The sequence below is a fragment of the Nisaea denitrificans DSM 18348 genome (genome assembly GCF_000426505.1).
GTDB lineage: Bacteria > Pseudomonadota > Alphaproteobacteria > Thalassobaculales > Thalassobaculaceae > Nisaea > Nisaea denitrificans.
The window spans coordinates 300298-357460 of sequence record NZ_KE384532.1 but is presented as its reverse complement, the minus strand read 5'-3'; the positions used below and the strand labels follow the sequence as shown (position 1 = coordinate 357460).

52 protein-coding genes and 1 other RNA gene (2 of these 53 running past the window's edge) are annotated in these 57163 nt (G+C 62.0%); 25 read left to right on the top strand and 28 right to left on the bottom strand.

Going from position 1 to position 57163, the window contains the following annotated elements:
- Positions 1-550: the 3' portion of a branched-chain amino acid aminotransferase gene (locus K328_RS0121520; RefSeq protein ID WP_028467729.1), read on the top strand. It extends 296 nt beyond the left edge of the window; 550 of the gene's 846 nt are visible here — the last part of the coding sequence; the start codon falls outside the window, past its left edge; its stop codon occupies positions 548-550.
- Between the two features lie 84 nt (positions 551-634).
- On the opposite strand, the gene K328_RS0121515 is transcribed toward K328_RS0121520, so the two are convergent.
- From K328_RS0121515 to K328_RS0121490, 6 genes are all read right to left on the bottom strand, one after another.
- Positions 635-1075 carry a dihydroneopterin aldolase gene (locus K328_RS0121515; protein WP_051285378.1) on the bottom strand — a complete coding sequence of 147 codons (441 nt, stop codon included), beginning with the start codon at positions 1073-1075 and terminating at the stop codon, positions 635-637.
- A 126-nt stretch (positions 1076-1201) separates the two neighbouring features.
- A complete protein-coding gene (locus K328_RS0121510; RefSeq protein WP_028467727.1) occupies positions 1202-1525 on the bottom strand; it encodes an NIPSNAP family protein in 324 nt (107 codons plus the stop codon).
- A gap of 154 nt (positions 1526-1679) precedes the next feature.
- The gene (locus K328_RS0121505) at positions 1680-3200 is read right to left on the bottom strand and encodes a bifunctional metallophosphatase/5'-nucleotidase (RefSeq protein ID WP_028467726.1); all 1521 of its coding nucleotides are present in this window, start codon (positions 3198-3200) and stop codon (positions 1680-1682) included.
- An 87-nt stretch (positions 3201-3287) separates the two neighbouring features.
- Entirely contained in the window at positions 3288-5159 is a 1872-nt protein-coding gene (gene cobT / locus K328_RS0121500) for a cobaltochelatase subunit CobT (protein WP_036555320.1), read from the bottom strand.
- A gap of 25 nt (positions 5160-5184) precedes the next feature.
- A complete protein-coding gene (gene cobS, locus K328_RS0121495; RefSeq protein WP_028467724.1) occupies positions 5185-6186 on the bottom strand; it encodes a cobaltochelatase subunit CobS in 1002 nt (333 codons plus the stop codon).
- Positions 6187-6254: 68 nt separating this feature from the next.
- The gene (locus K328_RS0121490) at positions 6255-6833 is read right to left on the bottom strand and encodes a J domain-containing protein (protein WP_051285375.1); all 579 of its coding nucleotides are present in this window, start codon (positions 6831-6833) and stop codon (positions 6255-6257) included.
- A gap of 117 nt (positions 6834-6950) precedes the next feature.
- On the opposite strand from K328_RS0121490, the gene K328_RS0121485 reads away from it, so the two are divergent.
- Positions 6951-7217 carry a BolA family protein gene (locus K328_RS0121485; protein WP_028467722.1) on the top strand — a complete coding sequence of 89 codons (267 nt, stop codon included), beginning with the start codon at positions 6951-6953 and terminating at the stop codon, positions 7215-7217.
- A 213-nt stretch (positions 7218-7430) separates the two neighbouring features.
- Positions 7431-7694: a ribbon-helix-helix domain-containing protein gene (locus K328_RS26180; protein WP_051285372.1), complete on the top strand. Its 264-nt coding sequence runs from the start codon at positions 7431-7433 to the stop codon at positions 7692-7694.
- On the opposite strand, the gene K328_RS0121475 is transcribed toward K328_RS26180, so the two are convergent.
- From K328_RS0121475 to K328_RS25365, 5 genes are all read right to left on the bottom strand, one after another.
- Positions 7676-8242, bottom strand: coding sequence for a DUF2889 domain-containing protein (locus K328_RS0121475; protein ID WP_028467721.1), 567 nt, complete (start codon positions 8240-8242; stop codon positions 7676-7678). The two genes, K328_RS26180 and K328_RS0121475, sit on opposite strands and share 19 nt — an antisense overlap.
- Positions 8243-8343: 101 nt before the next feature.
- Positions 8344-8793, bottom strand: coding sequence for a CBS domain-containing protein (locus K328_RS0121470; RefSeq protein ID WP_028467720.1), 450 nt, complete (start codon positions 8791-8793; stop codon positions 8344-8346).
- Positions 8794-8841: 48 nt separating this feature from the next.
- Positions 8842-10200: an HlyC/CorC family transporter gene (locus tag K328_RS25370; protein ID WP_051285370.1), complete on the bottom strand. Its 1359-nt coding sequence runs from the start codon at positions 10198-10200 to the stop codon at positions 8842-8844.
- On the bottom strand, positions 10200-11333 hold the full coding sequence (gene aroB, locus K328_RS0121460; RefSeq protein ID WP_084608471.1) for a 3-dehydroquinate synthase: 1134 nt from the start codon (positions 11331-11333) through the stop codon (positions 10200-10202). The genes K328_RS25370 and aroB overlap by 1 nt, the downstream gene beginning before the upstream one ends.
- A 36-nt stretch (positions 11334-11369) precedes the next feature.
- On the bottom strand, positions 11370-11951 hold the full coding sequence (locus K328_RS25365; RefSeq protein WP_051285368.1) for a shikimate kinase: 582 nt from the start codon (positions 11949-11951) through the stop codon (positions 11370-11372).
- A 354-nt stretch (positions 11952-12305) separates the two neighbouring features.
- On the opposite strand from K328_RS25365, the gene K328_RS0121450 reads away from it, so the two are divergent.
- The 6 genes from K328_RS0121450 (at position 12306) to K328_RS0121425 (ending at position 21137) form a co-directional block, all read left to right on the top strand.
- Entirely contained in the window at positions 12306-14210 is a 1905-nt protein-coding gene (locus tag K328_RS0121450) for a hypothetical protein (protein WP_028467718.1), read from the top strand.
- 4 nt (positions 14211-14214) lie between these two features.
- Complete coding sequence (xerD, locus tag K328_RS0121445; RefSeq protein WP_028467717.1) at positions 14215-15135, top strand: site-specific tyrosine recombinase XerD; 921 nt, start codon at positions 14215-14217, stop codon at positions 15133-15135.
- A gap of 82 nt (positions 15136-15217) precedes the next feature.
- Positions 15218-16174, top strand: a complete 957-nt coding sequence (locus tag K328_RS0121440; RefSeq protein WP_028467716.1) for an acetyl-CoA carboxylase carboxyltransferase subunit alpha — start codon at positions 15218-15220, stop codon at positions 16172-16174.
- Between the two features lie 122 nt (positions 16175-16296).
- On the top strand, positions 16297-17283 hold the full coding sequence (locus K328_RS0121435; RefSeq protein ID WP_028467715.1) for an HlyD family secretion protein: 987 nt from the start codon (positions 16297-16299) through the stop codon (positions 17281-17283).
- Positions 17276-20011 carry a ribosome-associated ATPase/putative transporter RbbA gene (gene rbbA / locus K328_RS0121430; RefSeq protein WP_036555316.1) on the top strand — a complete coding sequence of 912 codons (2736 nt, stop codon included), beginning with the start codon at positions 17276-17278 and terminating at the stop codon, positions 20009-20011. Before K328_RS0121435 ends, rbbA begins: the two co-directional genes overlap by 8 nt.
- A gap of 4 nt (positions 20012-20015) precedes the next feature.
- Positions 20016-21137, top strand: a complete 1122-nt coding sequence (locus K328_RS0121425) for an ABC transporter permease (RefSeq protein WP_028467713.1) — start codon at positions 20016-20018, stop codon at positions 21135-21137.
- A gap of 9 nt (positions 21138-21146) precedes the next feature.
- Here the strand turns inward: K328_RS0121425 and K328_RS0121420 are convergent, their stop codons facing one another.
- The 3 genes from K328_RS0121420 to K328_RS0121410 form a co-directional block, all read right to left on the bottom strand.
- Positions 21147-22007, bottom strand: coding sequence for a carbon-nitrogen hydrolase family protein (locus K328_RS0121420; protein ID WP_028467712.1), 861 nt, complete (start codon positions 22005-22007; stop codon positions 21147-21149).
- Between the two features lie 24 nt (positions 22008-22031).
- The gene (grxC, locus tag K328_RS0121415) at positions 22032-22298 is read right to left on the bottom strand and encodes a glutaredoxin 3 (RefSeq protein ID WP_028467711.1); all 267 of its coding nucleotides are present in this window, start codon (positions 22296-22298) and stop codon (positions 22032-22034) included.
- A gap of 100 nt (positions 22299-22398) precedes the next feature.
- Entirely contained in the window at positions 22399-23139 is a 741-nt protein-coding gene (locus K328_RS0121410) for a ComF family protein (RefSeq protein ID WP_028467710.1), read from the bottom strand.
- 79 nt (positions 23140-23218) lie between these two features.
- On the opposite strand from K328_RS0121410, the gene K328_RS0121405 reads away from it, so the two are divergent.
- Complete coding sequence (locus tag K328_RS0121405; protein ID WP_245577624.1) at positions 23219-24163, top strand: methyltransferase domain-containing protein; 945 nt, start codon at positions 23219-23221, stop codon at positions 24161-24163.
- Here K328_RS0121405 and K328_RS25360 read toward each other — a convergent pair.
- From K328_RS25360 to K328_RS26520, 4 genes are all read right to left on the bottom strand, one after another.
- Positions 24160-24819 carry a carbonic anhydrase gene (locus K328_RS25360; protein WP_051285367.1) on the bottom strand — a complete coding sequence of 220 codons (660 nt, stop codon included), beginning with the start codon at positions 24817-24819 and terminating at the stop codon, positions 24160-24162. The two genes, K328_RS0121405 and K328_RS25360, sit on opposite strands and share 4 nt — an antisense overlap.
- Before the next feature lie 70 nt (positions 24820-24889).
- On the bottom strand, positions 24890-25723 hold the full coding sequence (locus tag K328_RS0121395) for a sugar phosphate isomerase/epimerase family protein (protein WP_028467708.1): 834 nt from the start codon (positions 25721-25723) through the stop codon (positions 24890-24892).
- 204 nt (positions 25724-25927) lie between these two features.
- Positions 25928-27508, bottom strand: coding sequence for a DUF3369 domain-containing protein (locus tag K328_RS0121390; RefSeq protein WP_028467707.1), 1581 nt, complete (start codon positions 27506-27508; stop codon positions 25928-25930).
- Entirely contained in the window at positions 27501-30176 is a 2676-nt protein-coding gene (locus tag K328_RS26520) for a PAS domain S-box protein (RefSeq protein ID WP_084608470.1), read from the bottom strand. Before K328_RS26520 ends, K328_RS0121390 begins: the two co-directional genes overlap by 8 nt.
- A 205-nt stretch (positions 30177-30381) precedes the next feature.
- Between K328_RS26520 and K328_RS0121380 the strand changes: the two genes are divergently transcribed.
- From K328_RS0121380 to K328_RS26175, 7 genes are all read left to right on the top strand, one after another.
- Complete coding sequence (locus tag K328_RS0121380) at positions 30382-31143, top strand: SDR family NAD(P)-dependent oxidoreductase (protein WP_036555313.1); 762 nt, start codon at positions 30382-30384, stop codon at positions 31141-31143.
- A 45-nt stretch (positions 31144-31188) separates the two neighbouring features.
- On the top strand, positions 31189-32352 hold the full coding sequence (locus tag K328_RS0121375; protein WP_028467704.1) for a M20 family metallopeptidase: 1164 nt from the start codon (positions 31189-31191) through the stop codon (positions 32350-32352).
- Positions 32353-32449: 97 nt separating this feature from the next.
- On the top strand, positions 32450-33070 hold the full coding sequence (locus K328_RS0121370) for an NAD(P)H-dependent oxidoreductase (RefSeq protein ID WP_028467703.1): 621 nt from the start codon (positions 32450-32452) through the stop codon (positions 33068-33070).
- Entirely contained in the window at positions 33070-34941 is a 1872-nt protein-coding gene (locus K328_RS0121365; protein WP_028467702.1) for a monovalent cation:proton antiporter-2 (CPA2) family protein, read from the top strand. Before K328_RS0121370 ends, K328_RS0121365 begins: the two co-directional genes overlap by 1 nt.
- Before the next feature lie 91 nt (positions 34942-35032).
- Positions 35033-37102, top strand: a complete 2070-nt coding sequence (locus tag K328_RS0121360) for a B12-binding domain-containing radical SAM protein (protein WP_169721255.1) — start codon at positions 35033-35035, stop codon at positions 37100-37102.
- A 90-nt stretch (positions 37103-37192) separates the two neighbouring features.
- Positions 37193-37765 carry a nitroreductase family protein gene (locus K328_RS0121355; protein WP_028467700.1) on the top strand — a complete coding sequence of 191 codons (573 nt, stop codon included), beginning with the start codon at positions 37193-37195 and terminating at the stop codon, positions 37763-37765.
- On the top strand, positions 37762-38226 hold the full coding sequence (locus K328_RS26175) for a GNAT family N-acetyltransferase (RefSeq protein ID WP_169721254.1): 465 nt from the start codon (positions 37762-37764) through the stop codon (positions 38224-38226). The genes K328_RS0121355 and K328_RS26175 overlap by 4 nt, the downstream gene beginning before the upstream one ends.
- Here K328_RS26175 and K328_RS0121345 read toward each other — a convergent pair.
- Positions 38214-39119, bottom strand: coding sequence for a homocysteine S-methyltransferase family protein (locus tag K328_RS0121345; RefSeq protein ID WP_028467698.1), 906 nt, complete (start codon positions 39117-39119; stop codon positions 38214-38216). The genes K328_RS26175 and K328_RS0121345 overlap by 13 nt on opposite strands.
- A 154-nt stretch (positions 39120-39273) precedes the next feature.
- Between K328_RS0121345 and K328_RS0121340 the strand changes: the two genes are divergently transcribed.
- The 3 genes from K328_RS0121340 (at position 39274) to K328_RS0121330 (ending at position 43508) form a co-directional block, all read left to right on the top strand.
- Positions 39274-40242: a TAXI family TRAP transporter solute-binding subunit gene (locus tag K328_RS0121340; protein ID WP_028467697.1), complete on the top strand. Its 969-nt coding sequence runs from the start codon at positions 39274-39276 to the stop codon at positions 40240-40242.
- A gap of 78 nt (positions 40243-40320) precedes the next feature.
- Positions 40321-42120 carry a TRAP transporter permease gene (locus K328_RS0121335; RefSeq protein ID WP_245577623.1) on the top strand — a complete coding sequence of 600 codons (1800 nt, stop codon included), beginning with the start codon at positions 40321-40323 and terminating at the stop codon, positions 42118-42120.
- A 38-nt stretch (positions 42121-42158) separates the two neighbouring features.
- A complete protein-coding gene (locus K328_RS0121330) occupies positions 42159-43508 on the top strand; it encodes a class-II fumarase/aspartase family protein (RefSeq protein ID WP_028467695.1) in 1350 nt (449 codons plus the stop codon).
- Positions 43509-43511: 3 nt separating this feature from the next.
- Here the strand turns inward: K328_RS0121330 and K328_RS0121325 are convergent, their stop codons facing one another.
- Positions 43512-44270, bottom strand: coding sequence for a phytanoyl-CoA dioxygenase family protein (locus K328_RS0121325; protein WP_028467694.1), 759 nt, complete (start codon positions 44268-44270; stop codon positions 43512-43514).
- A gap of 130 nt (positions 44271-44400) precedes the next feature.
- On the opposite strand from K328_RS0121325, the gene K328_RS25350 reads away from it, so the two are divergent.
- The 3 genes from K328_RS25350 (at position 44401) to K328_RS25345 (ending at position 47515) form a co-directional block, all read left to right on the top strand.
- The gene (locus tag K328_RS25350) at positions 44401-45045 is read left to right on the top strand and encodes a bifunctional 4-hydroxy-2-oxoglutarate aldolase/2-dehydro-3-deoxy-phosphogluconate aldolase (RefSeq protein ID WP_036555309.1); all 645 of its coding nucleotides are present in this window, start codon (positions 44401-44403) and stop codon (positions 45043-45045) included.
- The gene (locus tag K328_RS0121315; RefSeq protein WP_028467693.1) at positions 45042-45983 is read left to right on the top strand and encodes a sugar kinase; all 942 of its coding nucleotides are present in this window, start codon (positions 45042-45044) and stop codon (positions 45981-45983) included. The genes K328_RS25350 and K328_RS0121315 overlap by 4 nt, the downstream gene beginning before the upstream one ends.
- 89 nt (positions 45984-46072) lie before the next feature.
- Complete coding sequence (locus K328_RS25345; RefSeq protein ID WP_051285365.1) at positions 46073-47515, top strand: inorganic phosphate transporter; 1443 nt, start codon at positions 46073-46075, stop codon at positions 47513-47515.
- A gap of 43 nt (positions 47516-47558) precedes the next feature.
- Here K328_RS25345 and K328_RS25340 read toward each other — a convergent pair whose 3' ends face one another.
- The 3 genes from K328_RS25340 to K328_RS0121295 all read right to left on the bottom strand — a co-directional run bounded on the left by K328_RS25340 (position 47559) and on the right by K328_RS0121295 (position 53376).
- On the bottom strand, positions 47559-50720 hold the full coding sequence (locus K328_RS25340) for an efflux RND transporter permease subunit (RefSeq protein WP_051285363.1): 3162 nt from the start codon (positions 50718-50720) through the stop codon (positions 47559-47561).
- Positions 50717-51838, bottom strand: a complete 1122-nt coding sequence (locus tag K328_RS25335) for an efflux RND transporter periplasmic adaptor subunit (RefSeq protein ID WP_051285361.1) — start codon at positions 51836-51838, stop codon at positions 50717-50719. Before K328_RS25335 ends, K328_RS25340 begins: the two co-directional genes overlap by 4 nt.
- A 116-nt stretch (positions 51839-51954) precedes the next feature.
- Positions 51955-53376, bottom strand: a complete 1422-nt coding sequence (locus K328_RS0121295; protein ID WP_028467692.1) for a M20 family metallopeptidase — start codon at positions 53374-53376, stop codon at positions 51955-51957.
- A gap of 226 nt (positions 53377-53602) precedes the next feature.
- On the opposite strand from K328_RS0121295, the gene K328_RS0121290 reads away from it, so the two are divergent.
- Positions 53603-54445, top strand: coding sequence for an isocitrate lyase/PEP mutase family protein (locus K328_RS0121290; RefSeq protein WP_028467691.1), 843 nt, complete (start codon positions 53603-53605; stop codon positions 54443-54445).
- Positions 54446-54455: 10 nt separating this feature from the next.
- Here K328_RS0121290 and K328_RS0121285 read toward each other — a convergent pair whose 3' ends face one another.
- The 5 genes from K328_RS0121285 to K328_RS0121270 form a co-directional block, all read right to left on the bottom strand.
- Positions 54456-55271, bottom strand: a complete 816-nt coding sequence (locus K328_RS0121285) for a TIGR00282 family metallophosphoesterase (protein ID WP_028467690.1) — start codon at positions 55269-55271, stop codon at positions 54456-54458.
- Positions 55268-55879, bottom strand: a complete 612-nt coding sequence (locus K328_RS0121280) for a 5-formyltetrahydrofolate cyclo-ligase (protein WP_028467689.1) — start codon at positions 55877-55879, stop codon at positions 55268-55270. Before K328_RS0121280 ends, K328_RS0121285 begins: the two co-directional genes overlap by 4 nt.
- A gap of 28 nt (positions 55880-55907) precedes the next feature.
- Positions 55908-56063: non-coding RNA, 6S RNA (gene ssrS, locus K328_RS26515), on the bottom strand.
- A 13-nt stretch (positions 56064-56076) separates the two neighbouring features.
- Entirely contained in the window at positions 56077-56409 is a 333-nt protein-coding gene (locus tag K328_RS0121275) for a cell division protein ZapA (RefSeq protein ID WP_028467688.1), read from the bottom strand.
- A gap of 4 nt (positions 56410-56413) precedes the next feature.
- The gene (locus K328_RS0121270) at positions 56414-56635 is read right to left on the bottom strand and encodes a hypothetical protein (RefSeq protein ID WP_028467687.1); all 222 of its coding nucleotides are present in this window, start codon (positions 56633-56635) and stop codon (positions 56414-56416) included.
- A 297-nt stretch (positions 56636-56932) separates the two neighbouring features.
- Here K328_RS0121270 and tkt point away from each other — a divergent pair, with 297 nt between their 5' ends.
- Positions 56933-57163 carry the 5' portion of a transketolase gene (gene tkt / locus K328_RS0121265; RefSeq protein WP_051285359.1) on the top strand. Its footprint extends 1788 nt past the window's final position, so 231 of the gene's 2019 nt are visible here — the first part of the coding sequence; the start codon lies at positions 56933-56935; the stop codon falls past the right edge of the window.

Here is a 57163-nt window from a genome sequence, read left to right as displayed (position 1 = left end):
CTGGATCTATCCTGACCCGGCAACCACGCGCTTCATGCTGCATATCTTCGAATCGCCGCTGCCGGAGCCGAAAGGCTTCTCCGCCCATATCTCCAGCCGGCGCCGTGCAGCCCCGGATCAGGCACCGACCGACGCCAAAGCCGCGTGTCTCTATCCGAACGCCGGTCGCGCCCTGCGCGAAGCAAACGAAGCCGGGTTCGACAATGCCATCATGCTGGACCCGGTCGGCAACGTCGCCGAATTCGCCACCTCCAACGTCTTCATGGCGAAGGACGGTGTGGTGAGAACGCCGGTGCCTAACGGAACCTTCCTGAACGGCATTACCCGCCAGCGCATCATCAAGCTGTTGCGCGAGGATGGCGTGACCGTTGAGGAAGCGACCGTCACCCCGAAGGACCTGCGGGAAGCAGATGAGCTCTGGTCCACCGGCAACCATGCCAAGGTTACCCCGGTATCCCGGTTCGAGGACAGGGAATTGCAGCCGGGACCGATCGCCGCCCGCTGCCGAGAACTCTATTGGGGTTACGCGAAGAAAAACGCGGCGCTCTAGGGAGCGGCACGCAACAAACAGCGTCAATCCGTGGCGGCTTCGCTGCGGATTGACGAACGATTGGCCTGCGGAAGTTTATCCGGCTCAGCTTTCCGGGCGGAATTTCTCGATCAGGGTGCCGACGCCACCGACGTCCTTAAAGATATCGAGCTTCTCGACCTCGACCTTTACCGCCAGCACGCGACGGTCGTCGAAAGCAAGCTCGCAAATCCGTTCCGCGAACCCTTCGACCAGCAAAACATGGCCCGCTTCGGCTATCATGCGGATACGACCGATGAAGGTCTCGTAACAGAAGACCCGGCTGTAGTGACTGCCGATACCGTCTTCCGGATAATCCAGGGTCAGGTCGACCGAGATCTTGACCCGCTGCGGGTCCGCCTTTTCGAACTCATGCACGCCGATGAACATGTTGAGCACGAGGTCACGGATACGCACCGTGTAGCCTGAACGGGGTTTCGCATTGGGGGCCGCATCGCGGACCACATCCAGCGGCGTCACATTATCGCCAATCAGGTCTCTCGCCACCGGCTTTTCCCTTCGTTTCATCCCGATCCAGCCGCCATGCGTATCGCATTGAGCGCTCCGCGAACATCCGAAATCCGTCACGAAACCGCAATTTCCGACAGGACGGCTGGATCAAGGCGCGCAATGTCAGGTTTTGATATCGAAGAAATCGACCGGCTTCATCAGAATGTTCTGCTGTTCCACAAGGCCGCCGAATTCCGCGCTGTGCTTGGTATATGTGAGCCAGTCCGGATCGGCCCACATGGCCGCCCGCTTGGCTTCGCGGTCGCCCGCGCTCTCGTAGACCCAGATATGGATATACTGGTTCGGGTTGCCGGTTTCGGTGACCATGTAGGCAAGCGGCTGGCCCAGATGCTTTGTCTGCGGCGCCTTGCCGTATTTCTCGTAAATCTCGAGATGTTTTTTGATGGAGCCGGGGCGGCAGGTGTAGGTACGTACGTCGAGCAGCATGGAATCCTCCCAAAAATTCAAAGTCCGTGCGCAGCATAAGCGGTGCAGCGCGCGCCCTCCAGCGCCGAGCAGGAATAAGAGGCGCGACGGCAGGGAGACAGTCCCGGCGCATCCGCCCCAGAAAAATCAATCCAGGAAGATCAATCCGGGAACATCAGTCCAGACGGCGCACCCGTCCCTCAACGCCGGCTTTGACGACACCGCTCTTCTGCACATAGTCGATGACCTGGCTTGCCATCAGGCGCGCCGAACTCGCATCGACGACGATCTCGCCTTTCACGAAGGCATTGTAGCCATCACCGCCTCTGGCGATGAAATCATTGACTGCAATGACGTAGACCTTGCCGAGATCGAGAGGTGTATCCGCGACTTTCACTTCAGACACCCGGGAGCCTGCTGGCTTGCGGCCGTCAAAGGCAAAGCTGATGCCGGAAACATGCGGGAAACGGCCGGCCCCCTTCTCTACCTGCGAGACCCCGTTTTCCAGGGCCGCGCGCAGGTCCGATCCCTTCAGCCGCATGGTCACCGTCCGGTTGCCGAAGGGCAATTCCGTCAGCACATCCTTTCGGGTCAACGTGCGGCCCGCCGTGTAATTGGTGTCCCCGCGAATACCGCCACCGTTTGTGATCGCCGCATCGGCACCTGTCGCCGTCCTCATCGCATCGGCAATCAGATTACCGAAAGCGTTTTCCGCCGAACGCACGGAGGCCCGGCGGGTATCGAGCGCGACCTCGGTGACACCGACTTCGATCGCAAGTTCGCGGTCCAGCTTGGAGCTAAAGGCCGAGACTTTCGCCGCAAGGACAGGGTCCGGTTCCACATCTGTTGTATTGATTAGCGAGAAGCTCGGTTGCCAGACCAGTTGCGGCCCGGCCCGGCCCTCGACCCGGTCGACGGTGAGATCCATGATCCCGACGAAATTACCCTGGCTGCCGGACTTCAGAATGGCCTGCTTTCCGTCATAGAGCACCAGAACGAGGTGGTCGTGACCGCCGAGCAGAATGTCGATACCGGCTACCTGACGCAGCGTCTCCAGATCTTTTTGATAAACCGCGTGGGTCAGCGCGATGACAAGGTCCGCGCCGTCCTTGCGCAGCTCAGCCACAACCTCCTTCGCCGTTTCGGCGAGCGGCGCGAAACCGACATCGGGGCCGGAGCTCGAAAGGCTCGGCGTATCGGTCGTGGTCAGACCGAGAAGCCCGATCTTGTACTCACCCGCCGTCACCAAGCGCGACCGCTCGGCACCGGGAAAGCCGGGCTTGCCCTTGTAGGAGATATTACTGCCGAGGACCGGATATTTGGCTTCCTCCAGACGCTGCTTCAGGACATCCGGGCCAAAATCGAATTCATGATTGCCAAGTACGGCCGCATCGAAACCGATGGCATTGGCCAGAGCCACCATATGGGCGCCCTTGTCGAAGCCGGACAACAGGGAGGGCGAGAGCATGTCGCCGCCGAAGGTCAGCAGCACCTGCCCGCCTTCGGCCTCGACCCGATCACGCTCGTAACGCGCAATACTGGCGATCTTCGCGGCCCCACCGGCCCCGTCCTTGGCATCAAGCCGATCCCAGTCATTCACGTGAACGATCGACAGACGCAGCGGCTCAGCATAGGCCGGAGCCCCGCAAACAGCGAACAGCGTGAGCAGCAGTAACGTATGGAGCGCGGCGCGCATGGCTTCTCTCCGTGAACAAACCAGTCGAAGACTAGCCTGTTTTACGGGAAATTTCACCAACCACTATGAAAAGTCTCGGCTATTCCGCTAGGCGGACCGGCGCATCTCCGCGCGGCGGTTCCGTGGCGTATCCTCGTCGAAGAGGTTGGTCAACTGGTCCATCATGGTCCCGCCAAGCTGCTCGGCATCCACGATTGTCACCGCCCGGCGGTAATAGCGCGTCACATCGTGCCCGATGCCGATCGCGACCAGCTCAACCGGAGACTTGTTCTCGATATACTGGATGACTTCGCGCAGATGGCGCTCCAGATAGTTCCCCGGATTGATGGAGAGCGTAGAATCGTCAACCGGCGCGCCGTCTGAAATCACCATCAGGATGCGGCGTTCTTCCGGACGTGCCAGCAGGCGCTGATGCGCCCAGAGCAGGGCCTCGCCGTCGATGTTTTCCTTCAGGATGCCCTCGCGCAACATCAGGCCGAGCGACTTCCGCGCGTGGCGCCAGGGCGCGTCCGCGGACTTGTAGACGATGTGACGAAGATCGTTGAGACGTCCTGGATTGACCGGCTTGCCGCCCTGAATCCAGTTTTCCCGCGACATGCCGCCCTTCCAGGCCTTGGTCGTGAAACCGAGAACCTCGACCTTCACGCCGCAGCGCTCGAGCGTGCGGGCGAGAATGTCCGCGCTCATCGCCGCGATCGAGATCGGCCGGCCGCGCATGGAGCCGGAATTGTCGATCAACAGGGTCACGACCGTGTCCCGGAAATCCGTATCCTTCTCCATCTTGTAGGAGAGCGAACTGTCCGGCTGCACCACCACGCGGGACAACCGCGCGGCATCGAGAATGCCTTCTTCCAGATCGAACTGCCAGGAGCGGTTCTGCTTTGCCATCAGCTTGCGCTGCATCCGGTTGGCGAGCCGCCCGATCATGCCCTGAAGGTGGCTGAGCTGTTGGTCCAGCAGCGCCCGCAGCCGGGCCAATTCTTCCGCGTCGCAGAGTTCGTCCGCCCTGACGACCTCGTCATATTCAGTCGTGTAGGCGTGATAGCTTTTCAGCAAGCGGTTGCTGTCATCGGCATTGTGCATCTGCGGCGGTGTGCCGGGATTGGCCGGCTGCTCGTCACCCTCGCCGGGCTCGAAGTCGCCATCCTCGGTATCTTCGCCCTCACCGGCCTCATCGCCGGAATCCATATCGGACGGAACCATTTCGGAGGAGGTGCTGTCTTCCGCCGTACCCTGCGTGCCGCTGTCGTTCAGCTCCTCACCTTCGCCGCCATCGTCTTCTGCCTCGGAGTCGGAATTCGACTCGTCGGTCATGCCGTCGTCGCCGATTTCAAGATCGAGTTCACTGATCAGCTGGCGGGACAGTTCCGCATAGGCTTCCTGGTCCTCGAGATGGCTCGACAGCTCCGAGAGCGTGTCGCCGATCTTCGAGTTGACCCATGGGCGCCAGAGATCGACCGCGCCCTGCGCGCATTCCGGCGGCGGGGAGCCGGTGATCGCCTCGCGGGCCATCAGCCGAACCACTTCGGAAAGAGCAACCTCGTCCTTGTCGGTAACGCCTTCCAGGCCCTGCTTCTGGTAACGCTGCTCCATCGCCGCTTCGAGGTTCTGGGCTACGCCGGACATCCGCATGGCACCAAGCGCCTCGACCCGGGCCTGTTCGGCCGCATCGAAGATTTCCAGCGCGGCCTGACCGGACGGCTGGCGGCGGGCATGGGTCGCCGCATCATGAAAGCGGAGCTTCAGGGCAAGGCTGTCTGCCTCGCCGCGAACCCGCGCCACATCCTCGGCCGGAAGTCCGCGCGGCGGGGACGGCAGGCGCACCCGGTCACCCGAGACACTGGCCTGATCCGCACCATAGGTGACCTCAAGCTCCTTCTCGTGGGCCATCGCCCGCACGCAGGATGCTGTCGCGCGCTTGAAATCCTCAAGCCGGTCGTCGTCCGCCATAGATGCCATCGGGTCCTGTCCGCGCCGCTTTTCTCTATTCCGCTGCGCGGATGCTGGTCTCCGGCAGATCGGTCCCGAAGCAGCGCTGATAGAATTCGGAAACCGTGGCCTGCTCGACCTCGTCGCACTTGTTCAGGAAGGTCAGGCGGAACGCCGTCGCGACATCCTCGAAGATGGACGCGTTTTCGGCCCAGGTGATCACGGTCCGCGGCGACATGACGGTGGAGATGTCTCCGGCGATGAAGCCGGCCCGGGTGAGATCAGCCAGCGAGACCATGTTGGAGATCGTCTCGCGGCCTTCCGGCGTATCGTAGCTCGGCAGTTTCGCCAGAACGATATCCACCTCACGGTCATGCGGCAGATAGTTCAGCGTGGTGACCACATTCCAGCGGTCCATCTGACCCTGGTTGATCTGCTGGGTGCCGTGATAGAGCCCGGTGGTATCGCCAAGGCCGACTGTGTTGGCAGTGGAGAATAGGCGGAAATACTTGTTCGGATGAATGACCTTGTTGGTGTCCAGCAGGGTCATCTTGCCGTCGGCTTCCAGCACGCGCTGGATCACGAACATCACGTCGGCCCGGCCGGCATCGTATTCGTCGAACACCAGCGCCACGCTGTTCTGCAGCGCCCAGGGCAGGATACCTTCACGGAACTCTGTGACCTGCTTGCCGTCGCGCAGAACGATCGCGTCCTTGCCGATCAGATCGATACGGCTGATGTGGCTGTCGAGGTTCACCCGGACGCACGGCCAGTTCAGGCGCGCCGCGACCTGCTCGATATGGGTCGATTTTCCAGTGCCGTGATAGCCCTGGATCATGACCCGGCGGTTGTGAGCGAAACCGGCCAGAATGGCGAGCGTGGTCTGCTTGTCGAACAGATAGGTCGGGTCCAGCGTCGGGACGTAGTCGCTCGGCTCGCTGAAAGCCGGTACCTTCATATCGACATCGATGCCAAAGGTCTCGCGAACCGAGACCTCGGTGTCCGGGGCTTCGATATGGTGCGCAGGCTTGCGCTCGTAAACATGTGCTGCCGACATGGCCCTATTCCCAAATGATGTGGGTGACTATCAGGTACGGGAGCAACCGTAACCGGGCTCCCAAGCCTTCAAGTTAGAAACTTTTTCAAAGTCGTATAGGCCTCGTTGATGATTTTCAACCGTTCTTCGGCCTCTTTATTCCCGCCATTCGCGTCGGGGTGATGTTTTTTCACAAGCTGCTTGTAGCGGGTTTTCAACTCCAGCTCGGTGACCGGCGGGGCCAACCCCATGATCGCGAAAGCTTTTCCCTCTGCCGTCTCGCTGCCGGGACGCTTGGGACCGGAACCGGACGCCGCCTCCATGTCCTCGTCACCATTGAGCGCACCGAACGGGTCTCTGTATTCACCGGCAACAAACTTGCGATATGCAGCGGCGGTGCCCAGCGGCCAGGTCGGTCGGTCCCAGGTGACCGAGCGCCGGATCTCCCGCTCCAGCTCCTCGGCAGACGCACCTTCGTAGTAGTTCCATTGCTTGTTATATTGCCGGACATGATCGAGGCAGAACCAGTAATAGTCGGATAGGTCACTGCGCGCCTTGGGCGCCCGGTGCTCGCCCACAGACCTGCATCCGGGCGCATCGCAGTGCCGGTAACCGGGTTCGGTACCGTACGTGCCGATCTTCAGGGATTCGCTCTGCGCCTTCCGCATACCGTGGATTCCAAATTGTCGCTGGTCCAGCCCATGCTAGACATCGAAAATGCGGTTCTCGCCCCGCCATATAAACCAGATAGCTCCCCGGAGGGGGACAAACAGGGAGACAAGTTAATGTCCGTGACTGAGACGATCAAAGTCAAATTAACGTCCGCGTTCACGCCAGAGCATCTCGCGGTCATCGACGACTCGCAGAAACATCAGGGCCATGGTGGCTGGCGCGAGGGCGGGGAAACCCATTTCAATGTCGAGATCACGTCCGACGCATTTACCGGGAAATCCCGTGTGGACCGCCAGCGCATGGTGCATGAGGTGCTTGCCGCGGAGTTGGCGGACCGCGTCCACGCCCTGTCTATCCGGGCAAAAGCGCCGCAGGAGTGACCGGGCCAAAATAGTTAAAATGCAATCAATAGGGGATCAATGTATAAATAATCGTTTTTTAGTTGCGTTCGATTTACATACACTGATACACCAGACTTTAATCTGCCGAAATCCGGCTAGGACAGAACGTTTGCGGATAACACGGTGTCAACTCTCTTAAGCAAGAACGTATTAGTCGATGGCCATCGAACCAGCATGCGGCTGGAGCCGGCCATGTGGGACGCGCTCACCCAGATCGCGGCGCGGGAAAAACTCACCATTCATCAGATCTGCGGAATTGTGAATCAGCACAGGGTGAACACATCCCTCACCTCGGCGACGCGGGTCTTCATCCTGGGTTATTTTCGCGTCCTCGCAATCAGCCTGGAGCGCGACACACCTGGGGGTTCCGAGCGTTCGATCATGACCAGGGTGTTCCGGCAGACGGAGGAATTCCGCAACACTCCTTACAACAACCGTTACGTCGGGTCCTTGTAGAATTCAGGCCAGATATCCTTGACGACCGGGCTGCTTTCCCCGAAGGCGTGGCAGGAATTCAGGAGTGGCGGACGGCCCGTCCGCTTCGGCTCTTCCTCTCCGGTTTCCCGCCGTTTGCGGGCGCTTTCGCCATAAAGCGTCTGGTAAGCGGTGGTCGCCATCGTCCAGAGCAGTTCGACGAGATGGGTGCACCCCTCGGCACCGCCAAGCGCGGAAAGCACCTTCTTGCGCCAGCCGGGTCCGATCCTGATGCCTTTCAGGCGCTGGAAATTCACCGTAATGTCCGGGCAGATTGCAAACGGCCCGGCATCGGTGATCGCCTCCACCGCGAGAATGGTGAGTTCGTCATCGACAGTCAGCCGGATCGACATGTCGTGGATCGGCTCGCCGGCCGGAATGCCATCCCTGAAACTGTTCGGGACCTCGTAGGTCTTTACATCCGTGATATGCCCCTCAATATCGAGATGACCGTCATCGCGGCGAAAGCCCTCGCAGGTGACACGGCGCGTATGAACTTTGCGGCGCGACGCCGGGCTGGTCAGGGGCATTGATCTCTCCGGATTGATATTGCTTTGCGGCAAAAATCATTCCGGACCGCGCCGAAGTCAATTCCCGACAATTCCCCAAGCGCGGGGAACCCGGCCCCGGGTCAGGGAAGCCCGGCCATTCCCGAGCCCGAAATGAAGGCCTCGCGTTCCAGAACCGCCTCTTCCAGGTCCTCACGGACGGCCGCATAGATATCCCGGATCGAGACCATACCGATGATCTTGCCGTCCTCCTCGACAGGCAGGTGACGGAAGCCGCCTTCCTGCATGCGTTGCAACGCATCCATCACAGAGGCCTTCGGGCCGATGGTTTCAGGTTTCGGAGTCATGATCGCCTCGATCAATGTCCCCCCCGGGGACTTCTCTTCCGCCACCAGACGGCCGGCGATATCCCGCTCCGAGAGAATTCCAACCAGTTTCTCGCCATCAAGGATGAGAAGCGCACCAATCTTGCGGCTCGTCATGAGTTTCGCGGCCGTGAGAACGGTTTCTTTGGGGGACAGCGACGAGAGGTCCTGTTTACTCACCACATCCGGCACGATGTGTCTGGCCATGGCATTCTCCCTGATAGGTTTTTCTTTATCTCAAAAGATTATACCAAATCAGGAGCCATCTGGGAGCCGGGTCGTTTCAAGAGTTTCATTTTCGGTTTCCGTCGGCGTTTCCTTAGAGACCCGCAACAAAGTGATCTGGTTGCGGTGACGGCGTAAAATCTTGAACCTGAAACCGTGGAAAACGAACTCCTGCGCCACATTCGGGATGGTTCTGGCCTCATGCAGGATCAGTCCGGCGATGGTCGAGGCCTCGCCGTCCGGCAGGTCCCAGTCAAATTCCCGATTGAGGTCCCGGATCGTCACAGTGCCGTCGATGACGTAGGATCCGTCCGCCTGAGGCCGCACACCGGCGACCGCGACATCGTGCTCGTCGCTGATTTCGCCGACGATCTCCTCGATGATATCCTCCAGGGTCACGATGCCCTGGAAAGCCCCGTATTCATCAACCACGAGCGCGAAATGCTCACGCCGGGCGCGGAAAGCCTGCAACTGATCGAGCAGGGTCGTGGTGGTCGGAATGAACCAGGGGTCCGACGCCACCTCCCGCATATCGAGCTTCTCCAGCTCCTCGCCGCTCAGTCCCTTCACGGCGCGCAGAACCGCCTTTGCATGGATGACGCCGATGATTTCGTCATGGTCACCCTTGAACATCGGCAACCGTGTGTAGGGGCTCTTCATGATCTGCGAGATGATGTCCTCGACAGAGTCCTCGACATCCAGCATTTCAACCTGGCGCCGGTGGGTCATGATCTCCTCGACCCAGACCTCGCTCAGATCGAGGATCGAGCGCAACATGGCCCGTTCCTCGCGCACCTCTTCCTCGTCAACCTCGACCTTGTGGCCATGCAGCTCGATCAGGCCGCGCAATTCCTCTTCCTGCTCCGAATGACCGAACTCCTCCGAAATCCTGATACCGCACATGGACAGGAGCAAGCGGACGATGGCCCGTACAATCTTGGCGATCGGGCTCAGGATAAAGACGATGGCGTTGATCAGCGGGGCGACGGCAAGTGCCACCCGATCGGAATTGTTGAGGGCATATGTCTTCGGCAGGACTTCGGCGAAAATCACGACCACGACCGTCATGACAAGGGTCGCGTAGACCACACCATGCTCGCCGAAAAGCCGCAGGAACACGGTTGTCGCCAACACAGAACCCAGGATGTTGGTGATGTTGTTTCCGATCAGGATCGCACCGATCATGGTCTCGCTATGCTCCCGCAGCGCGAGAACACGGGATGCCCGCTCGTCGCCCTTACGGTCCAGCTGGTGCATCCGGGCATAGGACGAGCCCGTCAGACCGGTTTCCGATCCGGAGAAAAACGCCGAAAACACGATCAGCAGCAAAATGGCCCCGATCGTCAGAAACAGTTCACCGTCCACAAGTTCCAGGAGTTCTTCTTCCATCAGACGCCCGCCGCGACCGAAAGGTCTTCCTGCAGCATCGCGCGCGCGGCATCCGGCGCGACATCGTCGCTGGTAAAGGCACCGCCGATCCCTCGCGCCAACACGAACCGGATCATCCCGTCACGCGCTTTCTTGTCCCGGCGCATGGAGGCGAGCAGCGCCTCCGCATCCCATTGCGCGGCTCCCGGTATATCTGCCACACGCGTCATCAACCCCATGGCTCCGAGATGAGCCCGTGCCCGCTCCGCGTCCTGACCGGCGCAAAGGCCGAGGCGGCGCGACAGCTCCAGTGCCTGGATCATACCGATCGATACCGCCTCGCCGTGCAGCAGCGTGCCGTCGAATCCGGCCGCGGCCTCAAGAGCATGGCCGAACGTATGGCCGAAATTCAGCAATTCGCGTAGCCCGGCTTCCCGCTCGTCCGCGGCTACTACCGCGGCCTTTGCCTTGCAGCTTTCAACGACCGCGGAAATCCGTGCCGCCTCGTCGCCAGCAATCAAGGCCGCGCCATGCTGTTCAAGCCATTCAAAGAAGGCCGGATCCCTGATCAGGCCGTATTTGACGACCTCCGCATAGCCCGCCCGCACTTCGCGCTTCGGGAGGGTATCGAGCGTCCCGGTATCGGCCAGCACCAGCCTCGGCTGATGAAACGCACCGACCAGATTCTTGCCCTGCGGCGTGTTGATCCCGGTCTTCCCGCCGACCGAACTGTCGACCTGTGCCAGCAGAGTGGTCGGGATCTGAATGAAATCGAGGCCGCGCATGACGGACGCTGCGCAATAACCGGCAAGATCACCGACCACACCGCCACCGAGCGCAACCACGGCCGTTCGGCGGTCGACACCGTCTTCCAGCATACGACAGCAGACATGCTCGAAATCGGCAAAGCTCTTGGATGACTCACCTGGCGGAACGGCAATGGTCGTCACCGTAATACCAGCCGCACGCAACGAGCGTTTGAGCGGATCGAGCCAATGCCCGGAAACCGTCGAATCGGTAATGACGAAGACCTTGCTCCCCCTGATCAGAGGTTTGATCTCATCGCCTGCATTCTCGATCAGCCCGGGTCCGACGCGGATATCGTAGCTGCGTTCTCCGAGGCCCACGGAAACCGTCTGGGTCGTCGTCATCATATTTCCTGTTTCAAAAAATCGATTCCGTCATGCGGCTCATTCGGCGGGAACGGCTTTGCACGCATCCTCGAAGTAATTCATGAGCACGTCGTAGGCCTGATCGACCGTCGCCTCGAGCGGCCCCCGGCGCGATTCGATCCAGAGATCGGCTTTCTCATAAACCGGATAGCGCTCTTCCATCAATTTCGTGAGGACCGCCTTCGGATCTTTCTGCGCCAGCAGCGGACGTCCCTGACGACGGCTGACACGCTCGAAAAGAACGTCGATATCGGCCTTGAGCCAGAGAGACACCGCGTTCTCGGAGATTGCCGCTCGGGTCTCCTCCGCCATGAAGGCACCGCCGCCGGTCGCGAGCACGACAGGCGGGCCGCTCAGGATGCGCTGGATCACCCGCTGCTCGCCACGGCGGAACTCGACCTCGCCGAAACGCTCGAAAAATTCGCTGATCGTGCAGCCGGCGGCATCTTCGATCTCGCGGTCCGCGTCGATAAAATGCATACCAAGCCGCTGCGCCAGACGGCGCCCGACACTGCTCTTCCCGGCCCCCATCAGGCCGACCAGAACGATACTTTTCGGGTAAGGCAGAGGCGTGTCCGCCGGATCAGGATGATTCACCATGGGAAGCAGGTTCTGGCTCCGGACGAGACGCAGATAGCGTTTCCAGTCAAATCCGGCACCTCTCCTTTCCTCTCCCTCGTTGAACTCACTGGATGCGGTCGGTATGCTGCCGCAAACGCGTCATATTCTGCCGCTAGCATAACTTTCCCGATATGGCGTTGCAAACGCATTGGGGACGTTGCGCGCCGGTCGGCCGGACCAGTGTCGCGTGAAACCGTAATTCATGGGTCCGCAGCATGAAATTGACGCTCTGGGTCGTTATCGTCATAGCACTGTTCTTTGGCGGCGGCTTTGCATTCCTGTCCACGTGGGACATCCCGGCTCCGACCAGCCAGATCGAACAGGTCCTACCCAATGATAAATTCCCACGCTAACGGCCGAACCTGGCATCTGCGCGCCGGTTTCTGGGTCCTGATGCTGGCCCTCTCCCTGTCGTTCTCGGCAGGGGATACTCTGGCTCAGGGCGCGCCCAAGCCGTTACTGCCGTCCCTCGGCGCTCCGAAACCGCTGCTTCCGCCGGCATCCGGCACAGGCAGCACCACCGATAGCGCCACCGATACTGTTGAGATGGCCCCCAGTCCCTCGGCGGATAGCGGCGCGTCGGGTACCAAGGACGGCATTTCCATCAACTCCCTGGACAGGGTTTCCGGAGAGAGCGTCGGGACCATTGGCCAGGACGAATCGGCCCTGCCGGCCACTATGTGGGACGGCACGCCCCGCAGTGCAATCCAGCGCATGCTGGCGCTGGTCGGCGAAGCACCGGCGACCGCTTCCCTGCGTGACCTGATGCTGCGCATTCTGCTGAGCCCGGCCGCCGTTCCCCAGGCAACCGACCCTGCCGACCGGACGAGCGTCGTCAAGGCCCGTATCGACGCCCTCGAGCGTCTCGGGGCCTGGCCGGATTATATCCGGCTTCTCGACAGTGTTCCGGCCGGTGATGACGAGACGGCTTTGCCCCCGGTGTTACGCGCCCGACTTAAAACCGATGCCGGCTTCCTGACCGGAGATACCGGTAAAAGCTGCGCCATCGCCCGCGACGCCATGCTGTCCCTGCCGGAGGATCGTTACTGGCAGAAGGCGGGAGCCTTTTGTCAGGCCCTTGCCGACGAGTGGGAAAGCGTTGAATTCAATCTCCGCCTGATGCTGGAGCTCGGCGACCAGGATGCCCGCTATTTCGAACTGATGCGCGCCGTCAGCGGCACCGTGTCCGACCTGCCGCAGATGCCGGAAGCCGCACAGCTCAGGCCTCTGGATATCGCCATGATGCGGGCTGCCGGTGTGGCGCCCTCCATGCCGGATCCCGATGCTGTTCCGGCGTCCCTGATATCGATCCTGACCTCCTTCAAGGCCTTGCGTTTCGAGGACCGGCTGCGTCTGGCCGAGCGCGGCGAACGGCTTGGTCTGGTGGACCGAAGCGAACTGATCTCTCTTTATGAGCTGGTCGATATCGACCCGTCGCAGATGCAGAACGCACTTACAGCCGCCGCAGCCGATCCAAGCGCAAACGGCCGCGCCCTGCTGTACCGGGCAATCGCCAGCCAGACCCTGCCGCTGGCCCGGGCCCAGGCTATCCAGCAAGCTCTCAATCTTGGTCGGGCAGAAGGCCGCTACGGCGCCACGGCCCGGCTTTATGCCCCGCTGATCCAGGAAATCCCGACAACGTCTCCTTATGCCTGGTTCGCCGCCGACGCGGCATCCGCCTTCATCGCCGCCGGCATGAGCGATGCCGCCGCGCCCTGGATGGAAATGGCCGCCCGCGAGGCGCGCATGGGACCGGAACAGGCAACCGCCTGGCGCGATGCCGTCATCATGTCCCGCCTTTCCGCCGGCGAAGATGTCCCGCTTGAGAAAAACTTCCTGCGGGAATGGTGGCGCGGCGTCCGCAATCTCGGTCCCGAGAACGCCCCGGCACGCGCGACATTGCTGTTCGGCCTGCTGGAAGCAACCGGTGCGGAAACGCCCGGTACGGTCTGGCGCGGCCTGATCGACCAAGCGGCACCAAAAGACTCGAAAACACCGCCGCCCGCCCTGCTGTGGGCTCGCCGCGACGCTGCCGGGAACGGCCGTCTCGGAGAGGGCGCCCTGCTGACCGTGCTTTCGCTCTCCGGTGCCGAATTGCTGGACTACGACACCGGAACTCTTACCGAGAGCGTCCGGGCTCTGTCGGAACTCGGTTTGGAGAAAGACGCCTATCGGCTCTCGCTGGACATCTATCTGGCAGCGTCCAGCACGCCTGCCCCGGCAACCGCGGGCGAGTGAACGGGTGAGCCCGGATAGCGGGTCCATCGAGCGTTTTCTTGAGATGCTGATTGCCGAGCGTGGCGCATCCGGCAATACGGTCGACGCCTACAAGCGCGACCTGCGGGACTTCGCGGCCAGTCTGACAAAGCGCAAGCAATCGCTCGGCACCGCCTCCAGCGGCGACATAAGGGCATATCTCGAACTGCTGGAACAATCCGGCATGGCTCCGCGCACTGCGGCCCGCAGGCTCTCCGCGATCCGGCAATTCTATCGCTTCCTCTATAGCGAGGGGGACCGGGGTGACGATCCCTCCACCGCCATCGACAGTCCGCGCCAGGGACGTCCGCTTCCGAAGATCCTGAGCGAGACGGAGGTCGACCTGTTGCTCGCCGCCGCCCGCAACAAGGACGGCGCCGATGGGCTGCGACTGACCTGCCTGCTCGAAATCCTTTATGCCAGCGGCCTCCGGGTCTCGGAACTCGTCGCGCTCCCGCTTGCGTCAGTCGCGCGCGATCCCCGCGTGTTGATCGTGCGCGGTAAAGGCGGCAAGGAACGCATGGTGCCACTGACCGATGCCGCCCGGGACGCCATCATCGCCTACAAGGAAGCGAGAAGCAGCTACCTGCCCGAAGGCGCGACGTCTGCATTTCTTTTCCCGTCCTGGAGCAGTGAGGGCCACCTTACCCGCAGGCGCATGGGACAACTCCTGAAAGAACTCGCCATCGCATGCGGCTTAAGGCCCGCCACCGTCTCGCCCCATGTTCTGAGACATGCTTTCGCGACTCACCTTTTAGATCACGGCGCGGACCTTCGCAGCGTCCAGCAGATGCTCGGGCATGCGGATATCTCGACCACTCAAATCTACACCCACGTGCTCACCGAGCGGCTGAAAGCGCTTGTGACCGAGCATCACCCCCTGGCAAAGCCCGGCAAAAAAAGCTGATCCGCCATGGCAATCCAGACGTTGTAACCCAAGGCCCGGACGGGTATGGTTCCGCGCTTCCCAACATAGTGATTCGACGGATATGCGCGTCTTTCTGGATTTCGAAAAGCCGATCGCCGATCTTGAAGGCAAGATCGAGGAACTGCGTCACCTCTCTACCGAGGGCGATATCAATATCGCCGAGGAAGTGGGCAAGCTTCAGGCCAAGGTCGAGCGTCAGCTCCGGCAATCCTATCAGAAGCTGACGCCGTGGCAGAAAGTCCAGGTAGCACGGCACCCGGACCGGCCGCACTTCAAGCAGGTGCTGGCCCATCTGGTCGAAGATTTCACGCCGCTCGCCGGGGACAGATCCTTCGGCGAGGACAAGGCAATTGTCGGCGGTATCGGTCGTTTCCGCGGGTTCTCTGCCGTTGTAATCGGCAATGAGAAGGGCGGCACGACGGAAGAACGCATCACGCATAATTTCGGCATGGCGAAGCCCGAGGGTTACCGCAAGGCCCGCCGCCTGATGGAAATGGCCGACCGTTTCAAACTGCCGGTTCTCACCTTCATCGATACAGCCGGGGCCTATCCCGGCGTCGGCGCAGAGGAACGCGGTCAGGCCGAGGCCATTGCGCGCTCCATCGATGCCTGCCTCTCCCTCCAGGTTCCGATCATCGCCTCCATCGTCGGTGAAGGCGGATCCGGCGGCGCCGTGGCTCTGGCCGCGGCAAACCGGGTGCTGATGCTGGAACATGCGGTCTATTCCGTGATCTCTCCGGAAGGCTGCGCCTCCATCCTCTGGCGCGACGGCGACCATGCCCGCGACGCGGCGGAAGCACTGAAGTTGACGGCGAAAGATCTTCTTAACCTCGGCGTGATAGACGAAATCGTTCAGGAACCGCTCGGTGCAGCCCATCGCGACCAGAAAACAGCCCTCGATGCCCTTGGCGATGCCGTGGAAGCCAATCTCCGCACGCTCGTCGGTGTGGAAGGTGGCAAGCTGAAGGCCGACCGCCGCCGCAAATTCCTCGACATGGGCAAAAAAGGCCTCGCCTGACCGGTCTTTTCCGCCCCTCAGACGGTTCGAATTGATCTGACACAATTCCCCTTTTTGCACCGGGTGATATGTCCCCTACATTGGAGCCATATGACATCGGCACCGATTGAGGGAACGGCTGGATGCTCGGTTATCGCACCATTCTGATAGTGCTGTTACTCGCCGCAATCGCGGGCGGGTTCTACTGGTATAGTGGACGTGAAAGCGGTCCACCGGATGGGTTCGCCCGCGCCAACGGCCGGCTTGAGGCCGAACGGGTCGATATCGCCAGCAAATTCTCCGGCCGCATCCGTGACGTGCTGGTGACCGAAGGCGAAATGGTCTCCGCGGGGCAAATTCTGGCCCGTCTGGACTCAACCGAAATCGAAGCCCAGCTCCGGGAAGCGGACGCCGCCGTTCTGCAAGCGCGGGAGGCGCTGAACGAAGCCCGGGCCCTGCTGGCCCAGCGCAAAAGCGAGCTGGTGCTGGCGGATCAGGAAATGCGACGTTCCGAGACGCTCGGCGAGCGCGGCTTTGCCAGCGGCGAGACCGTGGATCGCCGGCGCAGCCAACGAGCGACCGCCGCTGCGTCCGTCGCCTCCGCCGAAGCGGGCATCGCCCGTGCGAAAGCCACGATCGCGGCCCGCGAGGCAACGGTGGAACGCATTCGCGCTGACCTCAGGGAATATGACATTGCCGTGCCGATCGCCGGACGCATCCAGTACCGACTGGCGGAACCCGGAGAAGTCATCGCGGCAGGCGGCAAGATCGCGACCATGCTGGATCTGAAACGGGTCTACATGACGGTCTATCTGCCCACGCGCGACGCCGGACGGCTGGCTTACGGGGCGGAAGCCCGGCTGATCTTCGACGCGGCTCCGAAATACATTGTCCCGGCAACGGTCACCTTCGTCGCCTCTGAAGCGCAGTTCACACCGCGCTATGTCGAAACCGAAAGCGAGCGGGACAAGCTGATGTTCCGGGTCAAGGTCACGATCCCCGAAGATATCCTCGACGGTTATGAACGGCTGGTGAAGGCCGGGATTCCGGGCGTCGCCATTGTCCGCACGGACCCCGACATGCCGTGGCCGGAGGAATTTACCGTCAAGCTGCCTCCGCGCGATGGCTGAGATCACACCTCCCATAAGGTTTTCGGGAGTCTCCCACTGCTACGGGCGGATGGACGCGCTGCGGAATATCGACCTCGACATCACACCCGGATCGACAGTCGGCGTGATCGGCCCGGATGGCGTCGGTAAATCCACATTGCTGGCGCTGCTCTCCGGCACCAAGAAAATCCAAAGCGGGACGGTCGAGCTGTTCGGCGGAGATCTACGGAGCAAGGATCACAGGCGCCGGGTCTGCATCCGGATTGCCTATATGCCGCAGGGCCTCGGCAAGAACCTCTACCCGACACTCTCCATCGCGGAGAATCTCGACTTCTTCGCCCGGCTTTACGATCAGCCCGAGAGCGAGCGTCGGCAACGGGCGGACGAGTTGCTACAAGCCACCGGACTTTCTCCTTTCCGCGACCGGCCGGTGGAGAAGCTCTCCGGCGGCATGAAGCAGAAACTGGCGCTCTGCTGCGCCCTGGTACACGACCCTGATCTGCTGATCCTCGATGAGCCGACCACCGGCATCGATCCCCTCTCCCGCCGCCAGTTCTGGGAGCTGATCGCACGAATCCGCCACCGTCGCCCCTGGATGACGATCGTCACCGCCACTGCCTACATGTCCGAAGCCGAGCGGTTCGAGCACCTGATCGCGATGCATGACGGCAGTATTCTTGCCAAGGGAACGCCGGAAGAACTGAAGGAACAGGCTGGGGCAGACAGCCTCGAAGACGCTTTCCTGGCCCTGCTTCCGAATAATGGCGGTGCCGGTTTCATTGCCCGGCCAAAACCGGAAAACACGTCCCCGAGCGGCGAAGCGCCCGCTATCGAAGCATCCGGGCTGGCCATGACGTTCGGCGACTTCACCGCCGTCGATCATGTCGATTTCCGCATCGAGCGCGGCGAGATCTTCGGCTTCCTCGGCTCGAACGGCTGCGGCAAGACGACGACCATGAAAATGCTGACCGGCTTGCTGACGCCGACCGAGGGCGAGGCCCGGATCTTCGGCAAACGGATCGGGAACGACAGCATGGAGATGCGCCGGAGGGTCGGTTACATGTCCCAGTCTTTCTCGCTCTATGGCGAGTTGACCGTGCACCAGAATCTCGACCTGCATGCCGGCCTCTTCCGGATCGAGGGAAGCAGGAAGACGGAACGGATCGCGGAACTGGCCGACCGTTTCGGCTTGGCCACGGTTATGAACAAGCGGCCGGACGCCCTGCCGCTCGGCATTCGCCAACGCCTGCAACTCGCGGTCGCCGTATTGCACAAGCCGGAAATGCTGATTCTGGACGAGCCGACAAGCGGCGTCGATCCGGTTGCCCGGGACGTTTTCTGGAACCTGCTCACCGAACTTTCCCGCGATGACGGCGTGACGATTTTCATCTCGACCCATTTCATGAACGAAGCGGAGCGCTGCGACCGTATCTCGCTCATGCATGCCGGTCGCGTGCTGGCGATGGGCACACCGGACACGCTGGTGGCCGAGTCTGGCCGGGATACGCTGGAAGAGGCTTTCATCAAGCATCTTGAGGCAGCAGCGAATGATGGCGTGGTTTCAGTCGAGGAGCAGGCCATCGATGCTCTGCAAACCACCGAAGAAAGCGCGGTGCCTGCCCTGTTCTCTCCGAGCCGGCTCTGGGCAATCGCCCGGCGCGAGACATACGAGCTGAGCCGGGACCCGATCCGGCTCGCCTTCGCCATTCTCGGCCCGCTCATTCTGATGTTGTCGATGGGTTACGGGATATCCTTCGATGTCGAGGATATGCGCTATGCAGCGCTGGATCAGGACCGCACCCGAGAGAGCCGCATGGTTCTGCGTCAGTTCGAGGGCTCGCGCTATTTCAGCGCCGCGCCGGAGCTGCAGGATGCCGAAGACCTGGATCGCCGCATGCAAAGAGGCGAGATCAGCCTTGCCCTCGTCCTGCCACCCGGCTTCGGGCGCGACCTTGTTGCCGGACGACAGCCGGAAGTCTCCGCCTGGCTGGATGGCGCCAATACCAGCCGCGCCGAGACGTCCCGTGGTTACGTGGAAGGCGCCTTCAGCTCCTTCCTGTTGGAGTTCGCGGCCCTGAACGGGACGGATACGACAACGCAACAGGCCACCGATATCGAGGTCAGGTTCCGTTACAATCAGGGCTTCACTTCACAGCAGGCAATCCCGCCGGGCGTGCTGATGATGCTCATGATGATGATCCCCTCCATGCTGACGGCGCTCGGCATCGTCCGGGAAAAGGAGCTTGGCTCCATCACAAACCTCTATGCCTCGCCGGCAAGCCGCTTCGAATTCCTGGTCGGCAAGCAGCTCCCCTATATCGGCATCGCCCTGATCAGCTTCTGCACGATGATGCTGATGATGTTCCTGTTGTTCGATCTGGCGCCAAAATCGAGCGTGCTTGTCCTGCTGGCCGGCGCGGTGCTCTACGCCACCGCCGCCACAGGCTTCGGCCTGCTGGCCTCGACCGTGGCCACGTCGCAAGTCGCCGCCGTCTTCGGAACAGCGATCATCGTTCTGGTCCCGACCATCAACTTCTCCGGCATGCTGCACCCGGTCGCGACCCTGGACACTGCCGGCCGGATCATCGGCGAGGCTTTCCCTGCCTCCTATTTCCAGAAAATCAGTGCCGGTGTTTTCAACAAGGGCCTGCCGGTCGCCGATCTGGCACCGAACCTCGCCATGCTCGCCATCTTCTGCGTGGCCTACTGGGCGATCTCCTCTGTCGCCCTGCCGAAACAGGATCGCTGATACCATGCGCGCCCTGCTGATCATCCTCCGCCTTGGTATCAAGGAGATCTACAGCCTGGCCCGCGATCCGGTGCTGATGGGACTGATCATCTATACCTTCAGCGTCAGCGTCTACACGGTCGCAGACGGTGTAGAGACCGAGCTCCGGGATGCGGCAATCGCTATCGTCGATGAGGATGACAGTGTGCTTTCGCACCGCCTCAGGGGCGCATTCCTGCCGCCCTATTTCAAGCCACCTGTCATCATCGATATCGCCGATGTCGACAAGGGGCTCGACAGTGGCACCTACACGTTCGTGCTCGATATCCCGGCGAATTTCGAACTGGATGTCCAGCGGGGACGCCTTCCGGCAGTCCAGCTCAATGTCGATGCCACTGCCATGACCATCGCCGGTAACGGCGCCGGCTATATCGCCTCGATTGTCGAGCAGGAGGTCGCCCGCTTCACCAGCCGGGCCGAGCCGGAAGCAGATGCGGCAGCCGCCCTGCAGATCAGGGTCAAGTACAACCCGAACCTCGAAGCCGTCTGGTTCAATGCCGTGATGGAGGTGGTGAACAACATCATCGTCATGGCCGTCATCCTGTCCGGCGCCGCCGTGATCCGCGAACGGGAGCATGGCACGATCGAACATCTGCTGGTCATGCCTGTGACGGCGGTTGAGATCATGATCTCGAAAATCTGGGCGAACGGCCTCGTCATTGTCACCGCCGCGCTGCTCTCGCTGGAGCTCGTCGTGCACCGGGGCCTTGGCGTCCCGCTGACGGGCTCAATTCCCCTTTTCGCTCTCGGCGCCTCGGTATTCCTGTTCTCGGTCACGGCACTGGGCGTGATGTTATCGACCTTCACCCGGTCAATGCCCCAGTTTGCCTTGCTTTCAATCCCGGTGATTGTCGTGCTGCACTTGCTGTCGGGAAGCCAGACTCCGCTGGAGAGTATGCCGAAGACCCTGCAATGGATCATGCAGCTGTCACCCGCGACGCATTTCGTCCGGTTCTCGCAGGCCGTGATCTACCGGGACGCGCCGATCACCCTGATCTGGCCGGAACTGGCCATCATGTTCGTGATCGGCTGTCTCTTTTTCATGATGGCCCTGTCGCGCTTCCGTATCGCGATGGGCACGCGCTAGAGCGGCTGATTACTCTCCGGCCTCGCGCAGCGCCGCGTCATAGAGGTTAGGCCCTGCGAACTCCCGGTCATGGGTCAGGGACGGCACCTTGCCGCGCGCCTCATCGACCTTCGCGAGATCGATTTCCGCCGTGATGATGCCCGGCTCCTCACCGCCATCGGCCAGAACCTCGCCCCAGGGCGCGACGATGATCGAGTGGCCGTAGGTCTGGCGCCCCTTGGAGTGGGTGCCGCACTGGGCAGCGGAAATCACAAAGCACCCGTTCTCGATCGCCCGGGCCCGCTGCAATACATGCCAGTGTGCCTCGCCGGTTACCTTTGTGAAGGCCGCGGGCGCGAACAGAACCTTGGCGCCCGCCTGGGCGAGGGAACGGTAGAGATAGGGGAAGCGAATGTCGTAGCAGATGGTCAGGCCCATCGTGCCCCATGGCGTCTCGGCGAGCACGCCTTCCTCGCCCGGCTTGTAGGACGCCGACTCCCGGTAGGTCTGACCGTCGCCGACCTGCACGTCGAACATGTGAATCTTGGTGTAACGCGCGGCAATGCTACCGTCCGGCGCGATCAGGAAGCTGCGGTTCGCCAGACGCTCGTCATCCGTTAGCTTGACCGAGAGCGAGCCCGCATGGAGCCAGACACCGAGCTCCGCCGCGAGCCCCCGGAACGCGATGAGCACTTCATGCTCTTCTTCCAGTTTTGCCTTGGCCCGCGCCGCCGCCTTGTCCGGCTCGAACATGCCGACGATTTCCGGGGTGGTGATGAAGTCCGCTCCGGCGGCCTTCGCCTCCCGGATCATTGGCGAGACCTCGGCGATGTTCACCTCCGGGTCCGGCTTCGAGTTGGTCTGGACACAGGCAACGGTGAATTTCGACATCGGATCAATCCCCTGAACGGACGGTTAGGAAGCTTTCGCCTGCAACATTTCGTCGAGTTTACCACTGGCGTCCAGCGTCGCCAATTCGTCCGATCCGCCGACACCAACCCCGTCGATGAAAATCTGCGGCACGGTATAGCGCCCGTCGGCGCGTTCGGTCATGGCGGCACGCTTGGAACTGCTGGTGCTGACATCGATTTCGGTGAACGGCACGTCCTTGGATTCCAGCAGTTTCTTGGCGCGGACGCAGAACGGGCAAAACATGGTCGTGTAGATTTCGACCTCGGCCATCGAGTGATCTCCTTGAGAAGGCTTGCCGCATCCAAGTGGGCATTCTGAGCCCCTCAATCCAGCATTTCGCGCGAACAGACGCAAGCGGCAGCCGCAAGGATTACATCACGCGCGCCACGGTGAGCAAACTGACGGGCCCCGAACCCGCCTTCCGGCAGGCCCTGATACAGGCCTCTGCGGTGGCGCCGGAGGTCCAGACATCGTCGACCAGGATAATGCGTCGCCCCGCAATTCGCTCCCGCCGGCCTGGATCGACCGCGAAAGCCCCGCGCACATTCAGCGTGCGAGCCGATTTGCCGAGCCCGCCCTGGCTGGGCGTGCGCTTCACCCGGACGAGCGACAGCGGATCGTCGGCCAGCCCCGTCAAACGTGAAAGCTCCGCCGCCAACAATGCGGACTGGTTAAACCGCCGTCTGATCCGCCTCCACGGATGCAGCGGCACGGGCACGATCACGGCCGGTTCCGCGAAAAGCTCCGCACCGGCGATTGCCATCCAGCGGGCGAACAGTCGGGACAGTGTCTCGTCGCCGCCATGTTTGAAACGCAGGATCATCTCCCGGCAGGCATCGTCATAGGCCAGCGCCGACCGGGCCAGTTCAAACAATGACGCCCCTCTAACGCAGTCGCCGCACAGGGCACCGGCACCAACATCGTAGTCGAATGGCAACCCGCAGCGGTCACACCACGGCGGCCCGAGGAACGTCACCGCCGACCAGCACTCGGCGCAAAGCCCGTCATCCTCGACCACAAGCGCGCCGCATTTCTTGCAGCGCGGCGGCAGCACCAGGTCGAACAACCTCCGCCCGAGATGCAAGGCCGGCCTGCCAAGACTTCCGATCATACTGTCGCCACGCTCCCCCGCCTTTCCGGCCAGATATTGATGGCATGGGAGGGCCAGAAACATTTCCCCGGCGGCCGCGATGGACTATATCGGCGCCATGACCGATCAGATGCTTGTCTTCGACCGCCAGCAGGTCCGCCGCAACCGGGACCGCGCCGCCCCAGGCTTCGCCGACCATGATTTCCTGAAAAGGGAGATCTCCGAGCGTGTCGCGGACCGCATGGGCGACATCCAGCGCCAGTTCCCGCGTCTGCTCGATCTCGGCTGCCATAGCGGCTTGCTGCGCGACAGCCTGGACCCGCGCCTTGGTGTCGAATGGATCGTCGGGATGGACCCGTCGGAACAGTTCGCATTACAGGCCGGGAAGCATGGCCCTGCCATTGCGGCGGAAGAAGAACTCCTGCCCTTCGCACCGGCCAGCTTCGACGCCGTCGTCAGCGCGCTTTCGCTGCATTGGGTGAACGATCTGCCGGGTGCGCTCGTGCAGGCCCGGCAATGCCTGAAGCCAGACGGCCTTTTCCTCGGTGCCATGCTGGGCGGCGAGACCCTCCACGAGTTGCGCGCGGTGCTGACGGAAGCGGAAAGCGACGTGCTCGGCGGTGCCGGCCCGCGCGTCTCTCCCTTCGCCGAACTGCAGGATGCGGCTGGCCTGATGCAACGGGCCGGGTTCGCGCTGCCGGTGGTCGACAGCGACCTGCTGACGGTGACCTACGAGAATGCCTTCCTGCTGATGCGGGAGCTTCGCGGCATGGGCGAAGGCAACGCCGTGGCAGCCCGGCGCAAGACCCTCACACCGAAGAGCGTTTTCCTCCGCGCCGCCGAAATCTACCAGCAGCGCCACGGCACATCCGATGGCCGGATCGCCGCCAGCTTCCAGATTCTCTACCTGACGGGCTGGGCTCCGCATGCCTCCCAGCAAAAGCCCCTCAGGCCCGGCAGCGCCGCGCACCGGCTGTCCGATGCATTGGGAGCAACAGAGCTGCCAACCGGAGAAATTGCAGCTCCCGGCAGAAAGACACCCTAGGCGTCGCTGCCCGTTCCGCTCTGTGCCACCTTTCGGGAAATCAGCCCTTCGGGGCCGCTGACGGTGCACTTCAGATCCCGGATCCGGCCATCGCCGAGACCGTAGGCCCAGCCGTGCAGATGCAACGGCGTGCCTGCTTCCCAGGTCGCCCGGACGATCGGTGTGCGGGCAAGTGTCTGCACCTGCGCCCTGACATTCAGCTCGCAGAGCCTGTTGTGCCGGGCATCGTCTCCGGAGCAGCTGTGAAGCTCGTCCTCGTAGCGCTCGGCGACATCGCGGATCGGCTGCAGCCAGTGATCGACGATGCCATGCGCATTGCCGTCCACCGCCGCATGAACGCCACCACAGCCATAGTGGCCGCAAACGATCACATGCTTGACGTGCAGCACGCCGATGGCGAATTCCAGCACCGACAGAAGGTTCAGATCACCGGGATGAACCAAGTTCGCGACATTGCGATGCACGAAGACCTCGCCGGGTGCGAGCCCGGTGATGACATTCGCCGGAACCCGGCTGTCCGAACAGCCAATCCATAGATAATCCGGGGTCTGCAATCCGGACAGGCGCTCGAAATAGTGCGGATCTTCCCGCAGTTTTCCTTCGGCCCACTCCACATTGTGCTGCAGCAAGCCTGATAAATCCGGAATCGATGCCATCCATCCCTCCAAAGACAAGTTGGATGGATATAAGCGCTGATGCCGCTTTGCGAAAGAAAAACTGCCCGGATCAGCGCGCCAGACCGGCTTTCACCAAATAATCCGCCGCGTCGAAGATGCGCGTGTGATCCCTCAACTCCAGGATAAGGCGAGGATTGGAGGTCAGCTGAGAGAGTGCCCGGAAAACTGAGGCCCAGCGGATCGTTCCCTCACCCATTACCCAGTGCCGGTCGGCGTAGCCATCCGCATCCTGCAGGTGCACATGCTCCAGCATGTTGCCGGCGGCAACGACGTAATAGTCGACTGGCGGCGCACCGGTCGAGCCGTGAGCATAATGCGCGTGCCCGGTGTCGATGGAGACGCGGACCCGCTCGCTTTCGAAAGACTCGGCCAGCCGGACGCGCCAGCGCGGATCGATATCCTCGATATTCTCGATCACCAGCGTCACGCCGATCGCCTCGGCCCGCTTCACCGCTTCGCCCAGCGTGGCATGCACCCGTCCGATTGCGTCTTCCATGCTACCGGGCTTGTTGTCGAAATTGTTATAGTCCCAGGTGGTGAACGGGCTGTGCACGACCATCTGCGTCGCGCCGATTTCCTCGCAGGCATCGAGGCCCTGCATCATCCGCTTTTTCACGACATCGCGGACATCCGGGTCCATCGTATCGATGGTAAAGCCCCAGAACGGGCCGTGAATGCCAAGCCGTCCCTCATACCCGGATAGCTGCTTCCTGATATCCGCTGCCAGCGGCTTCCAGTCGCCGTTCAAAACCTCGGCCTTGAAGAAATCCTGGATTTCCAGGTCGCGCTGGCCGTCGATCAACCAGTCCCGGTAATGCGCGAGCATGCGAGAGGGCATGGCCGCACCAAGGGTCGGCAAAGGCGCAGATGCGGCATCAGTCATAGTCATGGCTCCGGTTCATGAGGCAATGGTGTCACTCTGGATGGATTGAGTGTTGCCTGTCTCCGACCCGCATAAAATGGAAACTTTCCTGACAGTCAGAAGATTTTTGACATCGGGTTGATCCACCGCAGCAACGAACCCGCTACCACAATTTCACAAAATGGACCTGTAACGCCCCGGACGAAAAATTCTCCGCGCCTATTCCTATTCGGTAAAAGAATCCGCAAAGCGTTCGCGCACGGCCACGATTTCATCGAAGTTCGCCATGAAAAGATCCACACCCTGCGGATCGAAATGGCGGCCCCGTTCTTCTTCCATGATGCTCACGATCCGGTCCAGCGGCCAAGCCTTCTTGTAGCAACGATCGCTACCGAGAGCATCGAACACATCTGCAATCGCCGTCAGCCGGCCATAGATGTGAATATCGTCACCCTTCTTGCCATGGGGATAGCCGGAGCCATCCCATTTCTCATGGTGCTCAAGCGCAATGACGGAGGCCGCCTTCAGGATCTTCCGACTGGAACCGGAAAGCATCCTGTGCCCGAGTGCGGCGTGGGATTTCATGATCTCCCACTCCTCGGAATCGAGTTTACCGGGCTTGTTCAAAATCGCGTCCGGGACACCGATCTTGCCGATGTCATGCAACGGCGAGGCGAGCTTGATCAGCTCGACCTCTTCTTCCTCGAGTCCGTAGGCGGCGGCGAGGATACGGCTGATTTCGGCGACCCGCTTCACATGGTTTCCGGTTTCCTGTGACCGGGTCTCCACCGCTTCACCGAGCATATAGACGATCTCGCGCTGGGTGCTGGCGACATCCTCATGCAACTGCGCGTTTTCGAAAGCGATGGAAACATTCTGGATGAAAAGCTCCAGAAGGCGCTGGTCCACGTCGCTGATCGAACCGACGCCGGACATATAGGTCAGGTTGACGGCACCCTGGCGGTCTTCGAAAAAGCCGACGAAATCACCGTCTCCATAATGGCTCGCCCGACCCTTGATCGCCTCTTCCAGCCGGCCAACCACATCTTCGGGCAGGACGTGCTTTGCATCGTCTCCCGCATAGGAGCCAAAAGCGCCGGTCGCGGCAAGAATACGGAGTTTGTCTCCAGAAAAGGAGGCAGCAAGACCACCGGGCGCCGACGCGTCCTTGTGCATATAGACGGCGCTCGGGTCGAGGTGGAGAAGCGCGGTGAGTTGCTCAAGCGCGCCTTCGGCGAACTTGTTTATCGACTTGAGCTCGAACACGTTGGCCGAGGCCTTGATCACGTGCTCCAGACCGCGTTTGTTCTGCTCAATCGTCACGATATCCCGATAGGATCTGAGCGAGCTGCACAGCAGGGTAAACAGTTTCGTCGCGGTGAGGTCGGTCTTCTCTTTGTAATCGTTGATATCGTAATCGGCGATGACCTTCCGCTCCGGCGCCTGGCCGGGCTGGCCTGTCCGGAGTACGATACGCGAGCGCCAGTTATTGAGTTCTCCACGGATATACCGAGCCACCTGCAGGCCCGCATCCTCGGTCTCCATGACCACGTCCAGCAGGATCAGCGCCGCATCCTGATGATCGGCCAAAACTTCCTTGGCTTCCGCCCCGGAATAGCAACTGATGAAATTCAGCCCGCGGCCCGCGAACTCGAAATCCGCCAACGTCAGCTTGGTGACGTCGTGCATGCCCGGATCGTCGTCGATAATGACGACTTTCCATTTTGACTGTGCGGCTTGAGCCCGGCCCTGATCGGCCTCGCCGTGGTCCTCAGCGGCAAAAATGAGGGCGTCATCATCAGTCATCGGCGGTCTCCGACTTGATCGGGAGGGTTATGTCGAAACGCGTTCCCTCTCCCAGATTACTGAAACACCGAATGGTGCCGGCCAGTGTTGTTGTCACCAGGTTATACACAATATGCATTCCGAGTCCGCTACCACCGGATCCGCGCCGGGTGGTAAAAAACGGCTCGAAGATGTGCTCACGCACATTGGCACTCATGCCTTTTCCATTATCCTCAAAGCTGATCCTGACCTGATCGCCAAAGAGGATCGTCCGGATCAGAACTTGCCCCCGGCCGTCCTGCTCTTGACCTTCCTGCCCAAAGGCATGCGTCAGCGCATTGACAAGCAAGTTCGAGAGGATCTGGGAGAACGCACCAGGAAAACTGTCGATCACAACATCCGCATCGGCTTCCAGAACCAGGTCCACATTGGGATAGGCTCTGAGCTGCGGCTTCAGGCTCTGAATGATCTCGTGCAAGTATGAATCGACGTTAAACGATCGACGCTCTTCACTCGACTGGTCGACGGCAACCTGCTTGAAGCTTCGGATCAACTCCGCAGCCCGCCCCAGGTTGCTCTCGATAATCCTGCTGCCCTCATCGGCTATCGAAAGATATCCCTCTAACTGAGAGCGCTTGACGGCATTGCTTTCAAAGGCAGCCCCAATCTTGAGTGTCTCCTCGCGAACATGTGTCGACGCGGTCAAGGCGGTTCCGATAGGCGTATTGATCTCGTGCGCAACCCCGGCGACGAGACCTCCGAGGGACGCCATTTTTTCCGCCTGGACCAGCTCGTCCTGCGCCAGTTCAAGATCCCAGAGGGCCTGCCGCAAACGCTCCTCGGCCTGTTTCTGCTCGGTCACGTCCACCGCAATCGTGACAACGCTTCCATCCCCGACGGGGTGACGCCGCACGCTGAAGGCCTTGCCTGCTCTAGACGTATATTCGAAAGGGCGCGCCGTCGGAGTAACCAGTGATGACAGAACAACTTCGCGAGTCCGGTCGGCTTCGGGACCATAGTCACCCCGCTCGGCCACATAGCGGATTATTTCCGTGTAGTCGCAGCCGGGTTCCATCATCTCGCGCGGGACATCGAGAATGTCCCGTAGCTGATCATTGGCCACGACAATTTTCATGTGCTCATCTGTCAGGATGATTCCCGCAGGCGCATTGTTGATGGTTGATCGCAGCTGCTCTTCTTTCTCGAGCAGCATCTTTTCCCACTTGCGGCGCTCGGTGATATCGGACTGCCAGGCAATCACGGAGGGGACACCTTCGAAATCGATCCGCTTGGCCGATAACAGGCTCCACCAGCGGGAGCCGTCTGCCCGAACCCGTTCGACTTCGAATGCGGATACGTCCTCGCCCGCCACTATCCGATCCCGAAGCGCCTTGGGAAAAACACCGTCGACGAAAGTGTCCTCGATCTTCACCTCGCCCCCCGACTCTGGGTCCCGAAAGCCACTCAGCTCGACATTCCGGTGGTTCATGAACAGGCGGCGCAAATCCTTGACGGAAAAGATAGAAACACCCATCGGGCAGAATTCGAGAATCTCGCGCAAACGCTCGGCGTTCCTCTGTGTCTCACGCTCGGCGAGTTTGCGCTTGGTGATATCCCGGATAATCGCAGTGAAGGAACGGCTTCCGGCAGTGCTGACTTCGCTCACCGAAAGCTCAATCGGGAAAAGAGCACCATCCGCGCGCCGCCCTTCCAGCTCGGTTGTGCGGCCGATGATCGAACTTTTGCCTGTCTCAAGAAAGCGCTGAACCCAGGATTGGTGGACATCCGCCATACTCGCATCCATGAGGACCGTAACCGGTTGGCCAACAAGGGTTTTCAGAGAAAAACCAAATATTGTTTCGACAGCCTGGTTCGCCGACGTAATCCGTCCATCTGGATCGACGCTGATGATCGCATCGGCGGCGCTGTCGATGGTGTTCCGATGCTTCTCTTCGCTGAATTCAAGCTCCGCCTGGATAGCCTTGCGCTTCGAGATTTCAGCACGAAGCTCGGCTGTTCTCTGCTCGACCAATTCTTCCTGATCGTTGTTCAGGATCTGGATCTCGTTGAGACGCTCAACACGCTCGGTGACATCCATCAGAGTGCCGCATACGGCTGTCTTCCGGCCATTCTCGAACAGGGGTCCCATTCGCGCCTCCACCGAGCGAACGCTGCCATCCGGGCGAAGAATGCGGCATTCGGTAGCGCTCTCGGAGTCAATCTTCCAGGCTTGGCGAAACCAACGGTGGATTTCATCACGTTCTTCGGGGTGCACAGACAGCAGAAACGAGTTCCATTTCGCCGTTGTGGTGGCCCGATCCAGATCTAGAATACGGAATGCGCCGTCAGACCAGAAAATATCGTCGCCGTCGAGCGTCCAGTACCAGTATCCAATTTGCCCGATCCGCTCCGCATGGCCCCACGCCGTGATTTCCGGCAGCGAGTTCGCCGCCGCCGGCGCGGAACCGTCAGCGGGAACACCCGACCTCAGATGCAGGAAATAATAAACCGCCAACCCGGTGACGGCGGTAACCACAATCGCCTGCTCTAAAATCCAGAACGGGCCGGAGATCGCCTGCCCCAAAAACCACCCGAGAGCGCCGCCATGGAGCGCGAAAACAGCCCCCACAAAAGCGGGCAACCCAACGCAGATACGCCAGTCTGATTTCCGGTTGAAAGCCCGATGCATTCCGTCGAATTTCCCCGCAATTGCAGAAAATGCACGCTAAAGGCCAGATGTTAAGAAGCGGTAAAATCTCATATTACTCAATGCAAGATGAACGCAGCCCCCCCCCGGCACCGGTCTCCTTCCGGCGCGGACATTGTACTTTTCATCAGCGCCCATCAGAGTGGTCGCATCAAAGTCATGAAGCAAAATCAGGCAGGGGGCCGGGATGGGAGCTTTCGATCTAAGCGGCAAGGTCGCCGCGATAACGGGTGGCAACGGCGGCATCGGTCTGGCGATGGCCGAAGGACTTGCCAGGGCCGGTGCGTCAATCATGGTGATCGGGCGCAATCCCGATAAGAACAACGTCGCCGAAGGGAAGCTGACAGCGCTCGGCGTCAAGGCCAGCGCCTTTGCCGCAGACGTGACCAGCGAAGAAGATTGCGCGGCCGCCATGGCGGCAACGAAAGAGCGGTTCGGTCGCCTTGATATCCTGATCAACAATGCCGGCACCAATATCCGCAACGTGCCGCACAAGCTGTCGCTGCAGGACTGGCGGACAGTCATCGATACCAACCTGACCAGCGCCTTCATCTGCAGCAACGCGGCCTACCCGTTGTTGTCGGCCAAGGGCGGCAAGATCATCAATATCGGCTCCATGCTGTCGATTTTCGGCTCCAGCTACGGCGCCGCTTACGCTGCCAGCAAGGGCGGCATCGTCCAGCTCACCAAGTCGCAGGCCGTGGCCTGGGCGCCAGAAAACATCCAGGTGAACGCCATTCTGCCCGGCTGGATCAATACCGATCTGACCCGGCAGGCCCGCATCGACGTCGAAGGTCTGCACGAGCGTATCCAGGGCCGCACCCCGGCCGAACGCTGGGGCGATCCAGAAGATCTTGCCGGCGTCGCGGTTTTCCTGTCCGCCTCCGCGTCCGATTTCGTGACCGGCACGGCCATTCCGGTCGATGGCGGCTTCTCCGTGAACATCTGATCTTCGCGCTCCAGCTCACTCGCTCCGCTCACCTAGGAAAAGAAAATGACCGGCAAACCCATCGATGAGGTTCTGAACTGGCTGGACGGCCAGCGTGACGCCATGACCGACCTGCTCGAAGAGCTGGTGAACACGGAATCCGGCACCTACAACAAACCCGGCGTGGATGCGGTCGGCGCAAAGATCGAGGCACATCTGAACGCCGCCGGGATCAAGACTGAACGCACCGGCGCCGAGAGCTTCGGGGATTGCATCCGTGCCGAAATCTCGGCCGCTCCGGGCGGCGCCAACCGGCATATCGTGCTGATGGGCCACCGGGACACCGTCTTCCCGGACGGCACCGTTGCAGACCGCCCCTTTACCAAAGACGGCGATGTCGCCTACGGCCCCGGCGTGGCGGATATGAAATCCGGGCTGGTGATGAACACCTTCATCATGGAAGCCTTCCACAAGTTCGGCGGGGCGCCCTTCCCTCTGGTCGCCCTCTATACCGGTGACGAGGAAATCGGCTCACCGTCCGGACGGCCGGTGATCGAGGCGACGGCACGCGGCGCGCGGGCGGTCTTCAACGCGGAGCCCGGCCGAGAGACCGGCAATGTTGTGACCGGCCGCAAGGGCGCCTCCTTCTTCAAGTTCGAGATCAAAGGGGTCGCAGCCCATTCCGGCGGGCAGCCGGAGAAGGGTGTCAGCGCAATCGAGGAAATGGCCCGCAAGATCCAGGCTCTGCACAGGCTCACGAATTTCGAGACCGGCGTCACGGTGAATGTCGGCCTGCTGTCCGGCGGCAGCTCGGTCAACACGGTCGCCCCGCTCTGCACCGCCGAGGTGGATGTCCGGTTCAAGACCATGGAACAGCGCGACCAGGTCTGGCGCGACATTCAGGAAATCCTCGACACCACCCACCTGCCCGGCACGGAAACCCGCGTCGTTCAGGAACGCGGCTTCCTGCCGCTCACCATGTCGGGCGACAGCCAGAACATCTTCGATATTTATGTCGGCGGTGCCTCCGAGCTCGGCATGACCATTGATGGCGAGTTTTCCGGCGGCAGCGCGGATAGCGGTTTCACCGCCCAGGTCGGCACCCCGACCCTGTGCTCCACCGGCCCGGTCGGCGGCGGCGCGCATTCGATCAATGAATATTGCCGCCTGGATACTCTGGTGCCCCGGGCGAAAGCCGTCGCCCTGGCAATTTCGCGGCTGAACGCCTGATTGGTTATAATCCGACCGGCGCCTCCCGGACATCTGGACATTTGTGCCCTGCGGCCTCATGTCTTTTAAGGATTGATTCCGGGGGAGATTCTGAAAAATGGCACGCGTTCTGGTTCTCTTCGCACATCCGAGAACCGACCGGTCCGTCGCGAACACGGCCCTGATGGCCGCTGCGCGTGCCATCGATGGCGTGACCTTCGCCGATCTCTATGCCGAATATCCGGATTTCGACATCGATATCGACCGGGAGCAGCAGCGCCTGCAGGAGACGGACATCCTGGTATTCCAGCATCCGGTCTATTGGTATTCCAGCCCGGCTCTGCTGAAGGAATGGCAGGATCTGGTGTTCGAGCACGGATTTGCCTATGGCTCGGAAGGCACCGCGCTGGCAGGCAAATCATTGCTCCAGGTCGCCACCTGCGGCACCGCCCGCGAGGCCTACCGGAAACGGGGCAAGTACGAGAACGAGCTGCGGACGATGTTCTCTCCCTTCGAGCAGACCGCGAAGTTCTGCGGCATGCACTATCTCGCTCCCTTCGGGGTTTTCTCCGCCGAGGATGCCGCGGAGGAGAAGCGTCTCGATGGTATAGTCAGCGACTATAGCCGCCTTCTGACGGCACTCCGCGACGGCACGCTGGATCTCGAAAGAGCCGCGGCGGTGCCGCTCCTGAACGATGTCCTGGACGAGGTCATCACCGCAGAGCCGGCGGCTGTCTGATGGGCTTTTTTCAGGACGCCTTCATCTATCTGCTCGCCGCCGTAATCGCGGTCACCGTCTCGCACCGGCTCGGTCTCGGCTCCGTTCTGGGATACCTCTTCGCCGGTATCGCCATCGGCCCGGTGCTGGGCGTCGTTGCCGGGGCGGATACCGAAACGGTGAAGCACTTCGCCGAATTCGGCGTGGTCATCATGCTCTTCCTGATCGGCCTCGAGCTCGAACCGCAAATGATCTGGCGGATGCGCTGGCAGCTTCTCGGGCTCGGCGGACTGCAGGTGACGCTGACGACTGTGACACTCACAGCGGCGGCGATGGCAGCCGGGTTCGCCTGGCAGACGGCCCTCGTCATTGGCATGACGCTCGCGCTCTCCTCCACCGCCATCGTCCTGCAAACCCTGAATGAGAAGGGCTGGATGCGATCGAGGGGTGGGCAATCATCCTTTTCCGTCCTGCTTTTCCAGGATATCGCGGTCATCCCGATGCTCGCCCTGCTGCCGCTGCTTGCGGTTGGCGACCCGGCGGTGATGGGCGCCGGAGACCCCGAGCATCACGCAAACATGCTCGACGGCTTTCCTGGCTGGTTCCAGACACTCGTCATCGTCGCCACCATTGCCTTCATCATCCTGACCGGACGCTTTCTGGTCCGGCCGGCCTTCCGCCTGATCGCAGCCTCCCAGATGCGGGAACTCTTCACCGCTGCCGCCCTGCTGATCGTCGTCTCCACCGCCCTGCTGATGGACCTCGTCGGGGTCTCCGCCGCGCTCGGGGCTTTCCTCGCCGGTGTCGTGCTGTCGACCAGCGAGTACCGGCACGCAATCGAAAGCGATATCGAGCCGTTCAAGGGGCTGTTGCTCGGTCTCTTCTTCATCTCCGTTGGCGCGGGTATCGATTTTGGACTGTTGTTTTCCGAGTTCTTCCTGATCATCGGCATCGCGCTCGGCATCATCCTGGTCAAGGCACTGGTGCTACTCGCGCTGGCTGGCATCTTCCGGCTTCCTTGGCAGGATACTTGGATGTTCGGTCTTGGCCTCGCCCAGGCGGGCGAATTCGCCTTCGTGCTGTTCGGCTTTGCCGGGTCAAGCGGCGCCATCGCCGGCAGTCTGGTCGAGATCCTGATTCTCTCCGTCGCCGTTACCATGCTGCTGACGCCGCTGATGTTCATCCTTTACGAGCGCTATGTCTTGCCGCGGACAGTCAGCACGACCAACCGTGAGGCTGACGAAATTCCGGAGCCGGGCACCGTGGTGATCGCCGGTGTCGGCCGCGTTGGGCAGATCATTGCCCGCCTGCTGATGGCGGAGAATTACAAGATCGTGGTGCTCGACCACGATCCCAATCTGGTCGAACGGATGCGGCAAACCGGTGTGCATAGTTACTACGGCGATGCAACCCGCCCCGACCTGCTTGAAGCCGCCGGGCTGGGCGACGCTGAGGTTCTGGTCGCGGCACTCGACGACCAGGATCAGCAGACCGCGCTCGTCCGGCATGTCGCGGAGCATTTCCCGAAATGCCGCATCGTCGCCCGCGCCTTCGACCGCCATCATCTCTACGAGCTCGAGAAGGCTGGCGCTCATGCGATCGAGCGCGAGGCCTTCGAAGGCGCGTTGATGCTCGGCCGCCGCACCTTGCGGGAACTCGGCCTGCATCCCTTCCGGGCCGAACAGAAAGTCCGCGCCTTCCGCCGCCACGATATGCAGACCGTCGATGTCCTCCGTGAATACTGGGCAGGCGGGGTTGGGAAAAAGTACATCACAGCGGTTCGGGAACGTCTCGACGAGCTGATGCAGGTCATGCGCTCGGACCGTCTGGCCGGCAAGAACCTGCCGGACCGGGAATGGACGCCGCCACGCGGCGAGGATGCCGAGCGCTGAAATCTGGCATAAAGCTTGCGTGCTCTTTTTCTGGTACAATCAAACCGCGTGGCTCAGCGGAGCCGCACAGCCGGAGAAGAAGAGACAGCCCATGAAGATCCTTATGGTCATCCCGCGTTATGTCGAGCAGGCAGGCGCGTTCTATCATCTTCCTCTCGGACTGGGATATGTCGCGGCCATTGCAGAGCAGGAAGGGCATGAGATCCAGGCGATAAACCTGAACACACTCGGCCCCAACTATCTTGATGCCTTGCAGCTCAAACTCTTTAACTACAAGCCAGATCTCTGCAGCACGGGCGGCCTCTCGGCCTTCGTTGCGAAAGTTCAGGAAATCCTCGGCATCTGCAAGGACGTCTGCCCGGACACCACAACCATCATCGGCGGCGGCATGTTGAGCGGCGACCCGGAACCGGCCATGCGCATGACAGGCGCCGATATCGGTGTCATCGGCGAGGGTGAGGATTCGTTCGGAGAGTTCCTGCGGGTTTTTTCCGGCTCCGGCGATCTGGCCACGGTCGATGGTCTGATCTTCCGCAACAACAAGGGTGTGTTGACCCGCAACAAGCCACGGTCGGCCATCATGGCCCTCGACGATCTCCCCTGGCCCAGTTACGACCTGATGGGCTTCGGGGATGTGATCGACACCCAAAGCAGCCTCGACACCTACTTTTATCAGGGTCAACCGAACTCGAACCCGCGCAGCATCGACATGATCACCAGCCGGTCATGCCCGTTCAGTTGCACCTTCTGCTTCCATCCCGCCGGCAAGGTTTACCGGGAACGCGATCTCGAAAAATTCTTCCAGGAAGTTTCTTTCTACAAAGAGAAATACGCCATCAACATGGTGCAGATCGTGGACGAACTGTTCTCTCTGCGCCGGGATCGGCTGCATGAATTCTGCGAGCGCATGGAACCGCTTGGCCTGCAATGGCTGGTCCAGTTGCACGTCAATAGCTGCGACCGCGAGACGCTGAAGAAGATGGAACGCTCCGGCTGCAGCTTCATCAGCTACGGGGTCGAGAGCATGGACCCGTCAGTGCTTATCAGCATGAAGAAAAAGGCCAAGGTCGAGCGCGTCGATAGCGCTCTCCGGCTGACCGCCGAGGAAAAAATCGGCATCCAGGCCAACCTGATTTTCGGCGACACCGTGGAGACGCTGGAGACCGCCAACAATTCACTGAAATGGTGGGCGAAGAACACGGATCTCGGCGTTTATCTCTCCGCCTTGCAGGTCTATCCCGGAAGCCCGGATTATATCGAAGCAGTCCGCGATGGCCTCATTACGGACCGGGATCATTTCGTCAACGAGCTTCCGGTCTCCGTCAATATCAGTCAGATGAACGAAACCAACCGCACCTTCCTGACCATCCTGCTGAGCACCTACGGCCTCGGCATCCTCGATATCGCGCAGGATTCAACCCACAGAATTTCCGACAAGCAGTTCGAGAACCGCAAAACCGCCTACGATATCGATTTCACCTGCCCGACCTGCCAGACTGAAAATCATTTCAAGTCCGCGGTCATCGATACCGAGGGTAGTCCAAGTCTGCGCGTGGCCTGCCGGCACTGCCGCACCCGCCCATATATTCCAAACCCGCTCAAGAACCGGAGCGCCTATCGCATCCGCAATCTCGAGATCGCCCGTTTGGAAGAGGCACACAAACTACTCGCGGCAAACGATCACGACGCGGCGTACACCATCCTGGAAAGCATGACCCAGCTGGAAGGCTCCTCGGACAGGAAGGCCAAGGCCTTCGCCCTGCTGGGCACGATCGAGGCAGCCCGCCGAAACTTCATGCCGGCCGCATTACGCTGGGCGGATGCCGTACGATTGGCGCCGTTCGACCCGGATAATCATGTCGGCTTCGCGCGCGTACTCAGTATGTTCAAAATCTTCGGCGGCGCGATCCTGCATTACAAGCAGGCCCTCAGGCTCTCCCCGGATCATGCCGAGGCCGCGGCGGAACTCCAGAAAATCGAACGGAACTACAGCACTGCGGAGAAGGAAGTGTTTGTCATTTCCCTGTCGAATGACCTGCCGCCGCAACGTAAGTCCCGGGAGAAGAAAAACACCCGGATCAAACACGCGGACAAGCTCAAACTGGCCGGAGGGCGCTTCGACACAGAGCCGGAATTCGCCCATCTCGAACCGGTGGCCTGAATCACGCTCTTTGGACTTTTCAGGTTGAATGGATTGAAATAGAACCGATCTAGTCCCTATTCGATCCAACAAACTCTAAGGACCAATCCCGTGGAAGCTATCGATCTGCTCCTCACCCGCCGTTCCGTCGTCGTCAAGGATATGGTCGGGCCGGGCCCCGATGCGGCCGAGCTGGAAAAAATCCTTACCGCCGGCATCCGGGTTCCGGACCATGGCAAGATCGGCCCCTGGCGCATTCAGGTGCTGCACGAGGCAGGTCAGGCCGCGCTCGGTGAGGTTTTCGCAAACCGCTTTGCCGAGATCTGGGGCGAGGACGCCTCCGAGAACATGCTCGCTTTCGAGCGGGAACGCCCCGGCCGGGCGCCGGTTCTTCTGGTTGTCACGGCAGACCTGCATCCGGATCACAAGGTGCCGCTGATCGAGCAGCAGATGTCCGGCGGCGCACTCTGCATGAACCTGCTGAACGCTGCTCATGCGCTCGGCTATGTTGCCCAGTGGCTGACTGAATGGCCGGCCTTCGACGAGGGCGTGAAAAAAGCACTCGGCCATTCCGCCGGGACCGAGATCATCGGCTTCGTCTATATCGGCAGCGCCACCAATGCGCCAATGGAGCGTCCGCGCCCGACCCTGGAGACCGTCGTCTCCGAATGGACAGGCGCGTGAGCGGGCTGACCATCCGGGCAGCAACGCTGGCGGACATTCCCCGCGTCGCGGAGATCTACTGCGCGGCGCGGCTGCTTGCCTATGACGGTCTGGTTCCGGAAGAGGATTTGATCGCCAGTGCCGCACCCGATCGTCCGAAATGGCGCGAGTTGCTGGAAGACGAGGGGGTGACCTTTCTCGTCGGCGAGCGCGACGGGGATATCCTGGTCATGGCGATACTGGAAGGCGCCAAACTGGAATCCCTTCACGTCGATCCGGCAGCCCACGGTGGCGGCATCGGAAAAGCGCTTCTTGCCCATTGCCGAGCATTGGCTGGCCCCAGCATGGAGCTCTATTGCCTGGCCGGGAACGACCGGGCGATCGGGTTCTACGAGAAGGCCGGCATGCGCCAGATGGGCGCCGTCGATCAGACCATTTACGGCACCCGCTACGACGCGCTTCGCTTCGCCTACGACGACTGATCCGCGTCTTTCAGCGCGCGGGCCAGAACCTCGATATGGGAAGCACCGATCCCGCAGCATCCACCGATGATCGATGCCCCCATATCGCGCCATTTCCGGGCCCAGGCCACATAGGCCGGCGGATCGAGGTCCCTGCGCATTGCGCTCAGGCCCTCGTTCGCCGCCATGCCGCTTGCAGGCTTGCCGAAGGCATTCGCGTAGACACCGATGCGGATGGATACCGGCAGGGCGGACCGGGCTTCGTGCAACGCCGCTTCCATAACCTCCGGCACACTGCAGTTGAACAGCACCGCCTCCGCACCGCAGCGCGCCGCCGCGGCCGCCGCATCGCGGACAGCCTCGCCGGAGCGCAGTCTCGGTGCATCAGTCTCTTCGCTATCGTCATCCAGTGTATAGGCAACCCAGAGCGGCTTCGGCGCTGAAGCCGTAGCCTCCGCTGCCGCAGCCATTTCGGCAATGCTGCTGGTTGTCTCGATCAGCCAGAGATCGACGTGGGGGGCGAGCCCGCCAACAAATTCCGCCAGCAGGGCCGGTGCGCACTCCGCATCGAAATCCTGCGGCTGGTAGGAGCCGAAGAGCGGCGGAATACATCCGGCAACGCGCACGCCCGGATGCTTGTCGGCGGCGGATCGCGCCAACCTTCCGGACAGCTCGATCAGGCGCCGTCCGTCGCTGGCAAAACGGTCTTCGCCGAGATGAAACGGGACGACGGCATAGCTGTTCGTCGTGATCACCTCGGCTCCGGCCTTGATGAATTCGATATGAGCCTGTTCGACGATTTCGGGTGTTTCCATCAGCGCCAGCGCCGACCATTCCGGTTGCCGGAAAGGCGCACCGAGCCGTTCGAGCTCACGGGAGAAACCGCCATCCAGAATGATGAGGTCATGCGGCATGCGATGGTCCTTTCGTCCTTCTGTCGCGGCCGGGTATTCAGCGATGAATATGCCTGATTTTTGCGGCACGGCTGTAATCCCGAGAAGCCTCTTGCTCGCGAAAGACAAGATGCTTACCACTCGACGGCCTTATGCTTTTCTCCCGGGAGGAACAATGAAAAAGATTAACAAACTGCTACGCGCCAGCCTGCTTGGCGTGGCGCTGACGGCGCCGGCCCTGTTCGCCGCCGATGCCGGTGCGGAAACCCGCGTGACCTACAAGTCCGCGAAATCGACCTCGTCCTATTACCAGATGGCCGTTCAGGTCGCCGAAGCGGTGAAGAAAGCCACCGGCGGCGCCATGGTACTGACTGTCGAGGAGAGCCAGGGCTCGGTCCAGAACGTCAAGGAAAGCGCCCGCCGTCCGGGCAACTACGTTTTCACCACACCGCCGGTGCTGGTGAAGCTGGCCATGGCTAACAAGGGCAAGTTCGAGGGCGACACGGATTACAAGACGATCCGTGCCCTGTTCCCGATCCCGTCCCTGACCATGCATTTCGTCGTCCGCGCCGATAGCGGTGTCGAAACATTCAGCGATCTCGACGGCAAGAGCTTCATCATCGGCAAGGGCAGCTTCGGCGCCCGCGAGGCGGCCAAGAATTTCAAGCTGTTCGGTCTTGAAGGCAAAGTGAAGCTGGTCGATGCGGAACTGAACGCTGCTGTCCCGGCCCTGAAGAACCGCCAGGTCGATGGCTTTGCCACCGCCGGCTCCTACCCGGCGCCGAACGTGATCGAGGCTGCTGCGGGTACCGAGGTCCGCCTGCTGTCCATGTCGGAAGAGCAGATCAAGCAGACCAAGCGCACCAAGCTGGTGATCCCGGCCGGTACCTATCCCGGTATCGATACCGACGTGAACACCACGTCCCTGCCGGTCGTTGCCTACACCACGACGAAGATGAGCGACGACGATGCCTATACGCTGACCAAGGCCTATTGGGACGCCAAGGGCTCGATGGGCAAGACCGCCAAATGGTGGGACGGCGTGAAGCCGGAAATGCTGGCCAACGTGATCGGCAAATTGCACCCGGGTGCTGCCCGCTACTATGCGGAAGCCGGTATCGCGATTCCCGACGCCATCAAGTAAACCACACCTCACACAGCGGGAGACGGACCGCCGTCTCCCGCGCCTGCCCCTTTCCGATACGCGACCGAGATTGCGCCGATGCTCCCCTCCGACAATGACCGGACCGTGCCGATGAGCGTCACGGCCAGTCTCGTGACCCTGCTTGCCTTCGGGTCCGTCGCGTTTCACGTCACCCTGATCTTTACCGGCCTGCTGCCGAACCTGGTCGTCCGCCCGGTGCATCTGGCGCTCGCCCTGCCGTGGGTTTTCGTCATCGGCGCGGGCGGATCTCTTGCCTCCCGGCTCTCCGGCTGGATGCTGGCTGGAGCCGGCATTGCCATCTGCGCCTATATCGCCTGGAACACCGAAGCCCTCAGCGATCAGTACGGCTATACCGAAGGCTGGCTGCAACGCGCGGGAGGTATCCTTATCCTCCTGATCGTCCTTGAAATGGCGCGACGGGCCGTGAAGCTGGCCCTGCCCGCCCTTGCCGTCATCGCCCTGCTCTATGGCTTGTTCGGCGAATACCTGCCGGGCGAGTTCGGCCATCCGGGCCTGCCCTTCGATAGCCTGCTCGGCACGCTCGTCATTGCCGAGGGCGGGATCTGGGGACCGCTCACCGGTGTTTCCGTCAATGTCGTCGCCGTCTTCATCGTGCTCGGCGCCCTGGTCGGCGCGGGGCATGGCGGCACCGGCTTCATGAATGTCGCCACCCGGCTTGCCGGACGGCTGAAAGGCGGGGCCGCCAAGGTCTCCGTGCTCGCCTCGGCCCTGTTCGGCTCGATCAGCGGCTCGGCGTCGGCCAATGTCGCTTCCACCGGCGCTTTCACAATCCCGACCATGCGCCGTCTTGGATATCCGGCACCGCTCGCCGCCGCGGTCGAAGCCGTCGCCTCCTCCGGCGGCCAGATCATGCCGCCGCTGATGGGGGCCGGTGCCTTTGTCATGGTGGAGCTGCTGGCGACCACTTACGACACCATCGTCGCCGCCGCGATCCTGCCCGCCACCCTGTTCTTCGCCGCCGTCTGGTTCGGCATCGACTGGTTTGCCGCCCGCGACGGTCTGAAGGCGATGGATCCCTCCGAGATCCCGGACCGGCGCACCGTGCTGCGCACCCTGCCGTTCTTCGTCATCCCGTTCGGCGCCCTGCTGGCCGTGCTGTTCGGCACCGGCTACACGCCGCAATATGCCGCCGGTGTCGCGATCTTCGCCGCCGCCGCCATGCTGCCGCTGAACCCGGACGGTTTCGCCGGACTGAAGACCACCTGGAACCGACTCTCCGGCGCCGCCGTGGATGCTGCCCGGCAGATCGCCATGATCGCCTCGATCATCCTCTGCGCCGGGATCATCGTCGGGGTGCTGAACATGACCGGGCTCGGCGTCAAGGTGACATCGGCCATCCTGTCCTTCTCCGGCGGCCAGCTCTGGGCCGCCCTGCTCTTGACCGCGCTGGCCTGCCTGATCCTCGGCATGGAAGTGCCGACCACCGCAGCCTACGTGATCTGCATCTCCGTGGCCGGTCCGGCATTGCAGGAACTCGGCCTACCGCCGCTGACAGCGCATCTGTTTGTCTTCTGGTACGCCCTGCTCTCGACCATCACGCCACCGGTTTGCGGCACCGTCTTCATCGCCGCCGGGATGGCCGACGCGCCCTGGCTGAAGGTCGCGGGCAACGCCATGCGGCTTGGCATCGGGCTCTATATCGTGCCGCTCGGCATTGTCGCGAACCCGTCCCTGATTGCGCTCACCGACACGCCGCTGCTGGCGCTCGCCGCCTTCGTCAAGCTCGGTGCCGGACTGGCGCTGACAAGCTGGGGGCTCGTCAACGCGACCGCCGGCCTGCGCGCCATCGCGGCCTTTGCTGCCGGTCTCGCACTGGTGTTCGTGCTCGGCTTCTGATGTAGTCTCGTCCCCGTCCAACCAAGCGGAGCCTTTCCATGCCTTCCATCGTCGTCAAATCCAGCATCTACGGAGACATGTTCGGCACCGCCGACATGCGCGGCCTGTTCGAGGACGATACGCTCCTCGGGCTCTATCTCGACGTGGAGACGGCGTTGGCCCGGGCACAGGCGAAGCTCGGCCTGATCCCGGAAGACGCCGCGAAGGCGATCACCGAGGCTGCCGATATCGACAAGATCGACATGGACAAGCTGTCCGCCCGGACCCAGATCGTCGGCTACCCGATCCTGCCGCTGGTCGAGCAGCTTTCCGGCTGGGCGCCGGACGGGCTCGGGCAATATTGCCACTGGGGCGCGACGACCCAGGACATCATGGATACCGCCGACGTGCTGCAGGTTCGCGCCGGGCTCGACATCGTCGAGGAATATCTGGAGCGGATCGCCGCCGCGCTGGCCAAGCTGGCGGAAGAGCATGCCGACACCCCGATGGCGGGCCGCACCCATCTGCAGCACGCGCTGCCGGTCAGCTTCGGTTTCAAGGCCGCAACCTGGCTGTCCGCCATCGACCGGCACCGCATCCGCCTTGCCGAGTTGCGCGGCCGGGTTGAGGTGGTCGAGTTCTCCGGCGCCGCCGGGACGCTCGCCTCGCTCTCAGGCAATGGCCTCGCGACGCAAGCGGCGCTGGCGGAAGAACTCGGCCTCGCCGTGCCGGACATCACCTGGCACACCATCCGCGACGGTTTCGCCGAGGTCACCGGTTTCCTGGCCCTCGTCGCCGCCAGCATCGGCAAGATCGGCTATGACATCATGCTGATGATGCAAACCGAAACCGGCGAAGTGCTGGAGCCCTACGTTGCCGGGCGCGGCGCCTCCTCGACCATGCCACAGAAGCGTAACCCGATCTCCTCGGAGATGATGCTGGCCGCCGCCAAGATCGTGCGCGAGCAGCACAGCGCCATGCTAGACGCGATGGTGCAGGATCATGAGCGCGCGACCGGTCAGTGGCATGTCGAATGGCACGCCCTGCCGACAGCCTTCATCGTCGCTTCCGGCGGCCTCGCCGCGGCGGCGGAAGTGCTGGAAGGGCTGGAAGTCCGGCCCGACGCCATGCGCCAGGTGCTCGACACCACAAAGGGCCTGATCGTCGCCGAAGCGGTGATGATGGGCCTCGCCCCACATATCGGCCGGCAGGTGGCCCATGACGTGGTCTACGATTGCTGCCGCAAGGCGCTCTCCGGCGAAGCGACGTTCCTCGATGCGCTGATGGCCGAGCCGGAGATTTCCGGCGCGCTCGACCGGGCCAGCGTCGAGGCCCTGACCAAACCGGAAAACTATCTTGGCGAAGCGCCCGAGATGGTCCGCCGGCTTTTGCTGAAACGGCGCAACTGACACTCAGGCATTCTCGAACTGATTCTGGCCCGTCCGGTCCTCACCCCGCATCAGGAACACCTTCTGGCGTGACTGGTCGCGGATCTTCTGGGTCTCGGACTTTCGCTTGGCCAGTTCGCGGTCGAACAGGCTCGTCGTCGGCATGAACCGCATGGTCATGCCCCGGCGCGGCTTGTCCGAATGGTTCGCCTCCGAGCCGTGCAGCAGATAGACATCGTGCAGCGAGAGCTGCCCGGCTTTCAGCACCAGATCGACTGCCTCGCGTTCATCGTAGGCAGCGGGGTCGAGTTCCTGGTTCAACGTCACATCGGTCGCGTCGGTTCGGCTGTGCGCCTTGAGACGTTGGTCCTTGTGTGAGCCGCGGATGAACTTCAGGCAGCCGTTCTCCGGTGTCGCCTCGTCCACGGCGAGCCAGACGGTGCAGGTCGCGAGCGGCCGGATCGGCCAGTATTCGCCATCCTGATGCCATGGCGTCCGTTTGCCGCCATGAGCCGGCTTGGCGAAGAAGCTCATGTTCCAGAGCGCAATATCCGGCCCGATGAGCTGGCCGACCATGTCGAGGATCTCGGGACTCGCCGCGAATTTCCTGAAAGCCGGCTCATAATCGAGAAGAGCGGAGCAATAATCCCTGAACTCCGGATGCCGTTCCAGCAAAGCGGCATGCAGCGCCTTGATCTCCTCCAACGCATCCGCACCGAGACGAAAATCCGGGATGACATAGCCGTCCTCGTGATACCGCGCGGCCTGATCGGAACTCAGCATTTCTTCCTCCCGTTCCGTTTTCCCGTCAGCCTAGCCCCGCCCGTTCTCTTTGTCCCGCCGCGGCCGCGATGCCCTTGTCCTGACGGGTGGAATCGTGGAGACTCACGCAAAATAATGGGGAAGGCGGGGCATGTCGGAAAATCGGGGCGTAGCGCTACGTGCGCGCCTGGAGGCGATCAAGGTGGTACCGGTGATCCGGACGCCGAGTGCGGACCTCGCGATCCGCGCCTGCGAGTGGCTGCTCGATGCGGGAATGCAGGCGCTTGAGCTGACCTTCACCACACCGGATGCGCACCGCGTCATCGAGACATTTGCCCGGACAGCGCCAGACGTGCTGATCGGAGCCGGCACAGTGCGCACCCCGGCGCAGGCTATCGCGGCCGCAGGGGCAGGAGCCCGGTTCCTTGTCTCCCCCGGAGCGGCGCCCGGCGTCGCGGAAGCTGCCGCGGCAGCGGGGCTGCCTTACCTGCCCGGCGCCGCGACACCGAGCGAGGTTGAAGCGCGCTGGGCCGCCGGTGCGGCCATCGTGAAGATCTTCCCTGCCCGGGAATGCGGCGGCCCCGGTTTCCTCAAGGCCGTGAAATCGGTCTACCCGGAAATCCCCTTGATGCCGACAGGCGGCGTTTCGCCGGAAACGGCGAAGGCCTATCTCGATGCCGGCGCACTCTGCCTCGGCATGGGCGGCGAACTCGTCTCTATCCCTGCCCTGAAGGCCAACGACCCAGGGCCGATCCGGGAGGCCGTCGCCCAGGCTTTCGCCTCGGTAAATTCATGACCGGCTTTCCCGATCTTCTCTGCCTCGGAGAGCCGATGCTGGAATTCAATCAGCAGCCGGACGAACGCTATCTCGCGGGGCATGGCGGCGACACCTCGAACGTCGCCGTGGCCGCCGCCCGGCAGGGCGCCTCCGTCGGCTATCTCACCCGGATCGGCCGCGATACGTTCGGCGAGAGCTTCATGGAGCTTTGGGAGAACGAAGGCATCGACACGCGCGGGGTCGAAACCTGCGCGGACGGTCACACGGGGATTTATTTCGTCACACACGGCCCGGACGGACACCGCTTCAGCTATCACCGCGCCGGATCGGCGGCGAGCCTGATGACGCCAGGCTTTCTGCCGCGCGAGATGATCCGGGACGCCAAGGTCCTGCACCTCTCCGGTATCAGCATGGCGATTTCCGACAATGCGGCGGACACCGTATTCGCGGCGATCGCGCTTGCGAAAGAAGCAGGCGTCAAGGTCTCGGTCGATCCCAATTTAAGGCTGAAGCTCTGGCCGCTGGACCGGGCCCGGGCCCTGACCCATGCCGCGATGGCCGACGCCGATATCGCCCTGCCCGGCCTGGACGACGCGACCCTTCTGACCGGAAAGAGCGACCCCGATGCCATCGCCGATTTCTATCTCGATCTCGGTGCCGGAATCGTCGCCCTCACCCTCGGTTCAGAAGGCAGCCTGATTGCCACGGCGACAGACCGGAAGCGGCTTCCGGGACATGCGACCGACGCCAGGGATGCCACCGGAGCCGGCGATACGTTCGACGGCAGCTTTCTCGCCGAATATCTCCGGACTGGTGATCCGTTCGCGGCGGGACGTCATGCCAATATGGCGGCCGCATTGTCGACCCGGGGCTTCGGCGCGGTCGGCCCGATGCCGCGACGGCCGGAGGTTGAAGCCGCCCTGGCCGGTTCCTCAGAACCCACATCTTCCGACTAGTGCTTTTCCTCACCGTTCCACTGACTCATACTGTGGCATCCAGGCGTCCCCGCTTCACTTAACGGGCAGCGCTCGACCGGGCCAATTACATGCAGCTTGATATCTCCAATCTTCAGAAGGCTCTCGGGCGCGGCGCGTTTAGCGGCGTCATCGGCCAACCGGTCACGTTGTCCTTCCGGCAATGTCTGCTTGCGGTTGCTTTTGCCTGCATAGCACTTCTCATCGGCTATTTTTTCGGCAGCCCCCAGGACGCCGTCTTCTCGGCCTGCGTGGCTCTCGCCGGTGGCTATATGGCTCTGAATATCGGCGCGAACGATGTTGCAAATTCCGTCGGACCGATGGTCGGCGCGCGGGCGCTGCCGCTTGGAGCCGCCCTGTTGCTTGCCGCCGTGGCCGAGACCGCCGGCGCCCTGTTTGCCGGGCAGCATGTTGCCGGCCGTATCGCCTATCGCATCGTCGATCAGGATACGGTGCAGGACCCCGTGCAGTTCGTCATCGGCATGCTCGCGGCCCTGACCGGCGCCGCCCTCTGGATCAATGCGGCGAACATTCTCCGGGCGCCGATCTCGACGACCCACGCCATCATCGGCGGGATCGTGGGTGTAGCAGTCTTCGCTATCGGTGTTGATGCCGTCGTCTGGCCGGAAATCTCCCTGATCACGCTCGGCTGGTTCCTCTCCCCGATGGCCAGCGCCGCCGCGGCCGTTCTGATCTTCGCCTTTATCAGGTCTGAACTGCTCGGCGTGCAGAACAAGGTGAGAGCCGCCCGTACCTGGATTCCGATCCTGATTGCCGCCATGGCCGCCCTCTTCACGCTCTTCCTAATCGCAAAGGGCCTGGCCAATGTCTGGAGCCCGACGACGCCGGTTCTGACCACCGCCGTCGTGGGTGCTTTTATCGCCGCACTGGCCATATCCGGGCCCTATATCCGCCGCAGCTCCATGGGGCTGGCAAACCGGAACCAGACCGTGCAGGCGCTGTTCCGGGTGCCCCTGATCGTGGCCGGCGGCTTTCTCGCCTTCTCCCATGGCGCCAACGACATCGCCAACATCGCCGGACCGGTCACCGCCATCCTGCATGTACAGCAGACGTCCGACCTCAGTCTCTCGCTGGATATCCCGGTCTGGGTGTTTGTGCTTGGCGCGCTCGGGCTTTCATGCGGGTTGCTGTTTTTCAGTTCCGGCATGGTGAAGGTCGTCGCCACCCGCATCACCAAGATCAACCCGGTACGGGCCTATGCGATTGCCATGGCAACGGCGTCGACCGTTACCGCCGCCTCCTGGATCGGCCTGCCTGTCAGCACCACGCAGATCGCTGTCGGTGCCATCTTCGGGATCGGAATCTATCGCGAATTCCTGGCCCGGCGCCAGCAGGTGCAGAAGGTTTTGGAAGAAGGCGCGGAGCAGAAGAAGCAACGGATGCTGATCCGGCGCGATGATGCCATCCGCATTCTAGCGGTCTGGGCCATCACCTTCCCCGCCGCCGGCCTGATCTCCGCAGCCCTGTTCTGGATCATCAACCAGTTTATCTGACTATCCAAAGAGCCCAGCCAAAGCTCTGAAACAGCCCGGTCAATCATTGGCCCGGCTGCTCTGCCTCTGCTTCTGCGACATCGGCAATCCCATGGGCGTGCTTCAATTCCTTGTCCAGCTTGTCGGCTGCATCGGCACGGGCCGAGGACAGGCTGGCAAGCGCGATATAGATCACCGGTGTCAGGTAGAGGGTGAAGGCCGCCGCCAGCCCGAGGCCGCCGAACACGACCCAGCCGATGGCGCCCCGCGCCTCGGCGCCGGGACCGGTGCTCAGGATCAGGGGCAGACCACCGAGAATGGTCGAGATCATCGTCATGGCGATCGGGCGGAGGCGAACGAGAGCCGCCCGTTCGACCGCCTGACGCACACTGAAGCCGCGATCGCGCAGCTGGTCCGCGAACTCGACCACAAGGATACCGTTCTTCGCCATCAGCCCGATCATCATCACGAGACCGATCTGGCTGTAAATATTGACCGAGGTGCCGGTCAGCAGCAGCGCGTAGATCGCCGCCGCAATCCCGAAGGGGACGGTCAGCACCACGATAGCCGCACTGGTCAGGCTTTCGAACTGGGCCACCAAGACAAGGAACACCACGATCATTGCGATGGCATAGGTGATCGCGACCTCGTTCGAGGTTTCCTCCAGCGCTTCCGCCTCGCCCAGCAGGACCAGGCTTACATCGTCCGGAAGGATCTCGGCCGCGAGCCTTTGAACGTCATGAATTGCGGTGCTCAAAGGCAGGCCGGGCTTAAGGTCCGCATCCAGCTCCACCGCGCGGCGCTGGACATGCCGGTCCAGCTCGGCCGCCACGCCTTCCTCTTTCATGGTCACCAGACTGGAGATAGGGATGAGTTTGCCCTGGCTGGTCCGGACATAGAGGTTCGTCAGATCGGTCGGATCGTCTATCGCGCCGCCAATGGCTTCAAGGCGGATCGGGATGGATTCATCCCGCACGTTCAGATCGGCGATTTCCAGTCCGTCGATCGTGACCTGCAGAACATCCGAGAGATCCTCCAGACTGACACCGAGATCGGAGGCCCGGCGGCGGTCAATATTGATCGAAAGCTGCGGCTGCGTCGGCTGATAGGAAATCCGCACGTCGGACAGGTCCGGCAGCCGGTCCTCGATCGCGCGCGCCAGTGTCTTCGCAACCTCATAGAGCCGCAGATAGTCGTTGCCCACGAGCGCCACTTCAACGCCGCTTCCGGCGGAGCGGAGATTGAGGCTGTTCGGACTATAGGCCCGGACCCGGACGCCCGGGATCTGGCTCATCTTCTTGCGTATCTCGGACAGGATTTCCTGCTGCGACCGGCTGCGCTCGTCCCACGGTGCAAGCGGCGCAGAGATGAAGGTCCGGTTCAAATCCCAGCGCCCGACAATGGTGAAAATCGAGCTGATCTCCCCGCTATCGACATAGGGCTGCAGGATGGCCTCCATCAGGTCGGCCTGCTTGTTGCTGTATTCGAGACCCACACCGTCCGGCCCGTCTCCGCGGATATAGATCCGCCCGCGATCCTCCGACGGGAGCAATTCCTGGTCGAGAATATTGAAAGTGAACCAGGCGCCACCGGCGAGAGCCAGCGACACGGCTATGACAAGGATCGGGGCCGAAAGAGCTCCCCTCAGCGTGACGCCGTAGAACTTCGCGAAATAATCTCCGATCCGCCCCATCGCCGTTCTCAGCCCAAGGCGGTCTGGTCCGGCATCCGCGAGCCGTGCCGCAAGAGCCGGCACCAGGGTCAGAGCCACGAAGGACGAGATCATCACCGCGATGGCGAGGACAAAACCGAACTCGCGGAACAGCCGCCCGGCCGTGCTCGGCAGGAAGGAGATCGGCACGAAGACGGAGATCAGGGTCGCGGTCGTCGCGATTACCGCGAAATAAACCTGGCGCGTGCCGAGGACGGCCGCAGCCCTGCCACCAAGTCCCTGGGCACGCCGCCGCTGGATGTTTTCAAGCACGACAATGCTGTCATCGACGATCAGGCCGGTTGCCAGAACCAGTGCCAGCAAGGTCAGGATATTGATCGAGAAGCCGAAAGCCCAGATCGCGGCAACCGATCCGACCAGCGCGACCGGAATGGAAACGCACGGGATCAGCGTTGCGGCGGGAGAGCCGAGGAAGACCCAGAGCGTCACGATGACGATCAGGACCGCGAGCAGCAGGCTGAACAGAACCTCCGAGACCGAGCCTTCGATAAAGAGCGCATCGTCTGACGTCACCATGACCTCGATCTTGTCGAAGCGCCGGTTCAGACCGGCAATGGCCTTGGCGACATTCTCCGAAATCTCGATGGTGTTGGATTGCGCCTGCCGGATGACGCCGAGACCGATCACCTCCTCGCCATTGACCCGGACCAGGCTCTCGGGATCTTCCGGCCCGAAGAAGACCTGGGCCACGTCCCCGATCCGGACAGCGCCCCGGATGATGATGTCCTCGACCTCTCTCGCCGACTCCACCGTCGCGTTCGCGCGCACCAGCAGCTCCTGGTCCGTCGACGCGAAGCTGCCTGCGGGGATATCGAACGGAGCGCTTTGCAGCACGGCAATGACATCGGCGACGGACAACGCGAAAGCGCTCAGCCGCATCGGGTCGAGCACGACCCGCAGCAAGCGCGCCCGGTCCCCGTACTGGGTCACGTCGGCAACGCCGTCGATAGAGATCAGCTCCGGGATGACGTCCGTTTCGACGACATGCGCCAGCTCCTCTTCCGTCAGACCATGCCCGAAGACGGCGAGCCGCATCACCGGGCTCGCATCCGCGTCGGCCTTGATGACGGTCAGTTGCTCGACATTCTCCGGCAACTCACGTTGAACGCGGCTCACCGCCTCGCGGATATCGGACGCGGCCACATCGAGATCAGCCGAGGGGCTGAACTCCGCATGCAGACGGAAATTGTTCTCCTCGCTCGAGGAGCGGATACGCTTCACCCCGTTGACCCGGGCGACTGCGCCTTCGACCAGACTTGTGACCTCACTGTCCATGGTCTCCGGCGAGGCACCGTCGAGAATGCCGCGAACGGAAACGACCGGCCGATCCACATTCGGCAGCTCGCGCACTTCCACCGCCATAATCGCCGCGACGCCGGCGAGAGCGATGAGAAGATTGAGGACCAGCGCCAGCCAGGGACGGCGGACGCTGATGGATGGCAGATCGTTTTGTAACGGGGACGGGGAGGAGGATGGGCCTCCGTTCGTCGTCATGATGTGGTCGCGTCCTGATACGCCTTGACCGGTGCAGCTTCAGGGCCGGCTCCCGGCAGGATCTCGACCTTGGTGCCTTCGCGCATGCGATGCAGCCCCTGTGTCACAACCTTGTCGCCCTGCTCGAACGCACCGTTGAGCAGCACGGTCGAAGCCTGCCGCTGGACAATGGAGACCGGCAGACGCCTGGCGACGCCATTGGAAATCGCCCAGACAAAGGATCCGTCGCCACCCCACTGGATTGCCACCTCGGGCACGCTCGCGCGCTCCGGTCCCTCAACATCAAGCGTGACCCGAAAACTCATACCGGGGCGAAACCGGTCATCGGGATTTGGAATCCGCGCACGCACAACGAAAGTCCGCGTCGCTTCGTCGATCCGGCTTCCGGTGTCGTAGATCGTGCCATCCTCGACCGGCCCTGACTCTCCACTCCAGAGAGCGAGGCCGACCGGGTCGCCGACAGCAATCCTGCCATGCATGGCTTCCGGCACCTCGAAGCGGATCAGCAAAGCCGACCGGTCGTCGAGAACCGCTATTTCGGTACTGGTGTCCACCCGGTCGCCCACATCGATATCGGTCATGCCGATACGGCCGGAGAACGGCGCCAGGACATAACGATCGTCAAGCGCGACCTGCGCCCGCTCAAGCTCGATCTTAGCAGCATCGACCGCCGTCACAGCGTCGTCGAGTGCGGCCTGGGTCGAGGCGCCGCTCCTGCGGAGCTTGCTCAGTCGTTCGGCGATACGTTGAGCGGCCTCAAGGCGAACACGGGCCAGATCGACGGCGAGCGTCTCCGACTTGTGGTCCAGTTCGAGAAGGACCTCGCCCTTGCCCACCTTCGCGCCGGTAGCAACCGACACCCCGGTCACATGCCCGTTCGTGACCGGATGCAGCCGTGCGGACTGAAAGGCGCGCGCGGTTCCGACGGCTTCGGTCCGGAGCCTCTCCTTGAGGAATTTCACATCGGCGACGACAACGGCTGCCGCACGGCTCTTCTTGCCCGCGCTTTGTTCGCCAGCCTTTTCCTCGATGCCGAAAATGGGACCGCGATAAAACCATCCGCCGGCCACAATGACGGCCCCTACAAGCAATATCAGCAGTTGACGAGTCACGCTCATCCGAACCGTCCCATTCCTCGCATTGGACTACCCGAATGCGATGCCGAAGAGTGTAGTGCTCCGTCGGGTTTTGTCTATTGCAGCCGCGAGTAGATCTGTGAAAAGAGCTGGCCGGATTATTCCGGCCGGGGCTGAATCGGCGGCTGCACATCGTCGGGGATTGGGCACCGATAGGGCGTCTTTGCCATACGGGCGGCGTGATCGGCCTTCGCGGCGGCCAGCAAGTCAGCGTCGCGAACCAGATCGACCGCAGTCCCGGCCATCGCTTTGGCAGCATAGATCATGCCCTTGTGCGCGGCGGGAGCCTTTCCCTGGGCCGTGATCTGCCAGGAATGTCCCGGCGTGCCGATGGCATGGGTGGCAACCCGCGCCTCAATGGTCGGCACCGCCCAGCTGACATCGGACACATCCGTCGATCCGGGCATTGAGACACCTTGCGCATCGAACGGCACGACGAAGTCGCACAGTGGCGTGTCTTCCCGTTCCTCGACGCCGGCCTTGCGATACTCGCTGCCGATATCTTCCGGCGAAAGGGTCGCCTGGATTTCGGAGGCATATTTTCGGTCTTCGGCATCGAAAGGAACAGGGCCGAGACGCTGCAAATTCTCGAACATGGTCCTGCGCATCGGCTCGTTGTCGAGCATGTTCGATACGGCGCTGACGATCTGGGCGGTCACGCTCGTTTCGGTCATGAGCGCTGCGCCCTCGGCAACCTTTTTCACCCGCTCGACAAGCGTCTGCATGGAGGCCAGCTCTCCGGCCCGCACGGCATAACGTACCTTGGCGAAGCCCTGCACCACGTTCGGCGCAACACCGCCGCCATCCAGCATCGCGTAGTGGATACGGGCATCCGGCGGCATATGCTCGCGCATGTAATTCACGCCGACATTCATCAGTTCCACGGCATCCAGCGCACTGCGGCCAAGATGCGGCGCCGAGCTCGCATGGCTGCTGCGTCCGGTGAAGGAGAAGTCGATCCGGGTATTGGCCAGCGAATTCGCCTTCTGAACCTTGGTAACGCCCGCGGGGTGCCAGGTGACGGCCGCGTCCACATCGTCAAAGGCACCGGCACGGACCATGAAGCCCTTGGCGGCACCACCCTCTTCGGCGGGACAGCCGTAATACCGGACCCGGCCCGGCGTGCCCGTCTCCTCCAGCCAATCCCTCAGACCGGCCGCGGCCAGCATGGCGGCGGAGCCGAGCAGGTTGTGCCCGCACCCATGGCCATGCCCGCCCTCTTCAACCGGCTGCGGCTCGGCGATATTGGCGACCTGGCTGAGTCCCGGAAGGGCGTCATATTCGCCCATGATGGCGATCACCGGGCCGCCCTCGCCCGCCTCGCCCATCACGGCGGTCGGAATGCCGGCAACGTTCTCGGTTACCCGGAAGCCCTGCTGTTCCAGCATCTTCCGGTGCTCCTCGACAGAGCGGTATTCGGTGTAGCAGATCTCGGGCATGCCCCAGATCCGGTCAGCCAGCTCGATGAACGTCTCGCGGTGCTCATCGACAAGATCCCAGATCAGCTCGGCATTCGACATGGCAGTCTCTCCTGGACGCATTTTCTCGACCGGATGCAGGCCCGGAAAGGCAGGAAGTCTCAGGGCGGGGCAGCGCAAGGGTCGCTTGGAAGGACAGAAACGATGCGCCGGAGCTGCTACCGGGTCAAGTGCGGCGCACGAACGGCATAATATCTCTTTTGGTTATTTTTGTTCTTGATTTGTTCGCATCATGATAAAGATGATCGCTGCCAATCGGAGACAGACAATGCCGTCACAGACCGAGAAATTCGAAACATTCAGATCCCTGCATTTCGGGGACCGGGCATTCGTCATGCCGAACCCGTGGGATGCCGGCTCGGCACGCATTCTCACGCATCTGGGGTACGCGGCGCTGGCGACGACCAGTGCGGGATATGCCTTTTCCGTCGGCAAGCGGGATTCCTTCGCCGGATTGAGCCGGGAGGAAATTCTAACCAATGCGGCGGCCATTATCGCGGCGACGGACCTGCCGGTTTCAGCCGATCTCGAGGACGGCTTCGGCGCTGGCCCGGAAGCATGTGCGGAAACAATCAGGCTGTCGTCGGATATCGGGCTGGTTGGCGGCTCGATCGAGGACGCGACCGGCAATCCGGACGCACCGATCTACGACTTGCACCAGGCCACGGAACGGGTCAGGGCAGCGGCTGAAGCCGCGAAAGGCCGCTCGTTCCTGCTCACGGCACGGGCTGAGAACTATCTCTGGGGTAAACCAGATTTGGTAGACACGATCGACCGGCTCCAGGCCTTTTCGGAAGCTGGCGCGGATGTTCTCTACGCTCCGGGCCTGCCCGATATCGACGCCATTGCAACGGTCTGCCGCGCAGTCGACAAACCGGTAAATGTGGTGATGGGCCTGCAAGGCAAGGCCTTCTCCGTAGACGAGCTTTCGGAGGCCGGTGTGCGCCGCATCAGTGTTGGCGGCTCCTTTGCCCGCGCTGCCCTTGGTGCCCTGAAGCGAGCCGCAGAGGAAACGCTCAACACCGGAACATTCACTTACGCCGAAGACGCCATGCCGGATGCGGAGGTCGCCAGTCTAATGTCGCCGGAGAAACGCTCGATCAAGCAGTAGAAAGAGCGGCTCAGAAGTCCGGAAAGGCCTCGGAAAGCAGACCGCCGAGGCGGACCGGGGCGACGCGGGTGGCGAGGCCAGTGGCGTCGTCGCTTTCGATCAGCAGGCCGGACACTGTCGCCGGACCCTCGGCGACTTCCAGCCGGGGCCGTCCCCATTTGGACAGGAACCGCTCGACCGGCGCCTCTTTCTGCATGCCGATAACGCCCTCATAGGAGCCGCACATCCCGGCATCGGTCATATAGGCCGTCCCGCCCGGGAGGATCATGTGATCGGCCGTCGGGATATGGGTGTGCGTGCCGACAATGGCGCTGATCCGGCCATCGAGGAAATGACCGAGCGCCAGCTTCTCGGACGTCGCCTCGCCATGCATGTCGATAAAGATGAAATCCGCGCCATAACCAAGCGGGCATTCCTCGGCGATCTTCTCCGCCGCGACGAACGGATCGTCGCTGGTATCCATGAACAGGCGGAGGATGACATTGGCGACGAGCACGAAGCGTCCGTCCGCCGTCGGGAACAGGCCGCTGCCCTTGCCTGGCGTATCGGCGGGATAGTTGGCCGGACGCAGCAGCCGGGGCTCGGCGTCGAAATAGGTCAGGATCTCGCGCTTGTCGAAAGCATGGTTGCCGGTTGTGATGACATCGGCACCGGCATCGAACAGTGCTTCGGCGATATCCGGCGTGATACCGAAACCGCCGGCGGAATTCTCGCCGTTCACGATGGCAAAATCGACGGCAAGCTGCTCGCGCAATTCAGGCAGATGGTTCTGTACCGCCTCGCGCCCGGACCGGCCGACGACGTCACCAAGAAACAGCACTCTCATGCGGGAGATCCTTCGAAATCGGCAAGGCCTGCCTCGGTGAGCATGGCGTCCAGTCTCTGATCCGTGGCATCGCGCGGCACTGCCGGAACCCGCTGCGCCTCGTAGGCGGCGCCGACAGCCCGTAACGGCTTCAGCCCGCGCAGCCGTTCCAGCGTACGATCGTAGAACCCGCCGCCATAGCCGAGGCGGAAACCGGTATCGTCAAACGCGAGCATGGGAACGAGCAACAGATCCGGCTCAAGCTCCGGTGCACCGACATCAGGCACAAGACCGCCAAGTCCAGCCTTCACCAGGGTCGCACCGGGTCCCCAGAGACGAAATTTCAGAGGCGCGGCTTTCCTGACGACGACCGGCAGCACAACGCGATAACCGCGCGCATGCAGGGCCAGCATCAGCGGGCGCGGGTCAATCTCGGTCCGGAAAGGCCAGTAAGCAGCGATAACAGTGGTTTCGGGTGGCAGGGCAATGCCGAGAAAATGATCCCGGATCGCGGCACCAGCAGCTTCGCCCAACGCATCGTGCGCGATACCGCGCTTTGCCTCGATCTCACTGCGCAGGGCCGCTTTATCGGCGGCGAGCGTGTCATTAAGGGGCGTGGATGCAGGCACGAGCGGCTTTCATTTTTGGAGGTATGCGGACGGCGCCACCTCGACCGTTGGCCGTTGTAACCCTCTGTGGCCTGCAAAGCAGGTGGGCGCCGCATAACGAGGCCAGGGCCCCGCCAGAGACAGCTCCCGAAGGATCGATTATAGCCCCAGGGATTGTGTGACCTGACAAATCGCGCAGCCACCGTCCGCGGGTATATCTAGGCGCGTTCCAGCTGGTCCGCAATGCTCTCGATCCGTCCGGCCATCGCATTGAGGGCCGAGACGATCTTTTCCTCGCCGTCGCCGAGGGACACGGAGCCCCCCTCCGTGGAGACTTCCCGCTCGATCTCGCGCAGATCGACGAGTTCGTCCGCGATCAGCAGGGACGCCATGACCAGCAGCCTTGTATCGCCGATCTGCCCGATCTGATCGACCAGATCCTTCACATGGGAATCGACCATGGCGGCGAGGCTGGCGATCCGGCTTTCCTGACCGTCTTCGCAGGCGATCCGGTAGTTCTTGCTGTTGATGGTGATTTCGACCTGGGCCAATGAACTATCCTTCCAGCACGAATTTCAGGCGGCCGATGGTCTTGTCCAGCTTCTCGCTGACCTCATCGGTGACCTTGGACAGTTCGGCATATTCCTTTTTCGCCGCATCGAGTTCGGCCTGCAGCTCGGCCGACCGGGAACTGAGTTCGACCGCATGGTGAGCGGCCGTATCCAGCCGCTCGATGGCGGCTTCCAGACGGGCGGCGGCTTCGTCGAGTCGGGACATCCGGTCCGATCCTTCCAACACTTTGGATTCCGGGCATCACGCGCCCGGCGGCAGAAGCATACAAAGCCGGATATCAAGGCGTCAACGCGCGCCCTTTAAGCGGCCCCGACCGCCGCCCTCACCGAGCCGGAAAAGCCCACATGAACTACAGAGTTGACGCGCGCGAGGTGGGACGGCATTTTCACCGCGCCTTTTAAGGGGCTGAGACGGTGTTCCTGCGCCCGCCCCGATCATCAGTTGCGGCCTCCCGTCCGGCCCTGTTCCGGAGAAGGGCGCCGCCGAACCCGATTGACGCTCATGAACACGACATCTTCTGATGCAAGCGACGGTACCGGAAGCGCCGTTTCGCACGATATGCTCGCGAATGCGATCCGCGCCCTTTCGATGGACGCGGTGGAAAAGGCCAAATCCGGCCATCCCGGAATGCCGATGGGCATGGCCGACGTCGCGACCGTGCTGTTTTCCGAATTCCTGAATTTCGATCCGAAGGCGCCGAACTGGCCGGACCGCGACCGGTTCATCCTGTCG

Bases quoted from the DNA above. Each gene is read 5' to 3' on its own strand.
- K328_RS0121510 (WP_028467727.1), bottom strand. From the start codon at position 1,525: ATGCTGCTCGACGTACGTACCTACACCTGCCGCCCCGGCTCCATCAAA.
- K328_RS0121505 (WP_028467726.1), bottom strand. From the start codon at position 3,200: ATGCGCGCCGCGCTCCATACGTTACTGCTGCTCACGCTGTTCGCTGTT.
- cobT (WP_036555320.1), bottom strand. From the start codon at position 5,159: ATGGCATCTATGGCGGACGACGACCGGCTTGAGGATTTCAAGCGCGCG.
- cobS (WP_028467724.1), bottom strand. From the start codon at position 6,186: ATGTCGGCAGCACATGTTTACGAGCGCAAGCCTGCGCACCATATCGAA.
- K328_RS0121490 (WP_051285375.1), bottom strand. From the start codon at position 6,833: ATGCGGAAGGCGCAGAGCGAATCCCTGAAGATCGGCACGTACGGTACC.
- K328_RS0121485 (WP_028467722.1), top strand. From the start codon at position 6,951: ATGTCCGTGACTGAGACGATCAAAGTCAAATTAACGTCCGCGTTCACG.
- K328_RS26180 (WP_051285372.1), top strand. From the start codon at position 7,431: ATGTGGGACGCGCTCACCCAGATCGCGGCGCGGGAAAAACTCACCATT.
- K328_RS0121475 (WP_028467721.1), bottom strand. From the start codon at position 8,242: ATGCCCCTGACCAGCCCGGCGTCGCGCCGCAAAGTTCATACGCGCCGT.
- K328_RS0121470 (WP_028467720.1), bottom strand. From the start codon at position 8,793: ATGGCCAGACACATCGTGCCGGATGTGGTGAGTAAACAGGACCTCTCG.
- K328_RS25370 (WP_051285370.1), bottom strand. From the start codon at position 10,200: ATGGAAGAAGAACTCCTGGAACTTGTGGACGGTGAACTGTTTCTGACG.
- aroB (WP_084608471.1), bottom strand. From the start codon at position 11,333: ATGATGACGACGACCCAGACGGTTTCCGTGGGCCTCGGAGAACGCAGC.
- K328_RS25365 (WP_051285368.1), bottom strand. From the start codon at position 11,951: ATGGTGAATCATCCTGATCCGGCGGACACGCCTCTGCCTTACCCGAAA.
- K328_RS0121450 (WP_028467718.1), top strand. From the start codon at position 12,306: ATGATAAATTCCCACGCTAACGGCCGAACCTGGCATCTGCGCGCCGGT.
- K328_RS0121440 (WP_028467716.1), top strand. From the start codon at position 15,218: ATGCGCGTCTTTCTGGATTTCGAAAAGCCGATCGCCGATCTTGAAGGC.
- K328_RS0121435 (WP_028467715.1), top strand. From the start codon at position 16,297: ATGCTCGGTTATCGCACCATTCTGATAGTGCTGTTACTCGCCGCAATC.
- rbbA (WP_036555316.1), top strand. From the start codon at position 17,276: ATGGCTGAGATCACACCTCCCATAAGGTTTTCGGGAGTCTCCCACTGC.
- K328_RS0121425 (WP_028467713.1), top strand. From the start codon at position 20,016: ATGCGCGCCCTGCTGATCATCCTCCGCCTTGGTATCAAGGAGATCTAC.
- K328_RS0121420 (WP_028467712.1), bottom strand. From the start codon at position 22,007: ATGTCGAAATTCACCGTTGCCTGTGTCCAGACCAACTCGAAGCCGGAC.
- grxC (WP_028467711.1), bottom strand. From the start codon at position 22,298: ATGGCCGAGGTCGAAATCTACACGACCATGTTTTGCCCGTTCTGCGTC.
- K328_RS0121410 (WP_028467710.1), bottom strand. From the start codon at position 23,139: ATGATCGGAAGTCTTGGCAGGCCGGCCTTGCATCTCGGGCGGAGGTTG.
- K328_RS0121405 (WP_245577624.1), top strand. From the start codon at position 23,219: ATGGACTATATCGGCGCCATGACCGATCAGATGCTTGTCTTCGACCGC.
- K328_RS25360 (WP_051285367.1), bottom strand. From the start codon at position 24,819: ATGGCATCGATTCCGGATTTATCAGGCTTGCTGCAGCACAATGTGGAG.
- K328_RS0121395 (WP_028467708.1), bottom strand. From the start codon at position 25,723: ATGACTGATGCCGCATCTGCGCCTTTGCCGACCCTTGGTGCGGCCATG.
- K328_RS0121390 (WP_028467707.1), bottom strand. From the start codon at position 27,508: ATGACTGATGATGACGCCCTCATTTTTGCCGCTGAGGACCACGGCGAG.
- K328_RS26520 (WP_084608470.1), bottom strand. From the start codon at position 30,176: ATGCATCGGGCTTTCAACCGGAAATCAGACTGGCGTATCTGCGTTGGG.
- K328_RS0121380 (WP_036555313.1), top strand. From the start codon at position 30,382: ATGGGAGCTTTCGATCTAAGCGGCAAGGTCGCCGCGATAACGGGTGGC.
- K328_RS0121375 (WP_028467704.1), top strand. From the start codon at position 31,189: ATGACCGGCAAACCCATCGATGAGGTTCTGAACTGGCTGGACGGCCAG.
- K328_RS0121370 (WP_028467703.1), top strand. From the start codon at position 32,450: ATGGCACGCGTTCTGGTTCTCTTCGCACATCCGAGAACCGACCGGTCC.
- K328_RS0121365 (WP_028467702.1), top strand. From the start codon at position 33,070: ATGGGCTTTTTTCAGGACGCCTTCATCTATCTGCTCGCCGCCGTAATC.
- K328_RS0121360 (WP_169721255.1), top strand. From the start codon at position 35,033: ATGAAGATCCTTATGGTCATCCCGCGTTATGTCGAGCAGGCAGGCGCG.
- K328_RS0121345 (WP_028467698.1), bottom strand. From the start codon at position 39,119: ATGCCGCATGACCTCATCATTCTGGATGGCGGTTTCTCCCGTGAGCTC.
- K328_RS0121340 (WP_028467697.1), top strand. From the start codon at position 39,274: ATGAAAAAGATTAACAAACTGCTACGCGCCAGCCTGCTTGGCGTGGCG.
- K328_RS0121335 (WP_245577623.1), top strand. From the start codon at position 40,321: ATGCTCCCCTCCGACAATGACCGGACCGTGCCGATGAGCGTCACGGCC.
- K328_RS0121330 (WP_028467695.1), top strand. From the start codon at position 42,159: ATGCCTTCCATCGTCGTCAAATCCAGCATCTACGGAGACATGTTCGGC.
- K328_RS0121325 (WP_028467694.1), bottom strand. From the start codon at position 44,270: ATGCTGAGTTCCGATCAGGCCGCGCGGTATCACGAGGACGGCTATGTC.
- K328_RS25350 (WP_036555309.1), top strand. From the start codon at position 44,401: ATGTCGGAAAATCGGGGCGTAGCGCTACGTGCGCGCCTGGAGGCGATC.
- K328_RS0121315 (WP_028467693.1), top strand. From the start codon at position 45,042: ATGACCGGCTTTCCCGATCTTCTCTGCCTCGGAGAGCCGATGCTGGAA.
- K328_RS25345 (WP_051285365.1), top strand. From the start codon at position 46,073: ATGCAGCTTGATATCTCCAATCTTCAGAAGGCTCTCGGGCGCGGCGCG.
- K328_RS25340 (WP_051285363.1), bottom strand. From the start codon at position 50,720: ATGACGACGAACGGAGGCCCATCCTCCTCCCCGTCCCCGTTACAAAAC.
- K328_RS25335 (WP_051285361.1), bottom strand. From the start codon at position 51,838: ATGAGCGTGACTCGTCAACTGCTGATATTGCTTGTAGGGGCCGTCATT.
- K328_RS0121295 (WP_028467692.1), bottom strand. From the start codon at position 53,376: ATGTCGAATGCCGAGCTGATCTGGGATCTTGTCGATGAGCACCGCGAG.
- K328_RS0121290 (WP_028467691.1), top strand. From the start codon at position 53,603: ATGCCGTCACAGACCGAGAAATTCGAAACATTCAGATCCCTGCATTTC.
- K328_RS0121285 (WP_028467690.1), bottom strand. From the start codon at position 55,271: ATGAGAGTGCTGTTTCTTGGTGACGTCGTCGGCCGGTCCGGGCGCGAG.
- K328_RS0121270 (WP_028467687.1), bottom strand. From the start codon at position 56,635: ATGTCCCGACTCGACGAAGCCGCCGCCCGTCTGGAAGCCGCCATCGAG.